This is a genomic window from Actinoplanes sp. NPDC048967, from assembly GCF_040649415.1.
Taxonomy (GTDB): Bacteria; Actinomycetota; Actinomycetes; order Mycobacteriales; family Micromonosporaceae; genus Actinoplanes.
In genome coordinates, this window is sequence record NZ_JBEZFL010000009.1 from 342,164 (window position 1) to 398,757 (window position 56,594).

General features: G+C 72.4%; 51 protein-coding genes (2 of these 51 running past the window's edge). 19 read left to right on the forward strand and 32 right to left on the reverse strand.

Annotation, left to right across the window (positions count from 1 at the left end; translation table 11 throughout):
- The 3 genes from AB0C12_RS34325 to AB0C12_RS34335 all read left to right on the forward strand — a co-directional run.
- On the forward strand, window positions 1-1,054 hold the 3' portion of the coding sequence (locus AB0C12_RS34325; RefSeq protein WP_360554199.1) for a S8 family serine peptidase. The gene continues 443 nt to the left of window position 1, outside the view; the window shows 1,054 of its 1,497 coding nt (coding positions 444-1,497); its start codon lies off the left edge, out of view; it ends in the stop codon at window positions 1,052-1,054.
- Window positions 1,055-1,245: 191 nt separating this feature from the next.
- The gene (locus AB0C12_RS34330; protein WP_360554201.1) at window positions 1,246-2,787 is read left to right on the forward strand and encodes a GGDEF domain-containing protein; all 1,542 of its coding nucleotides are present in this window, start codon (window positions 1,246-1,248) and stop codon (window positions 2,785-2,787) included.
- Window positions 2,788-2,859: 72 nt separating this feature from the next.
- A complete protein-coding gene (locus AB0C12_RS34335) occupies window positions 2,860-4,041 on the forward strand; it encodes a S8 family peptidase (RefSeq protein WP_360554203.1) in 1,182 nt (393 codons plus the stop codon).
- Between the two features lie 51 nt (window positions 4,042-4,092).
- Here AB0C12_RS34335 and AB0C12_RS34340 read toward each other — a convergent pair whose 3' ends face one another.
- The 5 genes from AB0C12_RS34340 to AB0C12_RS34360 form a co-directional block, all read right to left on the reverse strand.
- Complete coding sequence (locus tag AB0C12_RS34340; RefSeq protein ID WP_360554205.1) at window positions 4,093-4,764, reverse strand: nitroreductase; 672 nt, start codon at window positions 4,762-4,764, stop codon at window positions 4,093-4,095.
- Window positions 4,764-5,732 (reverse strand): hypothetical protein, encoded by a 969-nt coding sequence (locus tag AB0C12_RS34345; RefSeq protein ID WP_360554207.1) that lies wholly within the window; start codon window positions 5,730-5,732, stop codon window positions 4,764-4,766. Before AB0C12_RS34345 ends, AB0C12_RS34340 begins: the two co-directional genes overlap by 1 nt.
- 103 nt (window positions 5,733-5,835) lie before the next feature.
- On the reverse strand, window positions 5,836-6,489 hold the full coding sequence (locus tag AB0C12_RS34350; RefSeq protein ID WP_360554209.1) for a response regulator transcription factor: 654 nt from the start codon (window positions 6,487-6,489) through the stop codon (window positions 5,836-5,838).
- On the reverse strand, window positions 6,486-6,779 hold the full coding sequence (locus AB0C12_RS34355; RefSeq protein ID WP_360554211.1) for a hypothetical protein: 294 nt from the start codon (window positions 6,777-6,779) through the stop codon (window positions 6,486-6,488). Before AB0C12_RS34355 ends, AB0C12_RS34350 begins: the two co-directional genes overlap by 4 nt.
- A complete protein-coding gene (locus AB0C12_RS34360; protein WP_360554213.1) occupies window positions 6,776-7,678 on the reverse strand; it encodes a histidine kinase in 903 nt (300 codons plus the stop codon). The genes AB0C12_RS34355 and AB0C12_RS34360 overlap by 4 nt, the downstream gene beginning before the upstream one ends.
- 80 nt (window positions 7,679-7,758) lie before the next feature.
- On the opposite strand from AB0C12_RS34360, the gene AB0C12_RS34365 reads away from it, so the two are divergent.
- Window positions 7,759-8,700 (forward strand): alpha/beta fold hydrolase, encoded by a 942-nt coding sequence (locus AB0C12_RS34365; RefSeq protein WP_360554214.1) that lies wholly within the window; start codon window positions 7,759-7,761, stop codon window positions 8,698-8,700.
- Between the two features lie 62 nt (window positions 8,701-8,762).
- On the opposite strand, the gene AB0C12_RS34370 is transcribed toward AB0C12_RS34365, so the two are convergent.
- On the reverse strand, window positions 8,763-10,043 hold the full coding sequence (locus AB0C12_RS34370; RefSeq protein WP_360554215.1) for an epoxide hydrolase family protein: 1,281 nt from the start codon (window positions 10,041-10,043) through the stop codon (window positions 8,763-8,765).
- A 43-nt stretch (window positions 10,044-10,086) separates the two neighbouring features.
- Window positions 10,087-11,289 (reverse strand): epoxide hydrolase family protein, encoded by a 1,203-nt coding sequence (locus AB0C12_RS34375; protein ID WP_360554217.1) that lies wholly within the window; start codon window positions 11,287-11,289, stop codon window positions 10,087-10,089.
- 304 nt (window positions 11,290-11,593) lie between these two features.
- Here AB0C12_RS34375 and AB0C12_RS34380 point away from each other — a divergent pair, with 304 nt between their 5' ends.
- Together AB0C12_RS34380 and AB0C12_RS34385 are read left to right on the forward strand one after the other, a co-directional pair.
- On the forward strand, window positions 11,594-12,289 hold the full coding sequence (locus AB0C12_RS34380) for a type 1 glutamine amidotransferase domain-containing protein (RefSeq protein WP_360554219.1): 696 nt from the start codon (window positions 11,594-11,596) through the stop codon (window positions 12,287-12,289).
- 31 nt (window positions 12,290-12,320) lie between these two features.
- The gene (locus AB0C12_RS34385; RefSeq protein ID WP_360554221.1) at window positions 12,321-13,115 is read left to right on the forward strand and encodes an MBL fold metallo-hydrolase; all 795 of its coding nucleotides are present in this window, start codon (window positions 12,321-12,323) and stop codon (window positions 13,113-13,115) included.
- A gap of 123 nt (window positions 13,116-13,238) precedes the next feature.
- Here AB0C12_RS34385 and AB0C12_RS34390 read toward each other — a convergent pair whose 3' ends face one another.
- On the reverse strand, window positions 13,239-15,062 hold the full coding sequence (locus AB0C12_RS34390) for a CocE/NonD family hydrolase (RefSeq protein ID WP_360554222.1): 1,824 nt from the start codon (window positions 15,060-15,062) through the stop codon (window positions 13,239-13,241).
- Window positions 15,063-15,107: 45 nt separating this feature from the next.
- Window positions 15,108-15,968, reverse strand: coding sequence for a helix-turn-helix transcriptional regulator (locus AB0C12_RS34395; RefSeq protein WP_360554223.1), 861 nt, complete (start codon window positions 15,966-15,968; stop codon window positions 15,108-15,110).
- Between the two features lie 109 nt (window positions 15,969-16,077).
- Between AB0C12_RS34395 and AB0C12_RS34400 the strand changes: the two genes are divergently transcribed.
- Window positions 16,078-17,034: an SDR family oxidoreductase gene (locus AB0C12_RS34400; protein WP_360554225.1), complete on the forward strand. Its 957-nt coding sequence runs from the start codon at window positions 16,078-16,080 to the stop codon at window positions 17,032-17,034.
- Here the strand turns inward: AB0C12_RS34400 and AB0C12_RS34405 are convergent.
- The gene (locus AB0C12_RS34405) at window positions 17,031-18,476 is read right to left on the reverse strand and encodes a glycosyltransferase family 39 protein (RefSeq protein ID WP_360554226.1); all 1,446 of its coding nucleotides are present in this window, start codon (window positions 18,474-18,476) and stop codon (window positions 17,031-17,033) included. The two genes, AB0C12_RS34400 and AB0C12_RS34405, sit on opposite strands and share 4 nt — an antisense overlap.
- Window positions 18,477-18,567: 91 nt before the next feature.
- Here AB0C12_RS34405 and AB0C12_RS34410 point away from each other — a divergent pair, with 91 nt between their 5' ends.
- Window positions 18,568-19,371, forward strand: a complete 804-nt coding sequence (locus AB0C12_RS34410) for a maleylpyruvate isomerase family mycothiol-dependent enzyme (RefSeq protein ID WP_360554227.1) — start codon at window positions 18,568-18,570, stop codon at window positions 19,369-19,371.
- A 54-nt stretch (window positions 19,372-19,425) separates the two neighbouring features.
- Here AB0C12_RS34410 and AB0C12_RS34415 read toward each other — a convergent pair whose 3' ends face one another.
- The 3 genes from AB0C12_RS34415 to AB0C12_RS34425 form a co-directional block, all read right to left on the reverse strand.
- Window positions 19,426-19,806, reverse strand: coding sequence for a PPOX class F420-dependent oxidoreductase (locus AB0C12_RS34415; RefSeq protein ID WP_360554229.1), 381 nt, complete (start codon window positions 19,804-19,806; stop codon window positions 19,426-19,428).
- An 89-nt stretch (window positions 19,807-19,895) separates the two neighbouring features.
- On the reverse strand, window positions 19,896-21,005 hold the full coding sequence (locus tag AB0C12_RS34420) for an RICIN domain-containing protein (RefSeq protein ID WP_360554231.1): 1,110 nt from the start codon (window positions 21,003-21,005) through the stop codon (window positions 19,896-19,898).
- A 26-nt stretch (window positions 21,006-21,031) separates the two neighbouring features.
- Window positions 21,032-23,923 (reverse strand): GH92 family glycosyl hydrolase, encoded by a 2,892-nt coding sequence (locus AB0C12_RS34425; RefSeq protein WP_360554233.1) that lies wholly within the window; start codon window positions 23,921-23,923, stop codon window positions 21,032-21,034.
- A 116-nt stretch (window positions 23,924-24,039) separates the two neighbouring features.
- On the opposite strand from AB0C12_RS34425, the gene AB0C12_RS34430 reads away from it, so the two are divergent.
- Window positions 24,040-27,282, forward strand: a complete 3,243-nt coding sequence (locus tag AB0C12_RS34430) for a GH92 family glycosyl hydrolase (protein ID WP_360554234.1) — start codon at window positions 24,040-24,042, stop codon at window positions 27,280-27,282.
- Here the strand turns inward: AB0C12_RS34430 and AB0C12_RS34435 are convergent.
- The 3 genes from AB0C12_RS34435 to AB0C12_RS34445 all read right to left on the reverse strand — a co-directional run bounded on the left by AB0C12_RS34435 (window position 27,224) and on the right by AB0C12_RS34445 (window position 29,317).
- Window positions 27,224-28,366 carry a CinY protein gene (locus AB0C12_RS34435; RefSeq protein ID WP_360554236.1) on the reverse strand — a complete coding sequence of 381 codons (1,143 nt, stop codon included), beginning with the start codon at window positions 28,364-28,366 and terminating at the stop codon, window positions 27,224-27,226. The two genes, AB0C12_RS34430 and AB0C12_RS34435, sit on opposite strands and share 59 nt — an antisense overlap.
- A gap of 89 nt (window positions 28,367-28,455) precedes the next feature.
- Entirely contained in the window at window positions 28,456-28,863 is a 408-nt protein-coding gene (locus AB0C12_RS34440) for an SHOCT domain-containing protein (protein ID WP_360554237.1), read from the reverse strand.
- A 106-nt stretch (window positions 28,864-28,969) separates the two neighbouring features.
- Window positions 28,970-29,317, reverse strand: a complete 348-nt coding sequence (locus AB0C12_RS34445; protein ID WP_360554239.1) for a hypothetical protein — start codon at window positions 29,315-29,317, stop codon at window positions 28,970-28,972.
- A 187-nt stretch (window positions 29,318-29,504) separates the two neighbouring features.
- On the opposite strand from AB0C12_RS34445, the gene AB0C12_RS34450 reads away from it, so the two are divergent.
- From AB0C12_RS34450 to AB0C12_RS34460, 3 genes are all read left to right on the forward strand, one after another.
- Window positions 29,505-30,002, forward strand: coding sequence for a DUF6069 family protein (locus AB0C12_RS34450; RefSeq protein WP_360554240.1), 498 nt, complete (start codon window positions 29,505-29,507; stop codon window positions 30,000-30,002).
- Between the two features lie 541 nt (window positions 30,003-30,543).
- Entirely contained in the window at window positions 30,544-33,147 is a 2,604-nt protein-coding gene (locus tag AB0C12_RS34455; RefSeq protein ID WP_360554242.1) for a LuxR C-terminal-related transcriptional regulator, read from the forward strand.
- A gap of 72 nt (window positions 33,148-33,219) precedes the next feature.
- Complete coding sequence (locus tag AB0C12_RS34460) at window positions 33,220-35,199, forward strand: phage holin family protein (protein WP_360554244.1); 1,980 nt, start codon at window positions 33,220-33,222, stop codon at window positions 35,197-35,199.
- On the opposite strand, the gene AB0C12_RS34465 is transcribed toward AB0C12_RS34460, so the two are convergent.
- The 6 genes from AB0C12_RS34465 to AB0C12_RS34490 all read right to left on the reverse strand — a co-directional run bounded on the left by AB0C12_RS34465 (window position 35,180) and on the right by AB0C12_RS34490 (window position 41,300).
- Window positions 35,180-35,671: a hypothetical protein gene (locus AB0C12_RS34465; protein WP_360554245.1), complete on the reverse strand. Its 492-nt coding sequence runs from the start codon at window positions 35,669-35,671 to the stop codon at window positions 35,180-35,182. The two genes, AB0C12_RS34460 and AB0C12_RS34465, sit on opposite strands and share 20 nt — an antisense overlap.
- A 34-nt stretch (window positions 35,672-35,705) precedes the next feature.
- A complete protein-coding gene (locus AB0C12_RS34470; protein WP_360554304.1) occupies window positions 35,706-36,650 on the reverse strand; it encodes a YhjD/YihY/BrkB family envelope integrity protein in 945 nt (314 codons plus the stop codon).
- Between the two features lie 24 nt (window positions 36,651-36,674).
- Window positions 36,675-38,030 (reverse strand): dipeptidase, encoded by a 1,356-nt coding sequence (locus tag AB0C12_RS34475; RefSeq protein ID WP_360554246.1) that lies wholly within the window; start codon window positions 38,028-38,030, stop codon window positions 36,675-36,677.
- The gene (locus tag AB0C12_RS34480; protein ID WP_360554248.1) at window positions 38,027-38,461 is read right to left on the reverse strand and encodes a hypothetical protein; all 435 of its coding nucleotides are present in this window, start codon (window positions 38,459-38,461) and stop codon (window positions 38,027-38,029) included. The genes AB0C12_RS34475 and AB0C12_RS34480 overlap by 4 nt, the downstream gene beginning before the upstream one ends.
- Window positions 38,458-39,930, reverse strand: a complete 1,473-nt coding sequence (locus tag AB0C12_RS34485) for an APC family permease (RefSeq protein ID WP_360554306.1) — start codon at window positions 39,928-39,930, stop codon at window positions 38,458-38,460. The genes AB0C12_RS34480 and AB0C12_RS34485 overlap by 4 nt, the downstream gene beginning before the upstream one ends.
- A 113-nt stretch (window positions 39,931-40,043) precedes the next feature.
- Window positions 40,044-41,300 carry a threonine/serine exporter family protein gene (locus tag AB0C12_RS34490; protein WP_360554250.1) on the reverse strand — a complete coding sequence of 419 codons (1,257 nt, stop codon included), beginning with the start codon at window positions 41,298-41,300 and terminating at the stop codon, window positions 40,044-40,046.
- A gap of 283 nt (window positions 41,301-41,583) precedes the next feature.
- Between AB0C12_RS34490 and AB0C12_RS34495 the strand changes: the two genes are divergently transcribed.
- The gene (locus tag AB0C12_RS34495; protein WP_360554251.1) at window positions 41,584-42,594 is read left to right on the forward strand and encodes a hypothetical protein; all 1,011 of its coding nucleotides are present in this window, start codon (window positions 41,584-41,586) and stop codon (window positions 42,592-42,594) included.
- Between the two features lie 43 nt (window positions 42,595-42,637).
- Here AB0C12_RS34495 and AB0C12_RS34500 read toward each other — a convergent pair whose 3' ends face one another.
- From AB0C12_RS34500 to AB0C12_RS34520, 5 genes are all read right to left on the reverse strand, one after another.
- The gene (locus AB0C12_RS34500; RefSeq protein ID WP_360554253.1) at window positions 42,638-42,874 is read right to left on the reverse strand and encodes a hypothetical protein; all 237 of its coding nucleotides are present in this window, start codon (window positions 42,872-42,874) and stop codon (window positions 42,638-42,640) included.
- 121 nt (window positions 42,875-42,995) lie between these two features.
- Entirely contained in the window at window positions 42,996-43,970 is a 975-nt protein-coding gene (locus AB0C12_RS34505; RefSeq protein ID WP_360554254.1) for a YhjD/YihY/BrkB family envelope integrity protein, read from the reverse strand.
- Between the two features lie 5 nt (window positions 43,971-43,975).
- Window positions 43,976-45,154, reverse strand: a complete 1,179-nt coding sequence (locus tag AB0C12_RS34510; RefSeq protein ID WP_360554256.1) for an AI-2E family transporter — start codon at window positions 45,152-45,154, stop codon at window positions 43,976-43,978.
- 43 nt (window positions 45,155-45,197) lie between these two features.
- A complete protein-coding gene (locus tag AB0C12_RS34515; RefSeq protein ID WP_360554257.1) occupies window positions 45,198-45,602 on the reverse strand; it encodes a hypothetical protein in 405 nt (134 codons plus the stop codon).
- Window positions 45,603-45,903: 301 nt separating this feature from the next.
- Window positions 45,904-46,146 carry a hypothetical protein gene (locus AB0C12_RS34520; RefSeq protein WP_360554259.1) on the reverse strand — a complete coding sequence of 81 codons (243 nt, stop codon included), beginning with the start codon at window positions 46,144-46,146 and terminating at the stop codon, window positions 45,904-45,906.
- A gap of 277 nt (window positions 46,147-46,423) precedes the next feature.
- Between AB0C12_RS34520 and AB0C12_RS34525 the strand changes: the two genes are divergently transcribed.
- Window positions 46,424-47,869, forward strand: coding sequence for a DUF2252 domain-containing protein (locus tag AB0C12_RS34525; protein ID WP_360554260.1), 1,446 nt, complete (start codon window positions 46,424-46,426; stop codon window positions 47,867-47,869).
- A 40-nt stretch (window positions 47,870-47,909) separates the two neighbouring features.
- Here the strand turns inward: AB0C12_RS34525 and AB0C12_RS34530 are convergent, their stop codons facing one another.
- The 3 genes from AB0C12_RS34530 to AB0C12_RS34540 all read right to left on the reverse strand — a co-directional run bounded on the left by AB0C12_RS34530 (window position 47,910) and on the right by AB0C12_RS34540 (window position 50,133).
- Window positions 47,910-48,146 (reverse strand): hypothetical protein, encoded by a 237-nt coding sequence (locus AB0C12_RS34530; protein WP_360554308.1) that lies wholly within the window; start codon window positions 48,144-48,146, stop codon window positions 47,910-47,912.
- A gap of 79 nt (window positions 48,147-48,225) precedes the next feature.
- Window positions 48,226-49,650: a hypothetical protein gene (locus tag AB0C12_RS34535; RefSeq protein ID WP_360554262.1), complete on the reverse strand. Its 1,425-nt coding sequence runs from the start codon at window positions 49,648-49,650 to the stop codon at window positions 48,226-48,228.
- A gap of 150 nt (window positions 49,651-49,800) precedes the next feature.
- Window positions 49,801-50,133 (reverse strand): carboxymuconolactone decarboxylase family protein, encoded by a 333-nt coding sequence (locus AB0C12_RS34540; protein WP_360554264.1) that lies wholly within the window; start codon window positions 50,131-50,133, stop codon window positions 49,801-49,803.
- A 208-nt stretch (window positions 50,134-50,341) separates the two neighbouring features.
- Between AB0C12_RS34540 and AB0C12_RS34545 the strand changes: the two genes are divergently transcribed.
- From AB0C12_RS34545 to AB0C12_RS34555, 3 genes are all read left to right on the forward strand, one after another.
- Window positions 50,342-50,641, forward strand: a complete 300-nt coding sequence (locus AB0C12_RS34545) for a hypothetical protein (RefSeq protein WP_360554265.1) — start codon at window positions 50,342-50,344, stop codon at window positions 50,639-50,641.
- 155 nt (window positions 50,642-50,796) lie between these two features.
- A complete protein-coding gene (locus AB0C12_RS34550) occupies window positions 50,797-51,108 on the forward strand; it encodes a hypothetical protein (protein WP_360554267.1) in 312 nt (103 codons plus the stop codon).
- A 109-nt stretch (window positions 51,109-51,217) separates the two neighbouring features.
- Window positions 51,218-51,490 (forward strand): hypothetical protein, encoded by a 273-nt coding sequence (locus tag AB0C12_RS34555; RefSeq protein ID WP_360554269.1) that lies wholly within the window; start codon window positions 51,218-51,220, stop codon window positions 51,488-51,490.
- 14 nt (window positions 51,491-51,504) lie between these two features.
- On the opposite strand, the gene AB0C12_RS34560 is transcribed toward AB0C12_RS34555, so the two are convergent.
- Window positions 51,505-51,831, reverse strand: coding sequence for a hypothetical protein (locus AB0C12_RS34560; protein WP_360554270.1), 327 nt, complete (start codon window positions 51,829-51,831; stop codon window positions 51,505-51,507).
- A 203-nt stretch (window positions 51,832-52,034) separates the two neighbouring features.
- On the opposite strand from AB0C12_RS34560, the gene AB0C12_RS34565 reads away from it, so the two are divergent.
- Both AB0C12_RS34565 and ppk2 read left to right on the forward strand, forming a co-directional pair.
- Window positions 52,035-54,842, forward strand: coding sequence for a cation-translocating P-type ATPase (locus tag AB0C12_RS34565; protein WP_360554272.1), 2,808 nt, complete (start codon window positions 52,035-52,037; stop codon window positions 54,840-54,842).
- 15 nt (window positions 54,843-54,857) lie between these two features.
- The gene (ppk2, locus tag AB0C12_RS34570) at window positions 54,858-55,685 is read left to right on the forward strand and encodes a polyphosphate kinase 2 (RefSeq protein WP_360554274.1); all 828 of its coding nucleotides are present in this window, start codon (window positions 54,858-54,860) and stop codon (window positions 55,683-55,685) included.
- A gap of 58 nt (window positions 55,686-55,743) precedes the next feature.
- On the opposite strand, the gene AB0C12_RS34575 is transcribed toward ppk2, so the two are convergent.
- On the reverse strand, window positions 55,744-56,594 hold the 3' portion of the coding sequence (locus tag AB0C12_RS34575; RefSeq protein WP_360554276.1) for an aminopeptidase P family protein. It continues 268 nt past the right edge of the window; 851 of the gene's 1,119 nt are visible here — the last part of the coding sequence; its start codon lies beyond the right edge, outside the window; it ends in the stop codon at window positions 55,744-55,746.

A 56,594-nucleotide genomic window follows, 5' to 3' on the forward strand; every position in this document is an offset into this window, starting at 1 on the left:
CGGCGCGGTCGACGTCACGCAGGTGATGGCCGCGATCGACTGGGTGGTGGCGCACCGCAACGACGACCCGGCCAACCCGATCAAGGTGCTGAACCTGTCGTACGGCACGGACAGCACACAGAGCTGGGTCAGCAGCCCGCTCAGCGAGGCCGTGGAGAACGCCTACCTGGCCGGCATCAGCGTGATCGTCGCCTCGGGCAACACCGGCGGCAACATTCTGAACCCGGGCTCCAACCCGTACATCATCACCGTCGGCGCGACCGACCCCCGGGGGACCACCGGCACCGCCGACGACACGCTGGCGACCTTCAGCAGCAAGGGCACCACCCAGGACAACGCACCCGACGTGCTGGCCCCGGGCCGGTCGATCGTCTCGCTGCGCGACCCCGGCAGCTACGCCGACGTGAACTACTCCTCGGCGCGGGTCGGGGACCGGTTCTTCAAGGGCAGTGGCACCTCGCAGGCCGCCGCGGTGGTCAGCGGCGCCACCGCCGTCCTGCTGCAGAAGTACCCGACCCTGTCGCCGATGCAGGTCATGTGCTACCTGCGGGCCACCGGCACGCCGGTCACCGGTTCCTACGCCCCGCAGATCAACCTGCAGACCGCGATCAGGTCCACGCTGACCAGCTGCGGCCAGAGCGGCAGCACCATCACCGGTACGGGCAGCATCCAGAAGGACCGCGGCTCGTCGCAGGTGACCATGGGCGACGGTGTCGTGCTGACCGGGGAGCGGGACATCTTCGGGCCGCTGAGCTCGTCGACCTGGGCTGCCGCGAGCGCCGCCCGGACCTCCTGGAACGGCGGGGACTGGATGGGCCGCCCGTGGACGGGGACCGGCTGGGCCAGCCCCACGGACGGGCAGGGCAACTGGTCCGGCAAGGCCTGGTCGGGCAAGGCCTGGTCGGGCAAGGCGTGGTCCGACCTGGCCTGGTCGGGGCAGAGCTGGTCCGGTAAGGCGTGGTCCGGCAGCGGCGGTACGGCGCCGAACTGGAGCGGAGCGGCCTGGTCGTCGACCGGCTGGCTCACCGCCGGCGACAAAGGCTGGATGTCCTGAGCACCATCGCACCCTGGTGGGACGGTGGGTGTCCGCGCGGCGGGCACCCACCGTCCGCTTTCCGTACCGGTGAAAAAGCACCCCAACCGCAATCCGGTTCCCCTGCCGGATGCCCGGCGGTTGTCGATTCGGCTCCCGTGAGCACAACGGGCACGCGCGTTCCGGACGCTGACCGGCGACGCCCGTCGCCGGTGCCGGAGCTTGCCCGCCTGCTGGACGATCTCGAGACCTATCAGGGCCGTGACATCGAGGCCAACCTGGCCTCCGCGGCCGCGATCGAGCGGGCGGCCGGGGAGTGCGGCGAAACGATCCTGCAGTTGCGGGCCCGGCTGGTCCAGGCCGACATGGCCCAGCGCAACGGTGACCGCAGTGGTGCCGCGCAAGTGTTCCTGGAGGTCCACCGGCAGGCGCGGGACCTGGCATCGCCCGCGCTGCTGGCCCGCAGCCACTTCCACCTGGCGCTGATCTACAACTACCTCGGCGACCACGCGGCGAGCCTGGAGAACGCCATCAGCGCGGTCGAGGTGCTCGACGAGCACGCCTCGCCGGGACTGCGACTGATGTACCTGAACCGGCTGGCCAACTCCCTCGGCGACGTCGGGATGATCGACGCGGCGCGGGAACGCTACCTGCAGGCCGAGCAGCTGGCGATCGCGATCAACGACCTGACCCGTCGGCTGCTGGTGCTCAACAACCGCGCGTACACCGAGTTCCAGGCCGGTGAGCTGGCCGCCGCCGCGACGGTGGTCGAGCGCATGCGGGTGGTGGCGGCCGCCCTGGGCCGGGAGTTCCTGATCATCGAACGCGACACCGTGGCCAGCATCCAGCTCGGGCTGGGGGAGTACGCGGCGGCCGAGCAGACGCTGCTCTCGGTGCTGGACTCGCCGCTCTGGTACGAGGTGCACGACCTGGCCGAGGCCACCCTGACCCTGGCCCGGGCCCAGCGTTGTCTCGGCGCGCTGGACCGGGCCCAGCAGAGCCTCGACCGCAGCCGTACCCTCGGCGAGGAGCGGGAGCTCACCGGGATCCGGGTGGCCGTCATGGCCGAGCAGGCCGAGCTGTACGCGGCCGCCGGCGCCTTCGAGCAGGCGTTCTTCGAGTACAAGCGGTATGACGCCGCCCGGGAACAGCTGCGCTCGGCCCAGCAGGAGGCGCGGGCGCACACCCGGCAGGTGATGTTCGAGACCGCGCAGGCCCGCAACGACGCCGAGCGGTACCGCGAGCAGGCGCTCCGGGATCCCCTCACCGGGCTGCGCAACCGGCGTTACGTGGACGACCACCTGCCGGTCGCTGTCGCCCTGGCCGCCGAGACGCGGTCACCGCTCACCATCGCGGTCGTGGACATCGACCACTTCAAGCGGATCAACGACACCTTGTCGCACGAGGCCGGCGACGAGGTCCTGGTAGCCGTCGCGCAGTTGCTCCGCGCGGTGCAGCAGACGGTGTCGGACACCGGCTTCGTGGCCCGGATGGGTGGCGAGGAGTTCCTGGTCGTCCTGCCCGGCATCGGCGCCGCACAGGCTGCCGACCGGCTGGAGGAGCTGCGGAAGGTTGTCGACGTGCACCCGTGGCGACCGGTGACCGGCGACCTGCCGGTGACCGTCAGCGTGGGGGCCACCTCGACCCAGGGCCATGACGCGCCGGCCGCGCTGCTCGCCGAGGCCGACCGGATGCTGTACGCCGCGAAGGACGCCGGCCGGAACCGCGTGATCGTGCCGCCCTCCGCCGGCTGATTCACATGTGTCGATTCGCCTGCTAGCGTCACATGGCGTGGTTGCGTGACCACCCATCGTGGGGAGGCTCAGGTGAGAACAGCCATCCGTCGAGGCGCCGCCGCAGCAGGCGCCGTTCTCCTGTCGATCCTCGGAATGTCCACCGGTGCGCAGGCGGCACCGGCCGAGGCGGACGTCATCCCGGTAGCCGGGGCCGAAGTGGTGCCGGACAGCTACATCGTCGTCCTCAAGCCGGGCCGGACCCCTCGCACCGTCGCCGCCGAGCACAACGCGACAGTGCTCCACACGTACACCAAGGTCTTCAAGGGTTTTGCGGCGACGATGTCGGCGCGCCAGGCGCGGCAGGTGGCCGCCGACCCGGACGTCGCGTTCGTGCAGCCCAACGTGATCCACCGGATCTCCGAGACGCAGGCCAACCCGCCGTCCTACGGCCTGGACCGCATCGACCAGCGCAACCGCCCGCTGAACCAGGCGTACACCTACGCCACGACCGCGGCGAACGTGCACGCCTACATCATCGACACCGGCATCCGCACCACCCATCAGGACTTCGGCGGGCGCGCGGTCAGCGGACACGACGCGGTCGACGGCGGTGCCGCCGACGACTGCAACGGCCACGGTACGCACGTGGCCGGCACAGTCGGCGGCAGCGCGTACGGCGTCGCCAAGGGCGTGCAGCTCGTCGCCGTACGCGTGCTCAACTGCGAGGGCAGCGGCACCACCGCCCAGGTCGCCGCCGGCATCGACTGGGTCACCGCCAACGCGGTCAAGCCCGCCGTCGCCAACATGAGCCTCGGCGGCAGCGCCGACACCGCCCTGGACAACGCGGTGAGCGCGTCGATCGCCTCCGGCGTCAGCTACTCGATCGCCGCCGGCAACGGCCTGTTCGGACTGTTCGCACTGGACGCCTGCACCCAGTCCCCGGCCCGGGTGCCGACCGCGATCACCGTCTCCGCGACCAACAGCAGCGACGCCAAGCCGTCCTGGGCCAACCGCGGCACCTGCGTCGACGTGTTCGCCCCGGGCATCGGCATCACGTCGTCGTGGTCCACCGGCGACACCGCCACCAACACGATCAGCGGCACGTCGATGGCCGCACCCCACGTGGCCGGCGCGGCCGCGCTGTATCTGGCCGGCCACCCGGGCGACTCGCCGGCGCAGGTGCACAGCGCCATCGTCAGCAGCGCCACCACGGGTGTGGTGACGAGTCCCGGATCCGGCTCGCCCAACCGGTTGCTCTACACGGGCGCCTGAGCAGCAGGGGCCTGGCTCGGCCCGGCTCGGCCGAAGCTCTGGACGGCAACGTCAGTCCAGGAAAGTCACGGCGTCCGAGAAGGGGGCGCGGCGGACCCGCGGAGGTGTGAACGCCGGATCGGCGAAGCCGATCGACATGCCGCAGAACAACATTCGTTCCGGCGGCGGGGTGACCACCTCCGCGACGCTGCGGTGGTACTCGGCCCACACCTCCTGGGTGCAGCTGTGCAGGTGCTCGGCCCGCAACAGCAGCATCACCGTCTGCAGGAAGATACCGACATCGGCCCATCGCGGCGCCGGCATGTCCCGGTCCAGGTAGCAGAACAGTGCCGTGCCGGCGCCGAAACAGTTCCAGTTCTCGGCCCGGATCCGGGCTCGTCCGGCACCGTCGCCGCGGACGACGCCGCGGGAGCCGTAGAGGGCTTCACCCAGCGCCGCCATTCGTTCGAGGTAGGGCGTGCGTAGCCCAGGCGGGTAATTCGCAAACTCCCGCTCATCACCGGAGTCGCCGACGGCGACCCGAGCGGCAACGGTCTTCTTCAGGTGCGCCAGCGGGCCACCGGACAGGACGTAGACGTTCCATGGCTGCATGTTGCTGCCCGACGGGGCATTGACGGCCGCGGCGAGCACTCGCTCGAGAGCCTCGCGTGGGACCGGTTGATCGGTGAACCTACGAACTGACTGCCTTGTCCTCACCGCACTGTAGACGTCCATATGCCTCATCAACCCCGCTCGGTGACCATCTGCGGGCACGGCGGCCGGGTCAGCGCGAAGTACGACGCGGCGGCCACGAGCAACCCGGCACCCCAGAGCGTGTAGCCGCCCATCTCCAGCAGCAAGGGCAGGAACGGGCCGCCGACGTCACCAAGGATCCACGCGGTCATCCCGGCGATGCCGAAATAGGCGGTCAGGCTCGCCCCCATGAACAGGCCGGTGCCGAGCACCAGCCAACGCGGCACCGCCCGGCCGCGCAACGGCCCCGTCCAGGCCGGCCAGAGCCGGCCCCAGCGGTGGGCCAGCGCCAGTGGCAGCAATGTGCCGGCCAGGCTCATCAGCACCACGAAGATCACCAGCGCGGTCAGCGACGGTCCGTTCGCCCGGCTCTCCGGACCCGGCCACCGTCCCGCGATCGTGTCGTCGAGCCACACGCTCATCCGGGCCAGGTACCCGGCCACGGCCAGGTAGGCGCCCGCGAAGGCCCAGCCGGGCGCCCGCTCCGCCCGGCTCTCCGGTGACCTGCCGTGGATCCGGCCGCAGGACCCGCAGGGACGGACGGCCAGCCGCCGCTCGTCGGCGGCGATGATCAGGCAGAGGACTCCGCCGACGGCGCCGCCGCCGGTCGCCAGCAGACTGGCCACACTGCCGGTCCGGATCCCCTCGAACAGCAACGACGCCAGGATCACCGGGAACAGGAACGAGTACACACACAAGGCGACGCCCGCGACGGCGTTGAGCCCGGCGAGCACGTAACCGCCGCTGTCGTTCACTCCGCGGCGATCGGCCACCGCGGCGGACAGGCACCCGGCCGCCGCGAGAACGCCGAGAACCACGGGAACCCAGCCGCCTGGAAAGTACGACTCCCCGCCATTGAGGAAACGCGGCTCGTGGCCGATCGCCCACCACAGGTGGACCAGGAGGTAGGCAACGTGCCAGGTTCCCGCGACGAGCCGGAACCGTCCATTGACCATCATGACTCAACCACCATGGTCGCAGTCTCGGCGACCCGGCTTGGGCGACGCTGAGAGGTACTCAGCCGACGCTCAGCTACAAGCGGGAAAAATGCGAATGGACCGGTTACCGCGCCGAGAGGCCGGCTGCCTGGGCGAGCAGTCCGGCCTGCGTACGGTTGGCGCAGCCGAGCTTCTCCAGGATCTGCGAGACGTAGCCCTTCACCGTGGTCTCGGACAGGAAGAGCCGGTCGGCGATGCCGGCGTTGGACAGGCCGTCGCCGATGCCGGCCAGCACCTCGCGTTCCCGCGCGGTCAGCGCCGTCAAGCGCCCGCGGGCCCGGTCACGTTCGTCGGCCGCGATGGCCGTCACCGCGACCAGGCCGGCCGCCGCCACCGGGGACAGCACCGTGTGGCCCCGCGCCGCGACCAGGATCAGGTCGACGAGCTCGCCGGGCGGGGTCGACTTCACCAGGAAGCCGGCCGCGCCCAGGCGCAGCGCCTCCACGACGTACCGGTCGGCGTCGAACGTGGTCAGCACCAGCACCGCCGGTGGGTCCGGCAACGCGCGGATCCGGCTGGTGGCCGCCAGCCCGTCGACCCCCGGCATCCGCAGATCCATGAGGACGACATCAGGCCGCGACCGCACGACGGCCTCCACCGCCTCCGCGCCGTCGAGGGCCACGCCGACCACCTCGATCGCGGCGGACGCGGACAGGATGGTGGTCAGGTGCTCGCACACCATCGGCTCGTCGTCGGCTATCAGCACCCGTACCGTCATCCGGCCACCCGGGTGGGCAGGCCGGCCTCGAGCCGGAAGCCGCCGGCGCCGTCCGGCCCGGCGCGCAGTGAGCCGCCGATCAGCCCGATCCGCTCGCCCAGGCCGGCCAGGCCGGTGCCGCCGCCGTCGGTCAGCGGACGACTGCGGGACGCGGGTGCGTCGTTGTGCACGACGATGCGCGTGCGGTGCGGGTCGTAGCAGACCTCGACCCGGACCGTGGCGCTCCAGGCGTGCCGGCGGGCGTTCGTGAGCGCCTCCTGCACGACCCGGTACGCGGTCCGCCGGGTCACCGGGGACAGCGTGGACGCGTCACCCTTCTCGGTGAGCCGCACCGCCTGCCCGACCCGGCCGGCCTCCTCGACCAGCTCGGCCAGCGGCGGCGGCACGACCTCGGCCAGCGGTGGGGCCGCCACCGCGGGCGCCCGGCGCAGCACCCCGACGAGCTCGCGCAGCTCATCGAGCGCCCGGACGCGTCGGCCCGCAGGTCGTCGGCGGCAGCGCGGGTCACCGGATCGGCCGCCGTCGTGGCCAGCGCCCCCGCCTGCAATGTCATCAGGGTGACCCGGTGCGCGACCAGGTCGTGCAGCTCCGCGGCGAGCCGGTGCCGCTCCTCGGTGCGGGCCTGCTCGGCGCGCCACCACTGCTCCCGCTCGGCCCGGTCGGCGCGCTCGGTCAGCAGGTGCAGTCGCCGCCGGCGGGCCGCCAGCCACAGGCCGAACAGCGGCGCGACGGCGTTGTGCAGCAGCCCGTTGGCGATGAACCCGGCATCGGGATCCCACGGGCGGGTGCCGAGCACGGTGAGGACGCCGATCGCGGCCCACACCAGCGCGGCCCGGGCGGCCGGGATGCCGCGCTCGGTGATGTTCTCCACCGCGACGGACAGGGCGAGCGGCGCCCACGCGCTCACCGACAGCAGCGTCTCCGGCAGGTTGCGCGGCGCGGCGAAGGCGATCGAGGTCTGGGCGGCGATCGACCCGGCCAGGATCAGGCCGGCGCCGACCGGCCACCGGCGCCGCAGCAGGATGACCGGCGAGGTGGCCAGCTGGAGGACGACGACGGCGACCGTGAACCCGGCGCCCGGACCGGGCCCGGCGACGACCGCGGTGAGCGCCCCGCCGGCCGCGGCGGCCGCGCCGAGGACAGCCAGCAGCACGACATCGACGGTCTTCACCTGGATGACGGTACCCATCGGCCGAACCTACGAAAGTAGGTGTGGCTGCCTGCTTTCTGAGCTGGTGCCCGGTGCGCCGGCGGCGGTGCGATGGAGACATGACTCAGATGACCCGCCGCAACGCCATCGGTGCCGCCGTCGCATTGGCCGGCCTGGGCTCGGCGGCCCACCTCAGCAAGCCCCCGGCGGCGCGCCGGGTGACCACCGTCGTGCTCGTGGCCGGGGCCAACGGCGGCCCGGGCGGCGACGCCGAGCTGACCCTGCGCGGGCACCGGACGGTGGGCGTGCAGCTGCCCGGCCACAACCCCGGCGACGGTCAGTTCCGCCGCGCCTACCAGGCCCCGCAGAACCTGGCCGCGCTGGCCACCGAGCCGTCGCCGATGGCCGGGATCACCCTCGACGACTACGTCCGCGCGACCGTCGCCGTGGTCCGCCGGGCCGCCCGCAACGGACCGGTCGTGCTGTGGGGCGGCAGCATGGGTGGCGCCACGCTCAGCCGGGTCGGCAACGAGGTGCCGCACCTGATCGACCGGCTCGTCTACAGCTCGGCGTTCTGCTGCGTCGGCCTGCGCAGCGTCGGCGACTACCTGGCCACGCCGGAGGCGGCCGGCACGCTGCTGTTCGACCTCGGCGACGCGGCCCTCGCCGACCCGGCCGTGATCGGCGGGACGCGCACCAATTTCCGCACCGCCGACCCGGCCGTGCTGGCCAAGCTCAAGCAGGCGCTGTGCGCGGGGGCCACCGACGCCGAGTTCCTGGCGATGCTCACCGGGATGTCCCCGGACGAGTCGGCGCAGGCGCCGCTCGACGACGCGCGCGGGCACCGGGACACGTGGGGCCGGATCCCGCGCACGTACATCCGGCACACTCTCGACCGGTGCATCCCGATCGCCCTGCAGGACCGGATGATCGCCGAGGCCGACGCGCTGACCCCGGACAACCCGTTCGACGTGCGCTCGGTCGCCACCTCACACGCTCCCCACGCCGCCGGCTGGCGAGCCACCGTGGAGATCGTCGACGGGCTCGTCCGGGGACGGTAGGCGGGCGCGGCGACGCCCACGGCGGCTACAACGCGCCCGCCGTCAGCGTCGCCGGCTCCCGATCAGCGGAAGGACCGGAAGGCCGCCCGCAGCTCCTCAACGAACAGCTGCGGCTCCTCCCAGGCCGCGAAGTGCCCACCCCGAGTGGCCTTGCTGTAGTGCCGGAGCGTCGGATAGCTCGCCTCGGCCCAGCTGCGCGGCGCCTGGAAGATCTCGCCCGGGAAGGCGCTGAACGCGACCGGGACCGGCACCGGCGCCTGAGGGTGGCCGGAGGTCTGCGCTCGCTCCCAGTACGCGCGGGCGGCCGACTCGCCGGTGCCGGTCAGCCAGTAGACCGAGACGTTGTCGAGGACGTGCTCGCGGGTGAGGTTGCCCGACGGCGGGCCGCCGCGGAAGGCGCGGGAGATCTTGAGATAGCTGTCGGTGTCGTGATCGAGCATCCAGGCCGCCAGGGCGACGGGGGAGTCCAGCAGGGCGTAGCCGATCGTCTGCGGCCGGGTCGACTGCTCGACCAGGTAGCCGCGGCCGGACGTCGAGAAGGTCTGCAGGGCGGCGGCCGCGGCCTTCTCCTCGTCGGTGTTCTTCGGCAGGTTGCCGGTGCCGCCCAGCGCCGGTACCAGCAGATTCAGATGGATGCCGAGCAGTCCCGGCGGTGCCAGCCGGCCGAGGTTGTCGGTGACGGCGGCGCCGACGTCACCGCCCTGGGCGACGTAGCCGGTGTAGCCGAGGCGGCGCATGAGTTCCGCCCAGGCCCGGGCCGTCCGGTTGGTGTCCCAGCCGAGCTCGGCCGGTTTGCCGGAGAAGCCGTAGCCGGGGATCGACGGCAGGACCAGGTGGAACGCGTCCGCCGCGCTGCCGCCGTGCGCCGTCGGATCGGTGAGGGGGCCGACGGTCTCGAGCAGTTCGACGACGGAGCCGGGCCAGCCGTGGGTCATCACCAGCGGCAGGGCGTCACGGTGGCGCGAGCGGACCTGGACGAAGTGGATGTCGACGCCGTCGATCTCGGTCTTGAACTGCGGGAACGCGTTGAGTTTGGCCTCGAACCGGCGCCAGTCGTAGCTGGTCGCCCAGAACCGGGCGAGCGCCTGGGCGCTCGCCAGTTGCACGCCCTGCGAACGGTCGGCGACGAGCTCGCGGGACGGCCAGCGGGTCGCGGCGACGCGGCGGCGCATCTCGGCCACCCGCTCGCGCCGGATCGCGACCCGGAACGGGCGGATCCCCGGGTGGCCGGTGGACGGGGCCGCGCTCGCCGGCGCGGGGCCGAGGGCGGTGGACGCGGCGACGGTGAGACCGGCCGCGAGGCTGCCCTGCAGCAGCTGCCGTCGAGTGGGTTGGGAAGTCATCGTTACACCCCTTGATTCGTGAAGGTCGAGGTACGGTCGACGGCTATCGCAGCGGCCGGAAGGCGGCCCGCAGTTGGTCGGCGAACAGTTCCGGCTCTTCCCAGGCGGCGAAGTGGCCGCCCCGTTCGGCCTGTCCGAAGTAGTTGAGGGTCGGGTAGGACTGCTCGGCCCAGCTGCGCGGCGTCCGCCAGATCTCGCCGGGGAACGTGCTGAAGCCCACGGGGACGCGGGGGTCCGGCAGCGGTGGGCGGCCCGCGGCGGGCGCGTCCGGCCCGTACGCCTCCCAGTACGACCGGGCCGTGGACGCTCCGGTGCCGGTCAGCCAGTAGGCCGTGACGTTGTCGAGGATGTGGTCACGGGTGAGGTTGCCCGCGGGCCGGCCGTCGGCGAACGCCGCGGCGATCTTGTAGTACGCGTCGGTGTCGTGGTCGATCATCCAGGCGGCCAGCGCGGCCGGGGAGTCCAGCAGGGCGTACCCGATGGTCTCCGGCCGGGTGGCCATCTCCACGAAGTAGCCGTTGCCGGTGGTCTGGAAGACCTTGATCGCGGCCAGCGCCGCCTGTTCCTCCGCGGTGTCGTCCGGCAGTGCGGCCGGGTCGTTGAGGGCCGGCACCAGCAGGTTGGTGTGGATGCCGATCAGTCCTTCCGGGCCCAGCCGGCCGATCGCGTCGGTGACCCCGGCGCCGACGTCACCGCCCTGCGCCACGTAGCGGTCGTAGCCGAGCCGGCGCATCAGCTCCGCCCAGGCCCGCGCGGTGCGCACCAGGTCCCAGCCGACCTCGGCCGGCTCGGCCGAGAAGCCGTATCCCGGCAACGAGGGCAGCACCAGGTGGAACGCGTCGTCGGCGGTGCCGCCGTGCGCGGTCGGGTCGGTCAGCGGACCGACCGAGTCGATCATCTCGATGATCGAACCGGGCCAGCCATGGGTCATGATCAGCGGCAGCGCGCCCGGATGCCTCGACCTGACGTGTACGAAGTGGAGGTCCACACCGTCGATCTCGGTGGTGAACTGGGGTAGCGCGTTGAGCCGGGCCTGCACGCGCCCGAGGTCGTACCGGCCTGCCCAGTACCGGCCCAGCGCCTGCATCGTGGCCAGTTGCACCCCCTGGGAGCGGTCACCGACGAGCTCCCGGGTCGGCCAGCGGGTGGTCGCGAGGCGGCGGCGCAGGTCGTCCAGCGCTGCCTTGCGGAAGTGGACGGTGAACGGCCGGATCGCCTGTCCGGCTTGCTGTTCGAGCGTGGTCATGGCACGCACACTGCCTTTCGGTCGGCCCGTACGAAGAAGTCGATGTCCCACCACCCTCGCCAGGCCCGGGTACGTTGCGCACCCGTGAGAAGCCCTGGTCGCCACGCCCGGGGGTGCGGCCGTTCCCCTGCCGGTGGGTGAAACAGCAGGTCAGGGCTCGCCCGGCCGCGGCTTTTCCGGCGACGGACGGCCGTTGTGAGCCGGCTCGGGCCCCAGGGTGCGGCCCGGGGGTCTCACCGGCGCGATGCGGCACCCAGGAGCGCGACCCTGGTGCCAAGTGCAGGGACCAGAAGGAGGACGGGCGATGGCGAAGGTGCTTTTCGTGGTCTCAGGAGCCACGTACCTGGTGCTGAAGGACGGCACCCGATGGGCGACCGGATACTGGGCCGAGGAGTTCGCGATGCCGTACCGGGCGCTGACCGAAGCGGGCCACGAGGTGGTGGTCGCGACGCCCGGCGGCACCACGCCGAACGTCGACATGATGAGCCTGCGGCCGTCGATGGCCGGTGGCGAGCAGGGAGCCCTGGAGCTGGAGGAGATCATCCGGTCGGCCGAGGTCATGCGGCGCCCGCTGCGGCTGTCGGACGCCCGCCTCGAGGACTACGACGCGGTCTACCTGCCCGGCGGCCACGGCCCGATGCAGGACCTGGCCGTCGACGCCGACGCGGGCCGGCTGCTCACGGCGGCCCTGGCCTCGGGCATGCCGCTCGCCATCGTGTGCCACGCCCCGGCCGCGCTGCTGGCCACCCGCATCCACGGTGAGTCGCCGTTCCGGGGCTACCGGGTGACCGGCTTCACCAACGAGGAGGAAGAGGCCGTCGGCCTGGCCTCCCGGTGTCAATGGCTGCTCGAGGACGAGCTGAAGGACAAGGTCGGCGTCGAGTTCAGCCGGGGCCCGGTCTGGGAGCCGTATATCGTCGAGGACCGTAATCTGCTCACCGGCCAGAACCCGCACTCGGCGGCCACGCTGGCCGAACGACTGCTGAAGATTCTCGGCTGAGGACGCCCGCAGGGGGTTGATCATGACAGGCGTGCTCACACGGCAGGACTGCGCCGCCACGGTCCTGGGCGGTCCCACCGTGGTCATCGACGTCGGGGGTCTGCGGATCGTCGTGGACCCGACGTTCGACGCCCCGGGTCCGCACGGGTATCTGACCAAGGTGGCCGGCCCCGCCGCGGCGGAGGCGGCGCTCGGCGCCGTTGACCTCGTCCTGGTCAGCCACGACCAGCACCCGGACAACCTGGACGACCGGGGCCGGGCCGTCGCGGCGGCGGCCCCCCTGGTGCTGACCGGCCCGGCGACGGCCGGCCGGCTGGGGCCGCCCGCGGTCGGGCTGCCCACCTGGGCCGAGCACGCGGTGCCCCGCGCCGACGGCGGCGGAGATCTGACGGTACGGGCGGTGCCGGCCGTCCACGGCCCCGAGGACGGCGAGCGTGACGCCGACGGCAACGTCAACTGCGAGGTCAGCGGCTTCGTGCTGGCCGGTGCCGGCCTGCCGGTCATCTACGTCAGTGGCGACAACGCGTCGCTGCGGGCGGTGGCCGACATCTCCCGGCGCGTACCGGACATCGACGTGGCCGTGCTCTTCGCCGGCGCGGCCCGGGTGCCGGCGAAGTTCCGTGGCCGTCCCCTGACGCTGGACAGCCGCCGGACCGCCGCGGCCGCCGCGGTCCTGGGCGCAAGCATCGTGATCCCGGCGCACTACGACGGCTGGACGCATTTCTCGGAAGGCGCGACGGACCTCGAGACGGCATTCGACGAGGCCGGACTGTCCTCGGTGCTGCACCGGCGCGATCACGGGACCTGGGTGTCCCTGCGACCGTGACCGCTGTGCCGCACCGGTGATCCGCTCGCGCGGGCCGACCACGCTGGGCCTCGCCCAGTCGAGCGTGGACCACCCGGGACCGTCACGGCTCGGGTGGTCCACACTCTCCTGGTCGACGGTCGTTCAGTGCCGGTTGGGCACGGTGAGCGGGAAGGTGCCCGCACCCACGCCGGTGAGCGTGCGGGTGTACTGCCTCAGATAGGTGTCGAGGAACGGGGACCGGTCGCCCTGGGTCGGTACGTCGTAGCGGGGATTCTGCAGGGCCAGACCCAGCCGGGCCCGGCTGATCCGGATCGTGTTGCCGGACGGCGTGTCGAGCCAGCTTCCGCTGCCGATCGTTGCGATCTGGACGCCCAGCTGGTGACCAGCCGCCAAGGTCCAGTCGGTGGATTTCAGGTCGAACGCCACCCGGCCGGCCCGTGCGATCAGCGAGACGTTCTCGTCGAACATCACCGCGGTCCCGTCCGGGGCGACGTCCCACAGCCGCACCATGACGTTGCCCGGCGCACCGGCATGCAGCGTGATCCGCGGTGTGGCGGTGATCCGCACCCGGGACCTGACCGGCGTGGACCAGCTGAAGTAGCCGTGGGCGTCCGCGGCCGCCGGCATCGGCGCGAGGCTCCTCGTGGCGGGCGGGGCCGGGTCCGTGGCGTGTTCCATGTCCCACTGCCGGCCGGTGGGAGCGGCCGGTGCGGCCAGTGTCGAGGCGACGCCGTCGTCGACGTACTGCCCGTCGGACAGGCGCGCCGCGGTGTACGACGTCAGGGCCGGCCAGGTCGGCTGGGCCCGCCACGCGCCGGTGTTGTCCTCGATGGCGTACGCGGGGTCCTGGACCGCCGGCCTGATGCCCTTCAGGTAGCGGTCGTAGAAGCGCATGACCTCGGCGAAGAAGCCGGCGCGGCCCTGCAGCAGCTGCCCCTGCTCGTTGGTCTCGTTGCCGCGGACGTGCTCCCACTGCCCCAGCCAGCCCCGCTCCACGCCGCGGTGGTTGTCGAGGTACTCCTGCATGTCCTCCGGCTTGGTGTTGTTCTCGATGAAGCCCTGGGTGACGAACAGCGGGGTGCTCGTGCCCTTGGCCTGCGCCGCGAGGTTGCGGGCGCGCCAGTACCGCGAGCCGAGGTCGGGGTTGTCGTTGTTCGTGAGGTTGTCGGCCAGGCACTCGGGGTGGGCGCTCTCGTAGGCGGCGTTGGCCTGGTAGCGCTCGGTGTCGTCGGGCAGCGGCTCGATCGTGGCGATGCTGTTGTAGGCGTCCGGCGTGGCGGTCACGTTGGGCCGGGGGACACCGTTGCTGAACAGGTAGTTGTACATGTTCCACACCGGTTCCTGGGCGACCACGGCCTTCAGCGCGCCGAGTCGCAGGTTGTTGCCGACCAGGCCGGTCACCGCGTCGTACGACTTGCCGTACATGCCGACCTTGCCGGTCGACCACCGCTGGGCGGCCGCCCACTGGATCGCGGCCTTGACGTCGGCCTGCTCACCGGGGCCGACCCAGTCGAGGCAGCCGGTGCTGCCGCCGAAGCCGCGCAGGTCGACCATCACGTACGTGTAGCCGCGGTCGAACAGGTCCGTACCGCTGGTGAAGTCCTCGAACCGGTTGGAGGGACCGGTCCGGTCCCAGCCCTGTGGCCCGGTCTGGCCCGCGTGGCTGAAGTAGGGGCCGACGGCCAGGATCACCGGGGTCCGGGCGTGGGCCGGCAGGCCGGCCGGCCGCAGGACGTCGGCGTGGAGCTCGACGCCGCTGCGGTCCGCGGACGGGAAGTAGGCCTCCGTCCACACCGCACCCTCGGGAACCCGGGGGTTCTCCTCGTGGGTGACGCCTCCCGGGGCGGGCGCCTGGACCGGCGCCTGCGACGGCGGGGCAGCGGTGGCCGGGCTGGTTACCGCGAGAGCCGCAATCGTGATCAGTGCGCCGGCCGCGGCGGTTGAAGTCCGCCTGCGAATGTTCATCTGACCTCCCCGAGCGATAGAGCAATGTCTCTGCGTAGCTCGACGCTAGCGTGTCCGCCCGGGCTCGGGCTGCCCGCTCAGCTGGCCGATGACCGACAGCAGCTGGAGCTTGTCGTAGCTCTCGCTGCCCGGCACGGCGGTGTAGACCAGCAGGGAATGCGACTGCTCGGGGTCCAGCAGCGCCTGACAGAGGACTTCGAGGGAGCCGACCGCGGGGTGCTCGAAGCGCTTGACGTGCTGATACCCGACGCCGATCTCGTGGTCGGACCACACGGTGCGGAACTCCTCGCTGCGTTCGAGCAGCAGGCGTTGCAGGTGCGCGGCCCACGACTGCGGCCCCCGTACGGTGACCACCTTGCGCAGGCCCGAGGCGAAGACCCGCGCATGCAGGTCGTGGTCGTCGGGGTGGTAGCGCGTGCGGTAGGCCGGATCGGTGAACCACCGGTAGCCGATGCTGCGGGCCGGACCGCGGTAGCGGGTCAGGTCGCCGGTGAGCGCCACACCGAGCGGGTTCTGCCGCAGCGTCTCGCCGAGTTCGGTGACGATCTCGGCCGGGGTGTCGGTGAGCCGGTCGAAGATGCGCAGCATGCCGGGGCTGATGTGTTCGCTGCTCGGGCCGGTCGTCGGCGGGTGGTGCCCGGCCAGCCGGAACAGGTGGTCCCGTTCCTCCCGGGACAGGTGCAGGCCCTGCGCGATCGCGGCGATCAGGCGCTCGGACGGGTGCGGCCCGCGCTCGCGTTCCAGCCGGCTGTAGTAGTCGGTGGAGAGGTGGCAGAGCGCGGCGACCTCCTCGCGGCGCAGACCGCTGGTGCGGCGCCGCTGCCCGCGGGGCAGGCCGACGTCCTCGGGCTGCAACGACTCACGGCGGCGGCGCAGGAACTCGGCGAGTCCCGCCCGATCGATCATGGGTTCCTCCCGGGCCGGCGATCCTCTTCGTTATAGCGCTCATCGGCCGGCCCCAGCCTCGGACTGACAGACCGTGGATACGCCGGCGCCGGATCCGCATTCTGAAGTCATGTCACGTACCCAAGCGCCCATCGCCCTTCCCGACCTCTCCGGAAAGCTCGCCGTCGTCACCGGGGCGAGCGACGGCGTCGGTCTCGGCCTCGCCACGCGGCTGGCCGGGGCCGGGGCCGAGGTCGTCCTGCCCGTGCGCAACCGGAGCAAGGGCGACGCGGCCGTCGCCCGGATCCGGCAGCAGCACCCACGGGCCACGGTCTCCCTGCGGGACCTCGACCTGTCATCGCTGGACTCGGTCGCCGCGCTGGGCGCCACGCTGCGCGGCGAGGACCGCCCGATCCACCTCCTGATCAACAACGCCGGCGTCATGACCCCGCCCGACCGGCAGCGCACCGCCGACGGGTTCGAGCTCCAGTTCGGCAGCAACCACCTGGGCCACTTCGCACTCGTCTCGCACCTGCTGCCCCAGCTGCGCGCCGGCCGCGCGCGGGTCACCTCCCAGATCAGCATCGCCGCGAACCAGAATGCCATCAACTGGGACGATCTGAACTGGGAGCGGTCGTACAGCGGCGGGCGCGCGTACAGCCAGTCGAAGATCGCCTTCGGCTTGTTCGGGCTCGAGCTGGACCGGCGCAGCCGGGCCGCGGGCTGGGGCATCTCCAGCAACCTGGCCCACCCGGGGATCGCGCCCACCAGCCTGCTGGCCGCCCGCCCCGAGCTCGGCCGGGCCCGCGACACGGCCGGCGTCCGGATCATCCGGGCCCTGTCCGCCCGTGGCCTCATCGTCGGCGATCTGGCGACGGCTCCGCTGCCGGCCCTGCTGGCCGCGACGACCCCGGACGCCGGCGGCCGGTTCTACGGGCCCAGCGGTTTCGGTCACCTGGGCGGCGCGCCCGCCGAGCAGGACCTCTACTCGCGGCTGCGCAGCGAGGACGACGCCCGCCGCATCTGGGAGATCTCCGAGGAGCTCACCCGCTGCGCCTTCCCGGCAGCGGCCGGTACGAGTCGCTAGTCGTAGTGGACGAGCGACGGCCAGACGGCGGCCCAGCTGCCGGCCGGGCCGTCGCACACCTGCAGCGGCGCGCCCTGCTCGTCGTTGGCCAGCCCGTACCCGTTGTCCACCCGGCCCGCCGGCCGGCAGCCCGCGAAGAGCCGGCTGGTCGCGTCGCCGGGGGAGAAGCCGGTCAGGATCACCGGGCCGGTGGCCGAGGCGGGCGGCGGCCAGAACGCGTACGCGTTGTGCCCGCTGTAGGCCGGCGGCAGGCCGCGGCCCAGCCGCACCGCGCTCGCCTCGGCGTAGTTCGAGGCGAACACCAGCGCCCCGGTCCGCCGGTCCGGGGGCAGAGTCCGCTCCGCGGCCCGGACCGCGTCCTGGAACTGCGGCCAGCCGACCTGCTCGCCCGCTTCCGGGTTGAGGTCGTTGATGCCGCTCTCCTGCAGCTGGGCGACCGGGGTGAGGGCCAGCGCGTTGATCGCGTTGAGCGCCAGTGACACCCCGGCCGCGGCCCTGACCAGGGCGATCCGGAGCCGCCGTCGGCCCCGGGCGAGCCAGCGGTCGGTGGCGAGCCCCGCGGAGGCCACGATCACCGGCAGCAGTCCGGCCGCGTAGTAGCCCTTGCCGCCGGTGGCGAGGATCAGCACGAGCAGTGCCAGGTACGCGTACCCGAAAGCCCGGGCGGGCCCGGGCCGCAGCAGGCGCACGAGACCCGCGAGCAGGAACGGCGTCAGGAAGATCGACACCAGCACGAGCTGGATCGGGATCACCGCGACCCGGTTGCCCTCACCGGCGATGGACGCCGCCACCTGCGATTGCGGCCAGCCGTGAGCCGACTGCCAGAGCAGGTACGGCGCCGCACCCAGCGCCGCTAGCACCCCACCGGCCAGGGCCGGCCACGTGAACAACAGCCGCCGCGGGCCCACCAGCGCCAGCGTCGCGCAGATCAGGCCGACGACGATGCCGATCACCAGCTTGTTCAGCAGCCCGGCGGCCAGCACCGCGCCGGCCACCGGCAGCCAGCCGGGCCGACCGCTCGTCAACGCCCTCAGCAGGCACGCGATCACGCCCGCGGTGAACATCACGTCGAACGTGGCCGTGCTGACCAGATGACCGGTGACCAGCGCGACCGTGCCGACGGCCCACATGCCCGAGGCCAGCAGCCGGGCCCGCCCGGAACCGCCGAGCAGGCCCGCGATCACGCCGACCAGCACCACGGTCGCGGCCGACGCTAGTGCCGAGGCCAGCCGGACGACGACCAGGGAGCCGTCGCCGAGCCGGTACAGCCCGGCCGACAGCAGCGGCGTGAGCACCGGCTGGTCGGGATAACCCCACGCGGGATGCTGCCCGGCGACGACGAAGTACAGCTCGTCGCGGTGCCAGCCGTACCGGGAGCTGGTCAGCACCAGCAGCACGGGCAGCGCGGCGGCCACGAGCCACTCCGGACGTGCGCGGCGCACAAGGCAGACTACCGAAATTCCGCCGATCACCGATTAGTTCGACGGGGCCGCCGAGTCGACAGTGCAACGGAACCTCGGAGAGGACGATCCCATGATCGAGCTCAACCCCGATCGCGCCCGGCGCGCGATCGTCGCGCACACCGCACGCCTGGCCGACGCGGCCGCCGCGGCCGGCCCTGACACGGCCGTGCCGACGACCCCCGGCTGGACCGTCGCCGCCCTGGTCGAGCACGTGGGCCAGACCCAGCACTGGGTCGCGGAGATCATCGAACGGCGCATCACGGACCCGGCCCAGCTGCCCACGGAGATGGCCGTGCTCCCGGCCGACCCGCGCGAGTGGCCGGCGTGGCTGTCCGCATCGGCGCGGCGGGTGGCGAGCGCGTGCGCCGACGACGCGCTGGACGCGCCGGTGTTCAACGCCTCGGGCGACGAGCGGTCCGGTACGCGCTTCTGGCTGGCCAGCGTCCTCAACGAGACAGTCGTCCACGGCTTCGACGCGGAGCACGCGGCGGGCCGGCCGGTGGACATCGGTGCCGACATCGCGGCTCCGCTGATCAGCAACCACTTCGCGATGCTCACCTCCCCGACGTGGGAGATGCTGCGGTCCGGGTCCGCCCACGCCGTCCGGGGCACCGGGCAGACCCTGCAATGGGTGGCCACCGACCTCGCGGGCGGCGCGGGCGCCTGGTCCGTCGAACGGCGGCCGGACGGGGCGACGTGGCAGCCGGGCACCCGGCCGGCCGAGGTGACGGTGACCGGCCCGGCCGGATCGTTGCTGCTGACGTTGACCCGGCGACTCCCGCTCACCGGCCGCGCGGCCAATGGCATCAGCATCGACGGCGATGCCGGCCTGGTCGAGCACTGGCTCGACCACACCGCCCATGTCAGCGACTGAGGACCGGGCAGACGACGTGGCGCATCCGCGCCGTGCTGTGGGGTCCGCGTGGGGTCAGAGCCGGACGGCGATGCCGATCATCGGTGGGCGGCGCAACCGCAGCAACTTGGCGACCCCATTGCCGAGCCGGGAGGTGACGTACCGCCGGCCGAGCAGGTCGCGGGCGGCGGCCGTACCGGCCTCGTCGAGCAGCCGGGCCGTGCCGGTGGCGCTCGGGGCGCCCGGCTCGACCTTGCCGCGGAGATTGCAGACCGTGACGACGACGTCGGGGTTGCGGCGGATCCGCTTGACCTTCCACGCCTCGGCCTCGGACACGATGACCAGATCGTCGCCGTCCGGCACGTGCCAGACGGGCGTGGCCACCGGGGTGCCGTCCTTGCGGTAGGTCGTCAGGCTGACGTACTTGCTCCGGCGGATCTCCTGCGGCACGGTCATCGACCGATCCTATCGACCGGCGACCGCGGCGAGAGTTGATCGCCGGCCGCCGTGAGGTCGATCAGCGGCCCGGACGACGAGGGGCAGGCTCAGCGCACCGCCCAGCGCTGGGCGCCGGTCCCGTTGCATTCCCAGAGCTGGACCAGCGTGCCGTTGGCGGTGCCGCCGCCGCTGACGTCGAGACACTTGCCCGAGGCGGTGACGACGATGGTGCCGTCGGGGTTGACGGTGAATTTCTGGGCCGGGGTGCCGTTGCAGGTCCAGCTCTGCACCTTCGTGCCGTTCGCGGTGCCCCTGGCGTTGATGTCCAGGCAGCGGTCGCCGAAGATGCGGAGCTCGCCGGCGGCGGTCCGGGTCCACTGCTGGTTGGCCTGGCCGTGACAGTCCCAAAGGTGCGCCTGCGAGCCGTCGGCGCCGGACGATGAGGAGATGTCCAGGCAACGGGCCGATTGCGGGTTGCTCAGCAGCGCCACCGAACCCGTCGGAGGCGTCGTGAGGGGGCTCAGGCTGCGCGGCACGGACCGCAGCGCGGTGAACCAGCGGGCCGCCATCTTGTCGTAGCCGCCGGCGTTGGGGTGCACCCCGTCGGCCAGATCCGCCGTGGTGAGGGCGGAGTGCAGGTCGACCAGGTGGGTCATCGGGCCCTTCCGCGCGACGATGCCGGGCAGGGCCGCGTTGAAGACCTGGGTCTTGGCCTCGTTGGAGGCGTTGCTGGTCGGGACGATCTGAGCGACGAAGAGCTCGACGTTGGGCGCCAGCACCCGGATGTGGTCGATGAGCGTGGACAGCCGGGCCGGCGCGTTGGCGACATCGCGGTTCTGCCCGATGTCGTTGGTGCCGATGTGCAGCAGGATCGTCCGCGGGTTCGCGGTGCGCAGCCAGCCGGTGATGTTCGCGTCGAGCTCGTCGATGCGCCAGCCGGAATGGCCCTCGTGGTCGTGGTCTCCGAGGTTCGCCGGTCCGTTGACCGCGGAGCCGACGAAGTCGACGGCCAGGCCGGCGCCGGCCGCCTGCTGCCACAGGCCGGTGCGGTAACCGCCGGGCACGTTGTATCCGTCCGTGATGGAATCGCCGAGCGGCATGACGCGTACGCCGCCGTTCGACTCGGCGTGCGCCGGGGTGCCGCCGCTGATCGTCAGCCCCGCGGCCAGAGCGAGCCCGATCGCGGCCGCTCCCAGTCGCCTTGCACTCGTTCGCATAGCCCGGCCTTCCTGTGCGGTACGGGTCATTGGACCGTGAGGGCGTACAGCTTGATCCGGGTGTCGTCGGGCAGGGTGACCGACCGCAGTTCCTTGCCCGGGTCGACGGCCACAGCGACCCCGAACAGGTTGACCGCCGGTCCGTCGGTGCCCTGCCCGGCCTTGATCCGGTGCGGCATGGCCAGCACGGCCGAGCCGGTGGCGCACCAGTCCGGGACCGTCACGGTGGTCGCGGCGCTGCTGCCGTCGGCATAGCGGACGGTCACCGTGCCGGGCACCGGGCCGTGGTTCGCCGCGACGACCAGCCGCAGGGTGCTGCGCCGCAGCGCGGGCAGCGGCAGGGTCTGCCGGCCGGCCGCGACGAAGTTCTTGGCCGTCCCGCCGGGCGGCGGCGCGCTGTAGGTCACGCCGGCCCAGCTCACCGGGCCGGCCGCCGGCAGCAGGGCGGCGTCGTAGCTCCAGCCGCCGCCGTCGAAGTTGCCCTCGCCGGTTGCCGCGGTGGTGGCGGTGCCGTCCGTGTTGCGGGCCGCGGTGACGTCGATGCCGCACTGGGTGCCGGATGTCAGCAGGCATGCCGGGCTGTTCACCGACGGCGGCTGGTCGGACGCGGCTGTGCCCCAGCTCGACGCCGCGGTGCCGACGGTGTGGGCGATGGTGCCGCCGCGGGCGACGGTCGCCCAGGTGAGCCAGTTCGCGTTCTGCGCGCGGCCGTTGACCTGGACGGACTGGATGTAGCGGCGGGTGTCGCTGACGTCCGGCGCGGTGATCGTCAGGGTGCCGCCCTGGTCGGTGTGGCTGCCGATCCGCACGGTCGCCGACGGGAACTGGGGGCTGCTCACGGTCAGGAAGTTCGCGCCGCTCATGGTCGGGTAGAGGCCCAGGGACGAGAAGACGTACCAGGCGCTCATCGTGCCCAGGTCGTCGTTGCCGGTCATGCCGTCGGGGCCGGTGGTGAACAGCGTCATCGCGGCGCGGACCACGGTGGCGGTCTTGGCCGGGGCGCCGGCCCAGTGATACAGGTACGGGGCCAGCAGATCCGGTTCGTTGTTCGGGTTGTACGTCGCCTTGCCGTAGTAGTCGTACGGCGCGGTGATCCAGTCCGTACGCGCGGTCCCGGCCGGGTCGTTCAGCAGTCTCGGGTACGCGAAGAAGTCGTCCAGCCGCTTCTCGGTGGCCGTCCGCCCACCCATCAGCGACACCAGCCCGGCCGGGTCCTGCGGCACCAGCCACTGGTACTGGTACGCCCCGCCCTCGTGGAACTGGTGCCCGGCGTCGACCGGGTTGTACGGCGTGACCCACGCGCCCGAGGTGGTGCGCGGCCGGAAGTGCTTGATCGAGGCGTCCCACAGGTTGTGGTACCACTGCCCGCGGGAGGCGAGCGTCCGGGCGTCGTCGGTGCGGCCCAGCGCGGTGGCCATCAACGCCAGCGAGGCGTCGGCGGCGGCGTACTCCAGGGTGGCCGAGGCCGGATGGACGCAGTCGTTGTCGCCGCCCTGGTGGGCGCAGTCCGTGCCCACCGTCAGCCCGGACGGGACGTAGCCGCGGTCGCTGTAGTAGCCGTTGCCGCTGCGCCCGTTGTACGGCGAGCCGGCCGGCGGCCGTCCCAGCGCGTTGGTCCGCAGCAGGGTGTACGCCTCCTGCTCGTACCCGGCCAGCAAACCCTTGGACCAGGCCTCGACCAGGAACGGGGTGACCGGGTCACCGGTCATGATGTTGGTCTCGCTGTTGGCCAGCGCCCAGCGCGGCAGCCAGCCACCGTCCCGCCCGATCGCCACCACCGACAGCGCCACGTCCCGGGCGACCTGCGGCGTCAGCATCTCGAGCAGCTGGTTCTGCGGCCGGTAGGTGTCCCACAGCGAGAAGTTCTGGTACGGCGTGTAGCCGCTGGCCGTGTGCACCTTGTCGTCGAAGCCCGTGTACCGGCCGTCGACATCGCCGGCGACGTTGGGATGCAGCAGCGAGTGGTACAGCGCGGTGTAGAAGGCGCTCTGCCGGTCGGCGGTTCCGCCCGCGATCCGTACGGCGTCGAGCTGCTGCACCCAGGCCGCGCGCAGGGCGGTCCGGGTCGCGGCGAAGTCGTACGAGCTGCCGGTCTCGGCGGTGAGGTTCTTCCGCGCGCCGTCCACTCCGGTGTAGGACAGGCCGACCTTCACCACGACGTCGCGGTCGGTGTTGGCGTCGAAGGTGACCCAGGCGCCGTTGCCGCCCGCGCCGGCCGCGTCCCGGCTGCCCTGGCTGCGGGTCGAGTCGCGCCACGTGCCGTAGGAACCGAAGGGCCGGTCGAAGCTGGCGGTGAAGTAGACGGTGTGGTCGTCCTTGCCGGCGCAGAAGTTGCCGGCGCGGACCCGGCCCTCGACGGTCCGGTCGCCGACGACGTGGATCTCGGAGTCGAAGACGTTCTGGTTGGCCTTGCCGGTGTTGAACAGGACGTTGGCCGCGCCGGTGGCCGGGAAGGTGTACTTCTGCCAGCCGGTGCGGGCCGTGGCGGTCAGCTCGGCGTTCACGCCGTACTTGGACAGGCCGACCCGGTAGTAGCCGGGCGTGGCCTGCTCGTCGGCGTGGCTGTACGCCGAGCGGTAGACGTTCGGGTCGACGCTGCTGACGGCGCCGGTGGTCGGCATGATCGGCAGCTCGCCGGCGACGCCGCAGCCGACCCCGGACAGGTGGGTCTGGCTGAAGCCGTAGATGGAGTTCTGCAGGTAGTCGTAGCCGCCCTGGCCGCCGGTGTCCGGGCTGACCTGCACCATCCCGAAGGGAGCACTGGCGCCGGGGAAGGTGTTGCCGAAGTTCTGCGTGCCGACGAACGGCCGCACCAGCTCGACCGGCTCGGCGGCGGCCTCGGCGGCGGTGCCGCCGGCGATCAGCGTGGCGGCGGTCAGCAGGGCGGCGGCAGCCAGCCGGGGGAGTCGCGATGCCACGAGCGTTGCCTCCGGATCAACGGCGGAAAAAGATGGTGACATCGTTGTCACACGAAGTTAAATGAGTCAATATCTTGGGCAGGACTTCCCGCCTGAGTGGAATGCAGGTCGCCGTCATGAAGCAGAGATTCCTCGCCTGTCTGACCACCGCGGTGTTGGTCGCCGGCGGAGTGGTCGCCACCGCGCTACCGGCCGCGGCCGCTGCGGGCGACTTCGTCACCGGGTTCGAGTCCGGCGATCCCCAGCCGACCTGGCAGAACAGCGTCGAGAGCAGCGCCGGCATCGGCGGCTACTGCTGCGGGCTCACCGGCATGGAGAGCGCGTCGCGCGCCGAGACCGCGCACACCGGCTCGGCGGCGCTGATGTACTCGGGCAACGACACCAGCACGACCTCGTCGTACTCGTACAACCGGGTCTTCGACGTCGACCTGCCGGTCACCGCGGCGACCACCCTGTCCTACTGGGTCTATCCGCAGTCCGGCGGGCACCTCGACGTCGCGGTCGATCTCGTCTTCACCGACGGCACCGCGCTGCGCGACTCCGGCGCCGTCGACCAGCGCGGCGTCCGGGTGCACCCGGCCTTCCAGGGCAACGGCTCCGGCCTCGCCTTCGACCAGTGGAACTTCGTCACCTCGCGGATCGGGGACAACGTCGCCGGCAAGACCGTCGACCGCATCCTGATCGCGTACGACCAGCCGCTCAACACAGGCACCTTCCGCGGCTACTTCGACGACATCGCGATCCAGGCCGGTGGCGCCCCGAGCCGGCTCTCCGACCTGGTCGACACCCGGCGCGGGTCGAACTCCAGCGGCAGCTACTCGCGCGGCAACACCTTCCCCGGCGCGACGGTCCCGAACGGCTTCAACTTCTGGACCCCGATCACCAACGGCAACAGCGACAGCTGGCTGTACGAGTACAAGGCCAGCACCGTGCAGGGCTTCGGCATCAGTCACGAGCCCAGCCCGTGGATCGGTGACTACGGCCAGCTGCAGGTGATGCCGATGACCGGGGGCGTCAAGTCCACTCCGGACGCGCGGAGGTCGACCTTCAAGCACAGCAACGAGGTGGCCCGGGCGCATTACTACAAGACCCAGCTCGACACGTACGGGATCACCGCGGAGATCGCGCCGACCGACCATGCCGGCGCCCTGCGGTTCACCTACCCGTCCGCCGCAGAGTCGGTGCTCCTGTTCGACACCGTCGACAGTGCCGGCGGCTCGATCACCGTCGACACGGCGGCCCGGGTCATCTCCGGCTACGTCGACCACAAGGGTCAGCGGATGTACTTCTCCGGCGCCGTCGACAAGGCCATCGCCGCCTCCGGCACCGTCAGTGGGCAGGGGGCGACCACCTGGATCCGCTTCGCGACCACGGCCGGGGAGAAGGTCAACCTGAAGATGGCGACCTCCTTCATCAGCGTGGCCCAGGCCGCGAGCAACCTGAGCCAGGAGATCGGCGGCAAGACCTTCGACACCGTACGGGAGGAAGCCGCCGCCATCTGGGACACGGCACTCAGCAAGGCCCGTATCGAGGGGGCGACCGACGATCGGATGGTCACCTTCTACTCCAACCTGTACCGCGCGTTCATGTATCCGAACAACCGCTCCGAGATGGTCGGCGGGGTCCGCAGGTACCACAGCCCGTACGACAACGCGGTGCACGACGGGCAGATGTACGTCAACAACGGCTTCTGGGACACCGCCCGCGCGGTGTGGCCGCTGTACTCGCTGCTCACCCCCACGCGGACCGGCGAGATGCTCGACGGGGTCGTCAACGCGTACAAGAACGGGGGCTGGACGCCGCGCTGGACCGGCCCCGGCTACATCGACATCATGGTCGGCACCAACCAGGACCTGGCCTTCGCCGACGCGTACGCCAAGGGGGTGCGCAACTTCGACTACCGGGCCGCGTACGCCTCGATGGTCAAGAACGCCAGCGTCTACAGCAGCTCGGGCTCCCGGGGCCGCAAGGGCGTCGAGGTCTCCACCTTCAAGCGGTACGTGCCGACCGACGTTCGCGGGGAGTCGGCCTCCTGGACCCTGGAGGACGCCAACAACAACTTCGGTATCGCGCAGCTCGGCCGGGCGCTGGGCTTCACCGAGGACGCCGACTACTTCCAGAACCGGGCCCTGGACTACGCCAATCTGTACTCCTCGTCGGTCGGCTTCTACCGCGGCAAGCAGAAGTCGGGCGCCTGGCGGACCGCCGACTCGGCGTTCAAACCCAACGAGTGGGGCTGCGAGTTCACCGAGGGCGCACCGTGGCACTACGCCACCCCGGCCCCGCAGGACCCGCAGGGCATGGCCAACCTGTACGGCGGCCGGGCCCAGCTCGCCGCCAAGATCGACTCGGTCTTCGCGGCGTCCCGGGACTTCCTGCCCGGCTGCTACGGCGGCACGATCCACGAGATGACCGAGGCCTACGACACCAACATGGGCCAGTACGCGCACTCCAACGAGCCCATCCACCACATGCTCTACATGTACAACTACGCCGGCACCCCGGCGAAGACCCAGACCCGCGTCCGCGACGTGCTCACCAAGCTGTACGACTCGGGCGCCGGCACCGGCAACGGCTACCTCGGCGACGAGGACAACGGTCAGATGTCGGCCTGGTACATCTTCAGCGCCCTCGGCTTCTACCCGGCCCGGATGGGCAGCACCGACTACACCATCGGCGCGCCGTTGCACCCCAGGGCGACCGTCACGCTGGAGGACGGCAAGACGTTCACGGTCACCGCGCCCGGGGTGAGCGACACCAACCGCTACATCCAGAGCGCCACCCTCAACGGTGTCGCGTACACGAAGAACTACCTCACCCACGCCGACCTGATCGCCGGCGGCACCCTCACCTTCACCATGGGCCCGTCCCCGTCGTCCTGGGGCACCGGGACGAACGACATCCCGGCCTCGATCACGACCGGCGGCGCACAGCCGCGACCGCTGGCCGACAAGGCCACCGGCGGGACGCTCACCGCCAGCGGTGAGAACGGCACCACCGAGGGCCGGGCGAGCCTGGTCGACGACACCTCGATGACCAAGTGGCTGACCTTCCAGAACACCGCCACCCTGGAGTACCGCTTCGCCGGCACCGGCACCGCGGCGGTCCGGCAGTACACCCTCACCTCGGCCGACGACAGCCCACAGCGGGACCCGAAGAGCTGGACGTTGCAGGGATCGACGGACGGCACGACCTGGGTCACCCTCGACACCCGCAGCAACCTGGACTTCAGCGATCGGCGCCAGACCCGCGCCTTCGTCGTCGCCGGCACCGCCGCCTATCCCCGCTACCGGTTGCAGATCACCGCCAACCACGGCGCCGCCGAGACCCAGCTGGCCGAATGGGAGCTGCTCGGCTGACCGCCCGCGAGCGCCGCCTCAGCACGACGACGACCGCGAGGACGGTCCCGGTGAGGAGCACGACTACGGCGACCCGGTTCCGGTACGGGGCGCCGCAGTCGTGGACCGGGTCGTCGTGGGTCAGGGCGCAGATCATGCGCGCGCCGCGGTCGTCGCCGTACCGGGTGGTCAGTTCGGCCCGGAAGTCCCGCCACTGCCGGCGGCTCTCGGCGATCGCGCCGCCCACCGCGTCCGCGAAGTTGTCACCGATCCGGCCGCGCGGCGTGCCCGGCTCGGTGGCCCGGCCGTCGACCGGGTCGATCCGGCCCCGGTCCTTGTTGAGCGCCGCGTGGGTGACCCGCGACTGGCATGCGCCGGTCCCGGGCACCTGGTCCCGCAGCACGTAACAACCGGTGGTGAACCCGGCCGGTGGCTGTGCGGTGGTCGAGCCGCGCAGGTCGAGCAGCGGGCTGGGGCCGGGCCGGTGCAGCCCCGGTGGATTGTCGGCGCCGAGCGGCCGGGACGGGTCGGCCCGGTCCGTCCAGTTGCTGTGCGCGTAGAAGTCCTGCGCCCCGTGCAGCACCCGTCCGAAGGCCTCCACGGTCCGGCACTTGACGCGCGTCTCGTCACGTTCCCTCGGATTGCATTCCGGGGTGACCGTGACCTCCCGAGGGATCACCTCGCCCCGGTCGTCGAGCAGGTGCTTCGCGCTGTCCAGGCCTTCCCGGAACTGGGCGCGCAGGTGCTCGACACAGTTCCGCAAGGAGGCGACCGCCGTGTCGCGGGTACGCGGATAGCTGCCGGCGAGGTGGTCGGCGTCGTCGCAGTGTGCGGCCGGGGCGGCCATCTCATCACTGTCGGGGGCGCCCACCGCGCCGAACTCGCGGTCGTGGCCGGCCAGGTAGTCCATGGTCACGGGCTGGAAGCAGGCTCGTTCCCGCTTCGTGCACGCGAGCGCGGCGCGCGTGATGTGCTCGTGCTCACGGTGCTGACCGCCGCTGTCGATCGTGCCGAAGGCGACGGCCGGTGCCGGGGTGATCCAGGCCGGGAGCAGCGCTGCCAGCAGAAGCGCGGACAGCAGGAGGCAGCCCGGCCGCAAGCTCATCTCAGGAGGCTCACGGCCGGGGCTTCGGGTGGCGGTGTCCGGAGGCTGAGGCATCCGGGGCACCGGCCGCTCGTCCGGTGGTGGCCGGGTCAGGCCACCGGGGTTTTCCCCAGCGCGTCGGCCTTGAGCCGCTCGAACTCATCGGTGGTGATCGTCCCGGCGTCGAGCAGCGCCTTGGCCTCGGTGATCTGCTGGGTGGCGGTGCGCGCACCGGCGGGCGCGGCCACCGATCTGATGTAGTCGTCCTGCCGGCGCTGCATGCCCGCCTGCGCCTCCAGGGCTCGCTCGTTCATGCCGCTGCCGCGTGCGATCAGGTAGACCAGCATGCCGAGGATCGGCAGGATGATGAGGAACAGTGACCAGACGGTCTTGGCCACGCCGCCGAGGTCCTTGCTGCGGAACAGGTCGCCGAAGACCCAGAACAAGCCCATGAACCAGGCGAAGAAGATGAAGAACTCCAGTGTGGCCAGCAGAAACGACCCGTTGTCGTCGAACACGGAACTGCCCTCCCGGGACGTGGTGATGCTTGGTCCCAGTGCAACGCGCAGGCCGGTGCCGGGCCTCATCCCGGGAGGACGAAGAATCGCCCGCGGCCGCCGGCCGTCAGCCGCCGTGCATTTCGTAGCTGTGGGGCCCGGGGTGGCCCTCGGGCAGCAGGCACTCGTCCAGATAGGGGTCGTCCAGATCCCGGCCGGCGCAGAGGTCGATCTGGCGGAGCTCCCGCGCCTGGCTGGCCCAGCAGAGCCACCACCACAGCTGATCCCCTTCGGACAGGGTCGCGAGAGCGATGTGGCTGCCGTCGTGTCCGGCCGTGATCTCGCAGGGCAGCGCGGCGCCCAGCGCCGGAATGTCCGCGGAGACGACGCGTAGCTCGGCTGCTTCCGCCGCTGTGAGCTTGGTCGTGGACGCGCAATGCACCGATTCGAGCAGTTGTGAGGGGACTCTGGTCACCGGGCCACCACCTCAGGCCGTCACCGTGCCGACTTGGCGGCGTGTTCCCTTCGATCGCAACAGTTAAACCTTCACGTTACCGGCCGCGCCGGTCAGCGGTGCGCATCTCACCCATGCCGGATGACGACCGGGACGGCCCGCGCGGCGATCCTCGAAGCGGCATCGTGCGCTAGCCCAGGAGGAACCGATGACGGGTATGAATGCACCGATCGATCCCCGGCCCAGTCCCACCGTCAACGCGGGCAAGCTCTGGGCCGGCGGGGCCGCCACAGCGGCGGTGGCCGCGCTGATCGCGATCGCGGGGATCCTGCTGGGCCGGGGCCTGTTCGGCATCGACGTGCTGGCGCCCAAGGGGCAGGGAACGTGGGGTGACGCCTCCACCGGGTGGTACGCGCTCGGTGCGGCGGTCGCCGCGCTCGCCGCCGCCGGGCTCCTGCATGTGCTGCTGCTGACGACACCGCGACCGATGCGGTTCTTCGGCTGGGTGATCGCGCTGGCCACCGCGGTGGCCATGCTGGCGCCGTTCGTCACCGACGCCAGCCTGGGCGCGCGGATGTACAGCGCCGGGCTCAACTTCGTCCTGGGCGTGGCCATCGGGTCGTTGATCGCCGGCACCGGCAAGTCCGCCATCGTGCCGGTGGCGGTACGGCCGGTCACGCGGCCGTACCCGGGCCCGTACCGGTGAACCGGCGTAGGCCGGCCCCGGTCACCGCGGCGGTGGGGACACGGGCCGGCTGTCCGGCGGCGGGTTGCCGGGTGACCGGGACGCCGCCGGGTACGCCCGGGGTCACCATCGGTCATCAGGGATTCGCAGCAGGTCAGAGTCGTGATCGGCCGCTGCCTCCGCTGCGGCCGGTGCGGTCCCGGTAGCCGCCGGGCGGAGGCACGCGTGCCGGACCACTGAGCTGTGCGGACTCGGGTCCACTGATCATTTCGGACTCATGGACGGCGACCTGCGGGTTTGCGACCGTCACCGATCTCGACCGCCGCGCCGGAGCACTTCCGGCCGAGGCCTTGCCAGGGGTGAGGAACTATGTTTCGGTTGCGGAGGTGCCAGGTGCAACTCTCACTTTCTGTCACCACTACCACCCGGACCGTGCGTTTCCCCCGATGGTTCGGTGCCCTGTGGTGATGCCGCCCGGACCCCGCGGCACACAGCCGGATCGACACTGACAGGTGGCACCGGCGGGTCGTTCGAGGAGCGGTCCCGAGGGCTGGGGGAGCGGATGCGTGAAGTGGCCGGCCACGAGACGTCGTTGCGAGGAACCGGCGCCGACACGGCGCGTCCCCGGCTGCCGTCCGGGCTGATCTGGCGGCCCCGCCTCGTCGAGGCGATCGACGCGGGCGTGCGCGGCACCGCGACCGTGATCTCCGCCGGCGCCGGCTGGGGCAAGACCGCCCTGGCCGCCTCGTGGAGCACTGCCCGCTCGCCCGCCGGCCCGATCGCCTGGCTCACGCTGAACGACGCGCACAACGACCCGGCCGTGTTCTGGTCGGACGTCATCCGGGCGATGGCGACGGCCGGGGTGGTCCTGCCCGGCAATCCGCCGGCCGCGGGCGACCTGGGCTTCCAGCGGTGGATCGGCATCGGGGCGGCGAGCCTGAGCCGGACCCTCGTCGTGGTGCTGGACGACGTGCACAAGCTGGTCGGCCCGCAGGTGCTCGACGAGCTCGGCGGGTTTCTGCGCCGTGCTCCCGCCCGGCTCCGCTTCGTGCTGTCCGGCCGGCACGCCACGGGCCTGGCCCTGCACCAGCTGCGCGTCGCGGGTCATCTCACCGAGATCGGCGCCGTCGATCTCGGCTTCCGGGTGGACGAGGCGACCGAGCTGCTCACCCGGCTGGACCGCCGGATGCCGGTCGAGCAACTGGCCGCGACGGTGCGGCAGGTCGAGGGCTGGCCGGTCGGCCTTCGGCTCAGACTCCAGGTCGACGGCCGATCGCGGCCCGACCGGACCGCCGAGTCCTACCTGGTCGACGAGGTGCTGAGCGGCCAGCCGGACGCGCACCAGCGCTTCCTGCTGCACACCAGCGTGCCCGACCGGATCTGCGGTGCGCTGGCCGACGCCCTCACCGGCCGGCAGGACGGGCAGCGGATGCTGGAGCAGCTGGCGCGGGAGAACGTGTTCGTCGAACCGGTCGGCACGGGCCACTGGTTCCGCTATCACCGCACCTTCCGCTCCGCGCTGCGGCACCGGCTGCGGGTGATCGAGCCCGACAGTGCGGCACGGCTGCATCAGCTGACCGCGCGATGGCACGCGGTCGCGGGTGACACCCTGCCCGCGATCACCCACGCCGCGGCGGCCGCGGACTGGCAGCTGGTCGCCGAGCTGGTCGTGCGCCGGGGGTTGCCGCTGTTCGCCACCGCCGACAGCGCCGACTTCGTCGAGCTGCTCGACCGGATCCCGCCGGAGCGGCTGTCGGACTCGGCCGAGATCGCCGTCTGCGCGGCTCTCCTGGCCTACCACCGCGGCGACCTGCCGGGGATGGCCCGGCCGCTCGGTGTGGCGCGAGCGGCGCGAGCGGCGGTCGGGCCGCATCCGGTCGAGGCGATCGACGCGGCAGTCAACTTGATCGAGTCGACCACGCTGGTGCGCTGGCGGGGCGACATGCCCCGGCTCCTGGAGATGTCCACCGGGCTGATCGACGACATCGCCACCGTGACCGAGGACCTCGGTGGCGACCTCGTGCGCTACCGCACCCTGGCGCTGGCCAACAAGGCGGTGGCGATGCTCTGGATGGGCCGGCTCGACCACGCCGACCGCTATCTGTGGGCCGCCTCCGCCAACGCCCGCAGCGCCGGCCTGCCGCTGGTGGCGGTGAGCATTCTCGGTCACCTGGGGCTGCTGGCCTACTTCCGCGGCTCGGTCCGCGAGGCGGAGGAGCACGCGACAGCCGCCATGGACATCGCCCGCCGCATCGATACCGAGTTACGCCCCGGCACCGCCTCGGCCCGGCTGACCCGGGCCCTGATCGAGTCGGAACGGGGCCGCGACATCGAGGCGGAGGAGGAACTGCGGCGGGCCCTGCAGATCAGCGGGGAGATCCCCGAAGCCGCGATCGCGGTGGTCGCCGCGCTCGTCCACGCCAGACTGCTGACCGACCGGGGCGACCTGGCCGGCGCCCGCACCGCCCTGCGTCAGGCATGGGCCGAGGCGCGGCCGGGACTGGTGTCGCCGCTGCTGGCCGGACTGACCGAGCTGGCCGAGTCCGAGATCGACCTGGCGGCCGGCCGGCCGGACGCGGTCGTGGCCCGCTACGGCGACGGTCGCCGGCTGTCCCCGGCGGAACAGGTGTGCCTGGCCCGGGCCTGCCTCGCTGATCGGCGCAGCGCCGAGGCCGGGACGCTGCTGGGCCTGGCCGGGGCGGGGGCCGACCGGATCTCGGCCGTGCGCGCCTGGGTTCTCATCGCCCTGACGGCGGACGCACAGGGCCACGGCGGGCAGGCCGGCGAGGCCCTGCAGCGGGCGCTGACCCTGGCCGAGCCCGAACGCATCCGGCGGCCGTTCCAGCACCTCGACGGGCCGAAGGTGCTCGCCCTGGCCGGACGGCAGCAGTGGCTCGCCGAGCCGCGCAACGCAGCCGGCGAGACCGTGCTGGCCGAGATCACCGGCGAGCTGCCGGTCGTTCCGCCGGCGGTCCTGCCGCTCAGCGAACGCGAGCTGGAGGTGCTCCAGTACCTCCCGACGATGCTCACCGCCGGGGAGATCGCCGAGAACCTCACCATCTCGGTCAACACCGTGAAGGCGCACATGCGCTCGATCTATCGCAAGCTCGGAGCCGGCCGGCGCCGCGAGGCCGTCGTGGCCGCACGACAGCTGGGCCTGCTCTGAGCGGCTGCCACCGGCTCGCCGCCATTCGTGGCGGGTGATCCGGGCGCGCCCGCACCGACCGAGACTGACCCCATGCCGCCACCCGATCGCCGGCGCCGGCCGGTCCCCGTCCTGTCCACCCTGGCCGTCGTCGGCCTCGCCTGGGCCGCCCTCGCCCTGGTCATCGGGGTGCTGCCGGGCATCACGGCGGACAGCGCCGCGGCGGTGCTGCTCGCCGCGATCGTGCTCGGCCTGCTGGGCGCGGTCCTGCGGCCGCTGTTCGTGCGGCTCTGCTCGGCGGCCGGCTGGCTCGGTGTGGTCGCCGGCTGGCTGGTGAGCCAGGCGCTGCTCGTCTATACCGCGCTGTGGCTCACTCCCGGGGTCCAGGTGGACGGCTTCTGGTCGGCGTTCTGGGCCGCCTGGATCGGCGCCGTGCTGACCAGCGTCGGCCTGTGGCTGGTGACGGCCGGCCAGCCGGGGGCGACGACCCGCCACCTGCTCCGCGTCAACCGGCGCTACCGGCCCGCCGAACCCCGCACCGCGACCCCCGGCGTCGTCATGATCCAGATCGACGGCCTGTCCGCACCGCTCACCCGCTGGGCCGTCGAGGCGGGCAACCTGCCGACCCTGAGCCGCTGGCTGCGCTCGGGCAGTCACACACTGAGCGAATGGCACGCGCAGCTGCCGGCGACCACCCCGGCCAGCCAGGCCGGCCTGCTGCACGGCGCCAGCGACCAGGTGCCGGCCTTCCGGTGGTACGAGAAGGAGACCGGTCGCCTGGTCGTGACCAACCGCCCACGGGACAGCGCGCTGGTCGAGTTCCGCTGCTCCGACGGGTACGGCCTGCTGGCCGACGGCGGGGTGAGCGTCAGCAACGTCTTCTCCGGGGACGCCACCCTCTCCCTGCTCACCATGAGCAAGGTCGGGGCGAACCGGCCGGACCGCTCGGTCAGCACCTACCTGCTCGACCCGTTCGGCCTGAGCCGGTCGCTGGTGCTGACCGTGGGCGAGATCGTCAAGGAGCTGGCCCAGGCCCGCCGGCAGCGGCTGCGTCACGTGCAGCCGCGGATGCGCCGCACCGGCGCGTACGTGCTGCTGCGCGGCGCGACCAACGTCCTGTTGCGGCACCTGAACCTGGCCGTGCTGGCCGAGCAGATCATGCGCGGGGCACCGGCGATCTACTGCGATTTCGTCGACTACGACGAGATCGCCCATCACGCCGGCCCGGCCCGGCCGGAGTCGCTCGCCTCGCTCGAGGGCATCGACGACGTCCTGGCCATGCTGGAGGAGGTGGCCGGGGTCGCACCCCGGCCGTACCACCTGGTCGTGCTGTCCGACCACGGGCAGAGCCAGGGTGCGACGTTCGCCCAGCGCTACGGGCTGCGGCTGGAGGACCTGGTGCGGCAGCTCACCACGGCGGACGAGGTGCTCGCCACCCGCGACAACGAGCAGGAGGGCCGCGCCCGGGTCCTCGAGGCCGGGCTGGTCCGGCCGGTGCCGCCGGAGGAGGACCCCGCCCATCCCGAGATCGTCGTCGCGGCCTCCGGCAACCTCGCGCTGATCTATCTGGCCCGGCTGCCCGGCCGGGTGACGATGGAGCAGATCGAGAGCATGCACCCGAGGCTGCTGCCCGGACTGACCGCCCACCCCGGCGTCGGCTTCGTGCTGGTGCGCTCCTGGCGGTGGGGACCGCTGGTGCTCGGTCCCGACGGCCGGCGGCGCCTGCGCGACGACCACGTCGAGGGCCTCGACCCGCTCGCCTCCTTCGGCCCGCACGCGGCCGACGACCTGCGCCGCCACGACGCCCTGGCGCACACCGGTGATCTGGTGGTGAACAGCCTCTGGGAACCGGCGACCGAGGAGGTCGCCGCGTTCGAGGAGCTGATCGGCTGCCACGGCGGACTCGGCGGCGGGCAGAGCCGTCCCGTGCTGGTCCACCCTCGGGAGTGGACAGTCCCGGCGGAGCTCGTCGGGGCCGACGCCGTGCACCGGTGGCTGTGCACCTGGCTGGAGAAGACCGGCTGCCGTACGGCTCCGGCCGAGCCCGGCCCGCTCAGTGCAACAGAGTCTTGAGCAGGATCATCGCCGCGCCGAACCCTCCGGCGATCATCGTCGAGACCAGCCGTTCCACCGTCGTGAGCCGGCCCGCGGTGCCCATCCGCCAGCCGGCCACGCACAGCAGCGCCGTGGTGCACCCCAGCGCGGCGAACTCCGCCGTCGCCAGGCCGACACCGGCCAGTCGCATCAGCACCAGGACGAGCAGCGGCAGAGCCGAGGCGGTCACCATCTCCCAGCCGCTGGTCAGCTGCTGCCGTACGGTCTGCCAGGTGGGCCGGTGCCCCTCGTGGATGCGTTCGGCCAGGATCCGGGCGTACCGTTCGGCGGCCCAGTAGATGATGAGGGTGGCCAGCACGGCCAGGACCTCCTGCCAGGCCCGCTCGGCGTGCGAGGTGACCAGCATCGCGGCGCACACGATGACGCCGTAGATCCCGGACGCGGTGCCCTCCGCGGTGGCGTGGGTGAGGCGGACGAAGGTGCGCGGCATGATCCGAGATTGCTCGACGCCGCGTACCGGGTCCTCATCCGGCCGGGGTGAACCCGCCGCCCCGGCTGTCGCCGGGGGGAAGCCGGAGCCGGTCCTGTTCGCGCGTCAACAGCCGCAGGGCGCGCCGGTCGGCGGTGGTCGGACGGCCGGCGCCGAACGACCGGGGCCACAGCCGGCCGTGCCGGACCGCGGCCACCTCGGCGGCCAGGACGAGCGCGTTGCTCAGGAAGTAGAGCAGGGCGAAGACGCCGGCGACGGTGGCGAATCCGCCGTAGACCAGACCGGCGCCGCGGACCAGCCGGGGCAGCACCGCGGCGCCCACGTTGAGTGTCGTGGTGACGGCCACCGCTCCGGTCAGGGCCGCCGGCCACAGCGATCGCAGGGGCGCCGGCCGGTCCAGCAGCAGCCGGGCGAGGGCGGTGAGCACCGCGCCGGACACCAGGCACGAGGCGGCCAGCCCGAGGGCGCGGGACAGCCCGTACGGCGTCGAGGTGATCGCCACGGTGAGCACGCCGGCGGCGATCGCGCCGGTCAGGATCGCCGCCAGCCCGGTGAGCACGCGCAGGATGCGTGACACCGCGCCACGCCGGTCCCGGAACGGTACGGCGGCGAGATGGTTGAGCGTGAGGTACGCCGAGAAGACCACTCCGGTGCCGGAGTAGGCCAGCCCGATCATCCCCGCGATCAGGGCCGTCCGGGACCGGGACAGCACCGCGACCGAGTCCGCCATGTCGGCCCGCAACGACGGCGGCACGATCGCGGCGACCACGTCCGCGCGCAGCTCCGGGGAGTCCAGGAAGACCCGGGACACCACGGCCGCGCCCAGCAGCAGGACCGGGAAGAGGCTGAGGAAGCCGTAGTAGGTGATGAGTGCGGCCTCACGTGCGCCGCCGTCGTCCAGGTACTTGCGGACGACGGCGTAGCAGAAGGCGAGCGGTGCGTACCGCCGCTGGAGGTTGTCGAGCCGGCCGTGCTCCATCTCCACGGCCGGCTCCCTTCGCGGCTAGAGCTGCTTTCCCCGGTACCGCTGGAGGAACAGCGCCTCGGCGGTGGCCAGGGCGGCGATCTCGTCCGGGTGCACACTCTCGTTCGGCGCGTGGATCAGGGCCAGCGGCTCCTCCACCCCCATCAGGATGATCTCGCTGTCCGGGTAGGTGTCGGCGAAGACGTTGCACAGCGGGATCGAGCCGCCCTGCCCGAGGGACGTCATCTCCCGCCCGTACGCGTCGCGCATGGCCGAGGCCAGCGCCCGGTAGGCCGGACCGCCGGTCCGGGCCTCGAACGGCTGGCCCAGAGCCTCCGTCGCCACGCTCACGTGGACACCCCAGGGTGCCGCCGCGTGCAGGTGGCCGACCAGGGCCTCGTGCGCCTTGACCGCGTCCATGCCCGGCGGCACCCGCAGGTTGAGCCGGGCCCGGGCGTGGGGCTGGATCGCCGCGGCCGAGCCGACCACCGGCGGGCAGTCGATGCCGAGGACGGTGACGGCGGGGCGGGCCCAGATCATGTCGGCCACGGTGCCGTCGCCGAGCAGGTACGCCCCGTCGAGCATCCCGGCGTCGGCCCGGAACCGGTCGGCCGGATAGTCCTCGCCGGTCCAGGTCTGGGTGTTGTCCAGGCCGGTGACCGTGGTGTTGCCGGTGTCGTCGCGCAGGGTGGCGAGGATGTGGATGAGGGCGGCCAGGGCGTCGGGTGCGGCTCCGCCGAACATGCCCGAGTGCACCTCGGAGGAGAGGGCCTCGACGCCGACCACGAGGTTGACCATGCCGCGCAGGCTGACCGTGGCCGCCGGTACGCCGACCGCGGCGTTGCCGGTGTCGCAGACCAGGATGGCGTCGGCCCGCAGCAGGTCGGCGTGGCGGGTCACGAAGTCCTCGAGCCCACCGGTGCCCTGTTCCTCGGAGCCCTCCACGATCAGTTTCAGGTTGACCGGTATCTCGCCGCGCAGGGCCCGCAGGGCGGTGAGGTGCATGATGATGTTGCCCTTGCAGTCGGCGGTGCCGCGGCCGTACCAGCGGCCGTTCACCTCGGTGAGGTCGAACGGCGGCGTACGCCAGGCCTCGTCGTCCAGCGGTGGCTGCACGTCGTAGTGGGCGTACAGCAGCACGGTCGGCGCGCCGGGATCGGCCACCCGGCGTTCACCGTAGACGGCGTTGCTGCCGTCGCTGGTCCGGCGCAGGCCCAGACCGTCGAAGCCGGCCTCGGCGAAGCGGTCCACCACCCATTGCGCGGCCCGGTCGCACTTCTCGGGCGGATACTGCCGGGGGTCGGCCACCGACGGGATGGCCACCAGGGCGGCGAGGTCGGCGCGGGCCCGGCCCATCAGTGCGTCGACGCGGTCACGCAGCTCCCGGGCGTTCATCCCGCCACCTCCGCGGTCTTGAGGTCGTCGACGACCCGCTGGAACCGTTCGAGGTAGCGCGGGCAGTAGACCTTGATGATGGCCAGCTGGCCCCGCATGGCGTTGTTGTCGGCGATCACCGGACGCTGGCCGGGCCCGGCCGCGCCGTTGGTGAGCATGCCGTAGAGCACGCCCCGGCGCAGCGCGTTGTCCGGATCGGCGCAGACCGCGCCGCCGTCGTCGCCGAGCACCTGGGCGATCCGGTCGGTGTCCGGTACCCGCAGGCCCGCGGCGGCCAGTTCGGAGCTGAGCTGCGCCGCCTTGTCCTGGGCCTGGTTGTCCTCGCGCGCGCTGAGGAAAGCGACCATCGCCACGCCGGTGAGCAGCAGGAAGATGATGCCGAGCACGAGATAGGTGACCTTGTGGCTGGTGTGGGCGACTGAGACGCTCATGCGACCGGCACCTCTTCCGGGTCGGCTGTCTTCCAGGACGGCTTGCGCAGCTTGTAGAACAGGAACGGCACCAGCAGCCCGAGACCGAGCGCGCCGCCGGCGACGATGAGCAGATAGACCCCGACGTTGCTGGAACCGAACTGGGACGGCGGGACGAAGCCGATCAGCAGGGCGGCCAGCGAGGCGGCGAAGCCGACACCGCAGAGCGCGGTGAGCATCGGGGCACGGTAGCCGCGCGGGTGGTCGGGCCGGCTGCGGCGCAGCCGGACGGCGGCGACGAACATCAGCAGGTACATGATCAGGTAGACCTGCGTGGTGATCACGGAGAAGATCCAGTACGCGCTGGAGACGTCCGGGATGAACGCGTAGGCCAGCGCGATCACCGTGGTGACCAGTCCCTGGGCGACCAGGATGTTCTGCTGCACCCCGTGCTTGTTCAGCCGTTGCAGGACCGGCGGCAGGTAGCCCTCCTGGCGCGAGATCAGCAGCAGGCCCTTGGACGGGCCGGCCAGCCAGGTGAGCATGCCGCCGAGCGACGCGACGACCAGCATGACGCCGAGGATCGGCGTCAGCCACTGCGAGTCGAACGCGGCGAACACCGCGTCGAACGCCTGCATGACGCCGGCGGTCAGGGAGAGCTCGTCGGCCGGCACGATCCAGCTGATGGCCAGCGCGGGCAGGATGAAGATGAGCAGCACGAGACCCATGGCCAGGAACATCGCCCGGGGGAACTCGCGGCCCGGCCGGCGCAGCGAGGACACGTGCACGGCGTTCATCTCCATGCCGGAGTACGACAGGAAGTTGTTGACGATGAGCACCAGGCTGGACAACCCGGCCCAGGCGGGCAGCAGGTGGTCGGCGGTCATCGGGGCGGCGGACTCGTTGCCCTGGCCCAGGAAGGCGATGCCGAGGATGACCAGCAGCGCTCCCGGGACCAGCGTGCCGATGATCAGGCCGCCGCTGGCCAGGCCGGCCACGCCGCTGGTGCCGCGGGACGACACCCACACCCCGCTCCAGTAGCAGACCATGATCACGACTGCCGTCCAGACGCCGCTGCCGGCCAGGTCGGGGTTGATCACGTAGGCCAGCGTGCTCGCCACGAAGCCCAACAGGCTGGGGTAGTAGAAGATCGTCATGGCGAACTGGCACCAGACGGCCAGGAAGCCCAGCGGCTTCGACAGACCCTGACTCACCCAGTTGTAGACGCCACCCTCCCAGCCGGACGCCAGCTCGGCCGAGACCAGGGCCGTCGGCAGCAGGAACACCAGGGCCGGTACGACGTACAGGAAGATGCTGGCCAGGCCGTAGACCGCCATGGTCGGGGCGGGACGCAGGCTGGCCACCGAGCTGGTGGTCATCAGCGCCAGGGCGACCCATGAGATGTAGGCCATGGTCCGCTTGGTCTTCGGGGGACTGCTCTGCTCACCCGCCGCGTCCAGCGGCACCGAACGCCGAGCGGGCACATCCATTGCGCTCACGTCGTTTCCCTTCATCGGTTGCAGTGGACACCGCGACTGGTCGCATCATCGGCCGCCCGGCGATGGCCACACCTCATCCCCGGCGGGCGAGCGATGAGTGGTGGTCACGGCGCCAGGCGCAGCGACGTCACCAGGGCGCGGTACAGCGGATGACCGCAGAGCACGCCGAGGGCGACCGCGACCATCGAGGTGGTGGCGCCGAGCAGGTCCTCGGCGCCGCGTACCTCGTTGCGGCTGAGGTACTCGGTCATCCCGATCAGGCTCAGCGCGCCGGGAACGAGCAGCCAGAACCCCGGCAGGAAGGAGACCAGCGCCGGGGGCCCGGACGGTCTGCGCTCGACCAGGTACGCGACCACGGTCAGCACGACCGCCCCGCAGTACCCGCTCAGGTAGCTGCCCAGCACCACGTCGCCGAGATACTGGCCGATCCAGCCGGCGTACAGCACCAGGCAGAGCCAGCCCAGCGTGTGCCGGGGCCCGGACTGGACCAGGTAGGTGCCCAGCCCCATGACCAGCGGACCGAACCAGGGGGCCCAGGCGTTGAGCGCGTCCGGCGGCCCACCGGCCGTCACGGCGGCCGGCGGCAGGCCCACCAGCTGGGCGGCCCCGATGATGCCGAACGCGAGCAGCAGCAGCTGCAGGATGCCCGCCACCAGCCGGCTCGACCCGGTGACCAGCGCGGCGGCGGACACCTCGACGACGGCCATGGTCAGCATGGCCCCGGGCAGGAAGGTGGCCAGCGGCGCGACCAGGGCGCGCAGATCCACATCGGCCCAGCCGGTGCCGGCGAGCAGCAGCGTGCTCGCCGTGACCGAGAACGCCGCGGTCACCGGCATGATCATCTGAACGCTCGTCCAGCGGGCGCCGATCAGCTTGAACGTGCCCACCAACGCGCCGAACAGCGCCGACAGCAGCAGATCGGTCCAGCTCGCCGCCAGGATGAGGCAGATGCCGCCGGCCAGCACGGCATGGCCGGTGATCTGGGCGAAGGGCCGGAAGCGGGGCGTCATCGCGATGATCTCGCTGATCCGCCGGCTGCCGTCGGCGGGCGCCACCTCGCCGCGCTCGGCGGTCCTCAGCAGGTCGTACACCGCGGCGGTCTGGTCGAGCCGGAGGCCGCCGCGCAGCTGCCGGGTCGGCTCCAGCGTGGCGGACCGCCCCGGCTCGAGGGCCACGACCAGGTACGTCGGCAGGACACTGACCCGGGCGTCCGGTGCGCCGTAGACGGCCGCGACCCGGCACAGACGTTCCTCGATCTGATTGACCGCCTCGCCCGCCGCGGTCATCGCACTGCCCAGATAGAGCAGGAACTGCCGCAGGTCACGGATCCGCTGCCGGCCGGACATCGTCGACTCCGCCATCCGCGACCGCCTCTCTCCGCCCGGACGTTAGGGGAGGGGCGGCCGCCTGTATTCATTCCGCGCGAAGGATGCCGCGCCGGTCCCGCCCCGCGATGTTTGGCTGAGTCGAGGCGGGGCGGACCGGCGGCAGCGGCCGGTGCGGTCCACCGGCCGGCGACCGCGGCGCCGACCGGCCACCTGACCCGGACTGCCGTCCGGAGGTGGCCGGGCACGGCGTCCACGACCGAGAGCGCGGACGCCGGAGCACCCGGCCCAGCGTCGCGTGACCGCTATGGAGGCATCGATGAACAGGTTCCCGGCGGTCGCCGGTCTCACGCTGGCGGCTCTGCTGCTCGGCCCGGCCGCGTGCGGCGCCGGTGGCGGGACCGAGTCGCCGTCCTCACCGCGCCCGGAGATCTCAGCCGACCGCGCGACGCCGACGCGCACCGGTCGCACCCAGGACGCCGCGGCCCCGGAACCCACGCGTGCCAAGGCCACCCCGACAAGGACCGCCGAGCTGTCCCGGACCACCGGGCCCGCCCGGACCACGGAGCCGGCCCGGACGGCCGAGCCGGCCCGGACCGCTGAGCCCGCCCGGACCACCGAGCCGGCCCGGACCGCTGAGCCCGTGCCGACGGCTGAGCCCGTACGGACGACCGAGCCCGCCCGGACCACCGAGCCGGCGCGGACGACCGCGCCGGCGCCGGCCACCGAGCCGGCCCCGGCCGTCGCGCCGACGGCGACGACTGTCCCGCCGACGACGCCGGCCGCCGGAGCGGGCGACCCGGCCTCCTCGCCCGCCGCGGCCGGGTCGGCCACCGACGGCGGGCTGGGCCTGCTCGGCTGGCTCCTGGTCCTCGGCCTGTTCGGGATCCTGCTCGCCGTCGTGCTGGTCAGCCGGTCGCGGCGGGTGGCCGGCTGGCGGGCCGAGGCGGCCGCCCTGGCCACGGAGACCCGGACGGTCCTCGACGTACGCCTGACCCCGGTCCTCGCCCGGCTGACCGCCGCCGAGCGGGACCTCTTGTGGCCTGGGGTCCGCGACGGTCTCGCCGGGCTGGAGGCCCGCTGGGCCGGCCTGTCCACCCGCGCCCCGGAGACGGCCGGCCAGGCCTCCGCCGCGCAGACCGCCGGGCTGCTCGAGCACCTGATCGCGGTGGTGGACGCGGAGAGCGACGCGCTCGCCGCCGGAGCGGACTGGCGGCCGCTGCGGGCCCAGGTGGACGCCGACCTCGACGCCCTCGCCGCCGCGCTGGGGCCGCAGCCCGCGCCCGGATCACCGCCCGGCGAGCCGGGTCCCGCCGCCTACGCGGGTTGAGTGCCGGCCCGGCCGTGGGGACGTCGCCGTTGCGCCCGCGGCGTCAGGCGTGGTGGGTGCGGACGCCGGCAATCGCGCTGACCACCGTGCCGATCCCGGCGATGGACACGCCGCAACCGATTTGCGGCCGGCTCAGGACGGCGATCGCACCGGCCACAGTGATCAGCGCGGCGGCGATCCGCGGGCCGCCGCGCTCCACGGCCGGGCCGCCCACCGCCCGGGCGAGTTGCGCCAGGCCGTCCAGCAGCCGGCCGAGAGCCACGGCGACCAGCAGCAGCACCAGCGAGCCGGTGAGACAACGCAGGCAGAGAACGCTCAGGATGACGGCGTACGGGCAACAGCCGCGGGGAGCCGGATGTCGACGGCGGTCACCAGCCGGCTCGGTGGTCCAGGAGTCCCGGTCATGCCGCCGTGCTGCGGTGGCTCTCGCCCGGCGGCCTCATCCCGTCGGCATGAGCGCGACCGCGCAGCAGCCGGCCGGCCAGGCTCTCGTCCAGGGTGAGGACCCGGCCGACGATCGCGCTCAGCAGCACGCAGAACGCCACGACGTACAGCCAGCCGATGTAGGTGAAGGCGACACCGATGGTGCCGTAGCGCTCGGAGCTGGACGCCAGGGCCCGGGGCAGGTACACCGACCCGATCGGCCGGACCACCAGCATCACCACGCCGAAGAGCACGCCGCCGGCCACGAGCAGCCGGACCGGCACCCCGCGGCCGAGCAGCAGCCGCGGAACGAGCACGGCGACCCCGATGTCGGCGAGCAGCAGCAGGGTGGCCACCGCGAGCTCCGGCAGGGAGAGGCGGTGGGCCACCCCGCTCATCAGGCGGGAACCCACCATGAATCCGGCCAGGACCAGCACGGCGATCAGCCAGCGCCACGACGCCCGCGGACCGGACGGCGCTCGGCGGACCTCCCACACCACGGCGTGGGCCCGGGCCAGCGCGCGGGCCAGCCCCGTCGAGGACACCAGCACGATGAGGCCGCCGACCACGCCGAAGGTGCTGAAGCCGCCATGGCCGAAAGCGTCGTCGAGCACCCGCCGGGAGTTCTCCGGCAGGCCGGCCGCCTCGGCCAGTTCGCGGCCCGAGCCGTTGCCCAGCATCGATCCCAGCAGGATCAGGACCGGGAAGATCGAGGTGAACGCCTGTGCGGCCAGGGTCATGGCCCGGTCGAAGATCTGCACCCGGACCACCCCGGCCATGGTCCGGGCGCCCAGGCGGACGGGTCCACGCCGGGTGAGCCAGGCCAGGGCCGGGCGCAGCCGCGGTGGCACGGCGGCCAGGACGCGCGCCACGCGCTCGCCCCATTCGTCGGGGACGGTCTCGACCGCGCCCCGGCCGGCTTCGCGGTGCGGGCTTTCCGGAACGGGCGGCACGACGGTCATCCCGGAGGGACGGCAGCCGGCCGGTCGCCGGCGGCCGGTTCCTCCGGCGAGCCGTCGCTGGAGATCAACGCGCCGATCCAGCGGGTCGCCGGGTCGATGTCCACCAGCAGGCCCTTGGTCAGCAGGCTCAGCGGAATCGCCAGCAGGGCGCCCAGCGGGCCCAGGACCCAGGTCCAGAACACCAGCGACAGGAACGACACGGACGCCGACAGCCCGACCGCGTCGCCGACGATCTTGGGCTGGATCACCGACTGGATCACGAAGTTGACCAGGCAGTAGAGCGCGATGACGGCGACCATCAGCCGCGGGCCGCCCTCGAGCAGGCCCAGCAGCGCGGGCGGCACCAGGCCGACGACGAAGCCGATGTTCGGGATGTAGTTGGTGATGAACGACAGCAGTCCCCACAGCACCGGCAGCGGGATGCCCAGCGCCCACAGCATCAGGGTGTCGATGACCGCCACGATGATGCCGAAGATGGTCGAGACGAGCAGGTAGCGCCGGGTGCCCTGGGCGAAGCCGCGCAGCGCGCCGACGACCTCGGGGCGCTCCTGAGCGGCTTTCCGGAGCCGTGCCGGGAAATGCACGGCGTCCAGGCACAAAAAGAGCAGAACGGCGAGCAGGAAGAAGCCGTTGGACAGCACACCGACGGCACCGCCGAGGACCGCCTGCACGAGGTCGGCGACGCCGCCGGCCCGGACCGGCGCGGTGAGCTCCTGCACCTGTTGCGGGCCGATGCCGAAGCCGTCGAGTGTCCGGGTCGCGTCCGCGCGCAGCTGCGCGAACTGGGCCTGGTACTGCGGCATCAGGTCGATAAGCCGGGCCAGGGCGAACACCAGGGCGCCGCCCAGGCCGAGCAGGATCAGATACACCGTCGCGATCAGTGCCAGCCCGGCGGTCCAGGCCGGCGCGCCGTGCCGGCGCAGCCAGGTACCGATCGGGCTCGCCGTCACGGTCAGCATGAGGGCGAGCAGGACCGGGCCGAGGATGTCCGACACCGAGCGCATACCGGCCACGGCGACGACCGTGCCGGCCAGCCCGAGCAGCACCACCACCCCGCGGGGCAGGAGAGAGGCGCTGGTGCCCGCGCCGGTGGACGGGTGGGTCGGCAAGGCGCCGTCGTGGCGTCCGCGCAGCCGGATCGCCGGCCGCGGGACCGGCATTGATCTCCGGACCACGGTGCATCCTTTCGTCGGGTCCGGGCGCCGAGGCCCCGGCTCCTCAGCGGTCGGCCTCGACCTCGCCGCCGTGCATGGTGAGTGCGTAGATGACCAGGACGTCCAGGGCGATGATGATGGTGCTCCAGATCGGGTAGGCCGACAGGAAGGCCAGGTTCACCAGGGCGCTGAGCACCCCGATGATGATCCCGACCACCCGGGCCCACATCTGCCCGGCCAGTACGCCGATCCCGGTGCCCACCGCGATCAGCCCGAGGCCGAGATGGACCCATCCCCAGGCGGTGTAGTCCATCGTGATGAGCAGGCCGCTGCGGGTGACGTAGAAGTACTCGTCCCGCAGGATCGCGACGAAGCCCTGCATCATCTGGAAGCCGCCCGTGAGGGCCAGCAGGACGCCACCGAAGACCACCAGGCCGACCCACCCGGTGCGTTCCTCTGTGTCTGACATGGCAGAGCCACCTTCCCTTGCCGGTGATCGGTTGTCCGGTCCGGACGGGTCCGTCAGGAACGGCTGCGCGGACAGTCACACGCTCCGGGTGAGCACCGGTCCACGGCGGACGACGAGCACGTCGTCCGCCCACATCGCCCACATCCGCCGCGACCAGTGCCGCCGCAGCCGGGGCCAGCTCACCGAGGTGTAGCCCGGTGGCCGGCAGTGACTCCACCATGGTGATCTCCTTCGCTCGAGGTGTGGTCGTATGGTCCGCGCCCGTCCGCACCGGCCGCGCCATCCTGCGGGAATGAGCGGGTCAGTCCGCGAAGCCGGACTGTGGCTTCGGCTCCTCGTCCGGCGGCAGCCGGCGCACCTCGATCAGGCGGAGCCCCAGGCCGTGCATCCGCGAGATGAGTCCGACGACGGCGGACTGGTCCGGCAGCGACCCGTGCAGCACGGTCTCCGGCGGTTCGACGCGCACGGTGAGGTCCGGCAGCTCGGCCAGCAGCTCAGCCGGAATCACCCCGGACACTCTGACCTGGTACGTCGGCTCGACCATGACCCTCGCACCTCATCCCGTGACGTTCTCGGTCGTGGCCATGTGCTCCTCCTTCGACAGGTGTTCCTCCTCGAACGGACCTGCCCCAGCGTGCGGTGACCGGTCGGCGGGCACGTCATCCCGCGCGAGTGACGGTGCGGCCGGCGGGAGCTGCCGCCGGTTTCCCGCGTACGGCGGTCCGGATCGTCCCGGCGGGATGGTGCGGGCCGGTCATCGGGGGTGTGTCGTCGCAGTCAACAGGTCCGACACGGTTTCATCCCAGCTCCGGAGGTACCCGATGACCATTCGCGCGGCAGATCGCACCGAGGCGGCGCCGGCCGTCGGACGGGCCGCGGGCCCGGCGGCCCGCTACGCCGCAGGACGGTCGGCCCGGCACCACGTGCCGTTCGACGCCCAGGCCGTCCTGGCCCCGGCGGAGGGCAGGGCCGATCCGGTCGAGCTGCTGGAGGGACAGGCGGCCACCCGGGTGCCGGAGCTGGTGCCGATCCGGTACGGCCGGATGCTGGTCTCCCCGCTGACTTTCTTCCGGGGCGCCGCCGTGATCATGGCAGCGGACCTGGCCCGGACCCCCTCCTCGGGTATGTTCAGCCAGCTCTGCGGGGACGCGCACCTGAGCAACTTCGGGGTGTTCGCGTCACCGGAACGGCGCCTGGTGTTCGACATCAACGATTTCGACGAGACCCACCCGGGGCCGTGGGAGTGGGACCTCAAGCGCCTGGTGGCCAGCCTCGTCGTCGCCGCACGGCAGAACGGCCTGCGCCGCAAGGCCCGCGCCGACGTCGTGGCGTCCACGGTGGCTCGCTACCGGCAGGCGATGACCACCTTCGCCCAGCAACGCGAGCTCAAGGTGTGGTACGCCCGGGCCGACGTCGACGAGGTCGGCCTGCTGGCCAAGAACCAGGTGAGCAAGGCCCGGCGCAAGACCTTCGCCGAGGCACAGGCCAAGGCCCGTACGCGCGACAGCCTCCAGGTCTTCCGCAAGCTGACGGCGGTGGTGGACGGCCGCCGCCGCATCGTCGCCGACCCGCCGCTGTTGGTGCCGATCGAGGACCTGCTGCCCGACGCCGACCGGACCCAGTTGGAGACGCAGCTGCGGGGGGTGCTGGACGGTTACGCGGCCACGCTGGCCCCGGACCGGCGGCATCTGTTCGGCTCCTTCCAGTTCGTGGACCTGGCGCGCAAGGTCGTCGGGGTGGGCAGCGTCGGCACCCGGTGCTGGATGGTGCTGCTCAGCGGGCGCGACGAGGACGACCCGCTGCTGCTGCAGGTCAAGGAGGCACCGCCGTCGGTCCTGGCCACCCACGTCGGGGAATCCGCGACGGCCCCTTGGGACAGCGAGGGCGAGCGGGTCGTGACCGGCCAGCGGTTGATGCAGGCCGCCAGCGACATCTTCCTCGGCTGGCAGACCGTCGACGGGTTCGACGGCCGGGTCCGTGACTTCTACGTGCGTCAGTTGCGCGACTGGAAGGGCTCCGCGGTCGTGGAGACCATGGACGTCCGGACACTGGCGGTCTACGGGGCCCTGTGCGGGTGGACCCTGGCGCGGGCCCATGCCCGTACCGGTGACCGGATCGCCATCGCCGGGTATCTCGAGCACGGCGCCGGCTTCGACGCGGCCATGGTCGAGTTCGGCGAGCTCTACGCCGACCGCAACGAGCAGGACTTCCGTCGGTTGACCGAGGCGGCCGCCGCCGGCCGCATCGAGGTGCACCGCGGCGTGTGAGCGCCGGCCACCCCGGTCCCGCGTGCCGCCGGTGCGCCGGTCAGGCCCAGCTACGGCCGGCCGGCGCACCGGCCACGTCGGCGTCCGAACAGTGCACGCGCACCATCTCGACGCCGCAACTGTTCAACCGGGTCAGCAGGGCGCTCAGCTCGGCGGCGGACAGACGCCCGGTGATGGTCGAGTGCCGTGCCACGGCCTCACAACGCAGGTCGGCGAACGTGGTTCGGAGCAAGGGACCGAGAAAGCCCCGTACCCGGATCTCGATTCTCATTCCCATCACGGACCAATCCTCCGGAGAGCGGACAAGGGTGGTGAACCTCTGTTCACCACCCTTTCGCGTTCCCGGCCTCAGCAGTTCATCCGAGGCGGGTGGTCGCCGACCTGCCGACCGCTGTCACCAGGACCTCGTAGGTCGCGAGCAACACCGCGATCACCAGCAGGGACGTCCACGACGACAGCAGCAGCGCGAGCACTGCCCCGGCGACGAGGCCGCCCACCCGCAGCGCGTCGAGGTGCCGTCCCGCCCAGCCCGGACCGTGCCGGCCCAGCGCGTGTGCTGCCCGGCTGGTGCCGCGGCCCGCGGCCCGGACCCCGGTGACGACCGTGTGGCGCAGCCACCTCGGGCCCCGGGCCGGGCCGATGAGGTACATGACCACGGCCAGCAGCACGCCGATCCAGATCAGCTGGGTGCCCCGGGTCCGCAGTTGCGCGAACACGACGTTGAACGCGGCCGCGACGCCGTCGCGGTACAGGCCGGCGGGAACCTCCTGCAGCACCTGGGTGCGGACGGCCCGCAGGACCGCGGTGATCGCCACCGCGGCGACCACCAGCCACAGGCCCAGCTGCAGCAACGTGCGCCGGCGGACCGGCGACACAGCCAGCGCGACGAGCAGCAGCACGATCGTGGCCACCACGACCAGGACCAGGTCACGCTTCGCGGTGACCACGGCCTGCTGGGCGGCGCGCAGCTGCCCGGAGTCGTAGACGGTGAACTGGGCGAAGTTCGGCGGCAGGGTGACGCCCAGGGTCTCCTGCACCCGGTCCCGCAGATCGACCGGGATCGCCCCGCTGCTCAGGTCCGGCAGCGTGAGCTGCTTGCCGAACAGCGTCGGCAGCTGGGCGCTGAGCACCCGGAGCACCTGATTGATCAACGGAAGCAGGTCGATCTCGACCCGGTTCTCCCGGGCCAGCACCACGTCGCTGGAACCGTTGAGGATGGCGACGGCGCGCGCGTGCGCGCGCCGGTTCAGCTCGACCCAGATGCTCTGGAAGCGGTCGCTGCGCAGCACCGTGGTGGTGATCTCGCGGATCTTGCCGGACAGCTGATCGGCCACCGGGCCGGCGATGAAGGCGGCCTGCTGGGGCAGGACGGTGCGCAGCCGCTGTTCCACGTCGACGGCCTCGAAGACCTGGATCGTGGCGTAGTCGGCGACCGCGGCGGAGATCTGCGGGTTCTGCGGCAGCGGCGCCACCGTCGCCACCCATCGGTCGGTGTTCATCGCGGTCCGCGCGGCCCACACTCCGACCACACTGCCGGCCAGCGCGAAGGCGGTCACGGCGACCAGGACCGCGGCGACGACGCGACGCAGGGTGCGGACGGCCGAGGAACGACGCTGCCGGGTGTCGAGCTTGGCGTGCAGCGCGGACACTTCCTCGCGCAGACGCGTCAGCTCTCCGGCGTCGGTGGGGCCGCCGGGCCGGTCCTCCGGCGGCGGCACCGGGGGTACGGGCCCCGGTTCGGGTGTTGCGGTGTCCGCGTGCGGGGCATCCGGCCGGGCCATGGTTTCCTCCTCTGGGTCGACGGGCAGAAGGGGCCTGCGCCGCCGCACCGCCGCGGCGCGGGCCCGCTCCGACGCCAGGCTGCCGGGGACGGGGACCGCGCTCATCGGTCCCCGCCCCCGGCAGCACCCCCTCGGTGATGCCTTCCGCGGTCAGGCGCCGGCCAGCCGGATCGCCTGCTGCATCTTGCCGGCGGCGGAGACGATCCGGGCGCTGCCGACCACCGGTGCGAGCTCGATCAGCAGCGCCCGGACGGTCTCCGGTCGCAGCCCGGCCTCCTCGGCCAGACTCAGGTGCACCAGGTAGGACGGTGCCGACGCGTCCAGCGCGATGAGGGCCGCGAACCGGGCCAGCAGTGCGGTCCTCGGTCCGATCGCCTCTTGCCGCAGCGCGCCCGCGTTCATCCGGGTGAGGGCCTCCATCACGGGACCACTCCCTTCTTCGAGGTCGCGCAGCAACTCGTCCAGGTTCATGTCGGTCGGCATCGCATCCCCTCCCGTCGGCGGATCTCACCGCCACGACCAGCCTCCCGGCCGGCCTCACCCCGCGCCTCATCCCGGGGGGACGACCCGCGGCGGCCCGCCGGCGGTCGTGCCGGCGGTCCGGAATCGCTCCGGCGGGGTGACGTCCGGCGGTGCCGCGCCTGCCACCGTGAGGTGCGCGAACGCACCTGCCCAGAGCGGAGGCTCGACGATGAATGAAGCACCGGCAGAGACCGGACGATCAGTTCGCCGGTTGCTCGTGTCGGCCGCGGTGCTGGAGGCGACGGCCGGGGCCCTCGGGCTCGCCGGCCTCGTCTTGTGCACGGTCGCGGTCACCGCGGTGACCCGGCAACGCATGGCGAGAATGGAGGTTCCGCCGGCCGAGCTGGCCCGGCAGCACTGGGCCAGGGCCCGGGCCGCGACGTCCGCCGGCCTGGGTGCCTGGCGCGGCCTGCCGCCGAGCTCGCGCCCCGACGGCCTGCGGCCGGGGCACCAGGCAGCGCGGGTGTGAACCCGGCGGTGGCCGAGGCCGCGACAGCGGCAGCGGCAACCGTCACAGGCGCCGCGTGCGGGTGTCCCACCCGTACGGGATGAGAACCGCCCCGGCCGTCGGACTGTTCACTGGACCCACGAGGCCCGCGCCGTCGCGCGGCCCCGGAACGGAAGGTGATCCCGTTGCTGTGCGCGTTCTTCTTGGTGGTGTGTCTCATCGCGGCCGGTGTCTTCGCGTGCCGGCCGCAGCTGCTCCGGTCGTTGTTCGCGGCCGCCGGTGAGCCGTCCGGCCCGGTCGCCGCCGGGGGCACCCGCTTGCCGGACCACAGTCCCCAGACCTTGGAGGGCGTGCTGACCCGCCAGCTCGTGACGGGCGAGATCACCGGGCCGCAGTACCGGCAGGCCATGGCCACCATCGCCGTCCGGGACGCCGAGCGTCATCCCCTGCACGTGCCGCCGGAGAGCAGCCCGCCGGAGGCCGCCTGAACGCCCCGGAGACCCCGGAAATCGTTCCGCCGGGGTGACGCCGGGCCGGGTGGCGGCTGCCATGGTGACCGCAGCGCAAGCCCGTACCGTCCGAAGCGGAGGCTCGAGGATGAGACAGACGCAGGCACAGCTCGCACGATCAGGTCGCCGGCTGGTGGTGACGGGCGCGGTGCTGGAGGCGGCAGCCGTCGCCCTCGGCATCGCGGGGCTGGTGACGTGGACGATCGCGGCCACCTCCCGGACGCAGCAACGCGTCGCCCGGATGGAGGTCCCGCCGGCCGAGCTCGCGCGGCGGCACTGGGCCAGGGCGAGGGCCGCGACCTCCGCCGGCGTCGGCGCCTGGCGCGGCCTGCCGGCCGGCCGGGAGACCGCGCGTCGCTGACCGCCCGGCCTGGTCTACGGCAACCAGATCAGGACGCAACTGCCGGACCGGCGCCCGGCCGGGACCACCGATGGTCCGATCCGTGGCGTCCCGTTCCGCTCAGGATCCGGGTTGCCGACCGGTGCTCCCGGCTGTGGTGATCCGCAGCCGGGAGCGACATGCCGCCGGGGCAGATCGCGGACGGGATGCATGACCACCGACAGGGGCCGGCGCTGTTCGTGGGCCGCGGCCCGCTTCTCCAGGCGGTCCAGCTGGACCGCGCTCGCCGAGACGAACAGCACGGCGGCCAGGACGGCGAGGAGCGTCCGGGGGACTGTGGCGTGCCGCCGAGTGAGCTGCATGTCTTCCTCCTCGCCCCGTGAGGATGCCGGGCGTGCGGCCTCGGCACGTCATCTGCCACGGGTGAACAGCGGCCGGCCGTGCTCACCGCGGAACCGAAACCATCCACCCGGGGTGAGGGGTCCGCGGCCACCGGACGTGACCGTGGAGCGGTACGCCGGGCGGGACCGGCCCGCACGCACCCTGGGGGCGCACGATGACCGAAGTGACCAGCACGATCGACGAGCACCGGTCCGGTGCCGCCGCCGACCCACCTCCCTGGTACGCCCGCACACCGGCCGAGGCGGTCACCGTCCTCGGCACGGATCCGGAGCGCGGGCTGGACGGCGCGGCGGCGGCCGACCGGCTGCACCGGCTCGGCCCCAACCGGATCGCCGAGGAGAAGCCGCCGTCCATCGGGGCGGTGGCGCTGCAGCAGCTGCGTGATCCGATGAACATCATGCTGGTGATCGTGGTGGCCGCGGGCATCGTCATCGGCGAGTTCTCCACGGCGCTCATCGTGGCGCTGCTCGTGCTGCTCAACGTGGTGCTCGGCGCCCGCCAGGAACTCGCCGCCCGGGCCAGCGTGGACGCCCTGGCCAAGATGCAGGTGCCCGAGGCCCGGACGGTACGCGACGGTGAGGTCGTGGCGGTGCCGGCCGTGCAGCTGGTTCCCGGCGACATCGTGCGGCTGGAGGCCGGCGACCTCGTCCCGGCCGACGGACGGGTCCTGCGCTCGGCGACCCTGGAGGCCCAGGAGGCGGCGCTGACCGGGGAGAGCGCGCCGGTCGCCAAGGACGCGCGGGTGCTGCCGCCGGGCGACGTGGCGCTGGGCGACCGGTCCAACATGCTGTTCCAGAACACGTCGGTGACCCGCGGTACGGCGTCGATGGTGGTCACGGCGACCGGCATGCAGACCGAGATGGGCCGGATCGCCACCATGCTGACCCAGGTCCGGCGGACCCGGTCGCCGCTGCAACGGGAGCTCGACTCGCTCACCAAGGTGCTCGGGATCATCGCCTGGACCGCGGTCGCGTTCATCGTGGTGGTGGGGTGGCTGCGCGGCCTGGCCCTGGAACAGTTGCTGCTGCTGGGCACCGCGATGGCGATCTCCGCCATTCCGACCGGCCTGCCGGCCTTCGTCGCGGGGCTGCTCTCCTACGGGGCCAAGAACCTCGCCCAGGCTCGGGCCATCGTCAAGAACCTCACCGACGTCGAGACGCTCGGGGCCACGAGCGCCATCAACACCGACAAGACCGGCACGCTGACCATGAACGAGATGATGGTCTCGATGCTCTACACCGGGGGCGCCTGGTTCTCGGTGGCGGGCGAGGGCTATCGCAAGACCGGCGCGATCACGTCGGCGGCCGGCACGCCCGTGCCCGACTTCACCCGGCTGGGCCTGGGCCTCGCGCTGGACAGCGACGCCACGGTCACCGACGACGGGGTGGTGGTCGGTGACCCCACCGAGGCGGCGCTGGTCGTGCTGGCGGCCAAGCTGGGCATCGACGCCGCGGAGACCAGGCGGGCGTACCCGCGCCTGGCCGAGGTGCCGTTCGATTCCGACTACAAGTTCATGGCCACCTTCCACCGCTACCCGGCCGACGGCGGGGAGCAGATCATCGAGCTGGTCAAGGGCGCGCCGGACGTGGTGCTGGCCCGGTGCGACCGGGCCGGCGGCCCGCTGCACGAGCGGCAGCAGCCGATCGGTGAGGTCCGCGCGGCGATCGACGCCGCCAACCAGCGGATGGGCGGGGAGGGGCTGCGGGTGCTCGCGTTCGCGGCCCGGATCGTCGAGCCCGGCGAGGTGCCGGAGGTGGAACGCGATCCGATGTCGCTGACCACCGGGCTGAGCTTCGTCGGCCTGGCCGGCATGATCGACCCGCTGCGGGCCGAGGCCCGCGACGCGGTGCGTACCGCGCTGCGGGCCGGGATCGACGTCCGGATGATCACCGGTGACCACGCGGTCACGGCCCAGGCGATCGCCGGCAAGCTCGGGCTCGGCCCGGGCGCGGTCAGCGGCACCGAGCTGCGCGAGCTGTCCGACGACGAGCTCACCCGGCGACTGCCCCAGCTGCACGTCTTCGGCCGGGTGTCACCCCAGGACAAGCTGCGCCTGGCCCGGGTGATGCAGGCCGACGGCCGGATCGTCGCCATGACCGGGGACGCGGTCAACGACGCCGCGGCGTTGAAACAGGCCGACATCGGCGTCGCCATGGGCAGCGGCAGCGAGGTCACCAAGCAGGCCGCCCGCATGATCCTCACCGACGACAACTTCGGCACCCTGGTACGCGCGGTCGGGATCGGCCGCCGGGTGTACGAGAAGATCGTCGCCTACGTGCGGTACCAGATGACCCAGCTGCTCGCCCTGGTGCTGCTCTTCGTGGCGGCCACCGCGTTCAACATCAACCAGGGCGTGGCGCTGACCCCGTCGATGGTGCTCTACCTGTTCTTCTTCGCCACCGCCATCGGCGTGATCATCATCGCCGTGGACCCGGGCGATCCGCACGTCATGGACCGGCCTCCGCGCGACCCCAAGGTGCCGATCACCAACCGGCGAGCGGTGCTGTACTGGCTGCTCTACGCGGGGGTGCTGTTCGCCGCTGCGCTCGTACCGCTGGTCGCCGGTCCGGACCGGCCGCGCACCGACGCGCCCAGCGCGGCCATGACCATGGCCTTCGTGGTGCTCGGCCTCGGCACGGTCGGCAACGCGCTCACCAACCGCCGGGACCCGGCGTCCGGCCTGGTGCCGCCGATCGGCCGGGCCGCCGCCATCGGCCTGATCCCGGTCGTCCTGCTGGTGATCGCCACCCGGGTCGACTTCCTGCAGCACAGCCTGCTGACGCAGCCGCTGACCGGTCCCCAGTGGCTGGCCTGCCTGGCTCTCGGCCTCGCCCTGCCGGTGGCGGTCGAGACGGCGAAGCTGGTGCGCCGGCACCAGGTGCCCCGGGTGGCCACCGATCCGGTGCCGGCGGTCACCCCGGAACGCGGCCGTCCACCGGCCCTGACCATCGTCCCGCCGATTCCCCGCTGAACGCCGAGGAGAGCCATGGCCAAGCACAAACACACGGATCCGGCGGCCGGCCCCGGCCAGCTGCCCCGACCGCGGATGAAGAACAAGGAGTACCGGCGGGAACTGCGCGGGCTGCACGCCGAGCTGGTCGCGTTGCAGGAGTGGGTGCGGTCCACCGGCGCCAAGGTCTGTGTGGTGTTCGAGGGCCGGGACACCGCGGGCAAGGGCGGCACGATCAAGGCGATCACCGAGCGGGTGAGCCCGCGGGTGTTCCGGGTGGTCGCGCTGCCCGCACCGAGCGCGCGCGAGCGGTCGCAGATGTATCTGCAACGGTACGTGCCGCATCTGCCGGGCGCCGGTGACGTGGTCATCTTCGACCGCAGCTGGTACAACCGGGCCGGCGTCGAGCCGGTGATGGGCTTCTGCACCCAGCGGCAGACCGACGAGTTCCTGCAGGCGGCGCCGGATGTCGAACGCGCCATCGTCGACTCCGGGGTGATCCTGCTCAAGTACTGGCTGGAGGTCAGTGCCGACGAGCAGACCCGGCGCCTGCAGAGCCGCATCGACGATCCGCGCAAGGTGTGGAAGCTGTCGGAGCTGGACCTCAAGTCCTACAGCCGGTGGCACGAGTACTCCCGGTGCCGTGACGAGATGTTCCGGGCGACGGACACCGCCTGGGCGCCGTGGTACGTGGCCCGTACCGACGACAAGAAGCGCGGGCGGCTCAACATCATCAACCACCTGCTCGCCAACGTCCCGTACGAGCCGCTGAAGCATCGCGCGGTGAGCCTGCCGAAGCGGGACAAGGCCAACGGATACCACGAACCGGCCATGCCGCTGCGGTTCATCGCTACGCCGTACTGACCCCAGCGCCGGCTGCCACGGGCGGCGGCAGCCTCGTTGCTGTCGCCGCCCCGGCCGGTCACGAGACGATGTGCATCTCGTGCGGGGTGTTGTTGAGCCGTCGCCCGCCTTCCTCGGTCACCGTGACGATGTCCTCGATCCGCACGCCGAACCGGCCGGGCAGGTAGACGCCGGGCTCGATCGAGAAGCACATGCCGGGCACCAGCGGCCGCCACTCACCCTCCACCAGGTACGGCGGCTCGTGCGTGGTCAGCCCGATGCCGTGCCCGGTGCGGTGGATGAAGTACCGGCCGTACCCGGCGTCGTCGATGACCCGGCGCGCCACCCGGTCGATGTCCTGGCACGCCACGCCCGGGCGCACCGCCTCGAAGGCCGCCTGCTGGGCCCGGCGGACCAGGTCGAAGACCTCGTGTTCCTCGTCGGTGGCCGGGCCGACGTGCACGGTCCGGGTGGTGTCGGAGCCGTAGCCCTCGCACAGGCCGCCGAAGTCCAGGATCACCATGTCGCCGTCCCGCACGATCCGCTCACCCATCTCGTGGTGCGGCATGGCGCCGTTGGGACCGGAACCGACGATGGTGAAGTCGACCTGGCTGTGCCCGTGCTCGCGCAGGAACCCGGCCAGATCGGCGCCGATCTCGCGTTCGGTGCGGCCGGCGAAGCGTACGCCGATGATCTGCTCGTAGGCCGCGTCGGCGGCCGCCCCCGCGGCGGCGAGCCGGCTGACCTCGTCGGTGCCCTTGACCGCCCGCAGCATCGGCAGCGCTGTCGTCATCGCGCTGTAACGGCAGCCCGGCACCAGCCGCTGCAGGCCGAGCAGGTGCATCGCCCACGTGGAATCGGACATCGCGTAGTGGCCGACGGTGTCCAGCAGCGATCCGAGGACGGCGTACGGGTCGTCCCCGTCGGCCC

Coding starts and splice junctions, on each gene's coding strand:
- AB0C12_RS34520 (WP_360554259.1), bottom strand. CDS start 46,146: ATGGTCGAGCCGACGTACCAGGTCAGAGTGTCCGGGGTGATTCCGGCT.
- AB0C12_RS34465 (WP_360554245.1), bottom strand. CDS start 35,671: ATGCCGCGCACCTTCGTCCGCCTCACCCACGCCACCGCGGAGGGCACC.
- AB0C12_RS34395 (WP_360554223.1), bottom strand. CDS start 15,968: ATGATCGATCGGGCGGGACTCGCCGAGTTCCTGCGCCGCCGCCGTGAG.
- AB0C12_RS34420 (WP_360554231.1), bottom strand. CDS start 21,005: ATGCGAACGAGTGCAAGGCGACTGGGAGCGGCCGCGATCGGGCTCGCT.
- AB0C12_RS34515 (WP_360554257.1), bottom strand. CDS start 45,602: ATGTCAGACACAGAGGAACGCACCGGGTGGGTCGGCCTGGTGGTCTTC.
- AB0C12_RS34490 (WP_360554250.1), bottom strand. CDS start 41,300: ATGGCGGAGTCGACGATGTCCGGCCGGCAGCGGATCCGTGACCTGCGG.
- AB0C12_RS34460 (WP_360554244.1), top strand. CDS start 33,220: ATGCCGCCACCCGATCGCCGGCGCCGGCCGGTCCCCGTCCTGTCCACC.
- AB0C12_RS34410 (WP_360554227.1), top strand. CDS start 18,568: ATGATCGAGCTCAACCCCGATCGCGCCCGGCGCGCGATCGTCGCGCAC.
- AB0C12_RS34530 (WP_360554308.1), bottom strand. CDS start 48,146: ATGGGAATGAGAATCGAGATCCGGGTACGGGGCTTTCTCGGTCCCTTG.
- AB0C12_RS34450 (WP_360554240.1), top strand. CDS start 29,505: ATGACGGGTATGAATGCACCGATCGATCCCCGGCCCAGTCCCACCGTC.
- AB0C12_RS34480 (WP_360554248.1), bottom strand. CDS start 38,461: ATGAGCGTCTCAGTCGCCCACACCAGCCACAAGGTCACCTATCTCGTG.
- AB0C12_RS34370 (WP_360554215.1), bottom strand. CDS start 10,043: ATGACTTCCCAACCCACTCGACGGCAGCTGCTGCAGGGCAGCCTCGCG.
- AB0C12_RS34375 (WP_360554217.1), bottom strand. CDS start 11,289: ATGACCACGCTCGAACAGCAAGCCGGACAGGCGATCCGGCCGTTCACC.
- AB0C12_RS34525 (WP_360554260.1), top strand. CDS start 46,424: ATGACCATTCGCGCGGCAGATCGCACCGAGGCGGCGCCGGCCGTCGGA.
- AB0C12_RS34475 (WP_360554246.1), bottom strand. CDS start 38,030: ATGAACGCCCGGGAGCTGCGTGACCGCGTCGACGCACTGATGGGCCGG.
- AB0C12_RS34535 (WP_360554262.1), bottom strand. CDS start 49,650: ATGGCCCGGCCGGATGCCCCGCACGCGGACACCGCAACACCCGAACCG.
- AB0C12_RS34360 (WP_360554213.1), bottom strand. CDS start 7,678: ATGGGTACCGTCATCCAGGTGAAGACCGTCGATGTCGTGCTGCTGGCT.
- AB0C12_RS34540 (WP_360554264.1), bottom strand. CDS start 50,133: ATGCCGACCGACATGAACCTGGACGAGTTGCTGCGCGACCTCGAAGAA.
- AB0C12_RS34485 (WP_360554306.1), bottom strand. CDS start 39,930: ATGGATGTGCCCGCTCGGCGTTCGGTGCCGCTGGACGCGGCGGGTGAG.
- AB0C12_RS34430 (WP_360554234.1), top strand. CDS start 24,040: ATGAAGCAGAGATTCCTCGCCTGTCTGACCACCGCGGTGTTGGTCGCC.
- AB0C12_RS34390 (WP_360554222.1), bottom strand. CDS start 15,062: ATGAACATTCGCAGGCGGACTTCAACCGCCGCGGCCGGCGCACTGATC.
- AB0C12_RS34555 (WP_360554269.1), top strand. CDS start 51,218: ATGAGACAGACGCAGGCACAGCTCGCACGATCAGGTCGCCGGCTGGTG.
- AB0C12_RS34470 (WP_360554304.1), bottom strand. CDS start 36,650: ATGGAGCACGGCCGGCTCGACAACCTCCAGCGGCGGTACGCACCGCTC.
- AB0C12_RS34435 (WP_360554236.1), bottom strand. CDS start 28,366: ATGAGCTTGCGGCCGGGCTGCCTCCTGCTGTCCGCGCTTCTGCTGGCA.
- AB0C12_RS34455 (WP_360554242.1), top strand. CDS start 30,544: ATGCGTGAAGTGGCCGGCCACGAGACGTCGTTGCGAGGAACCGGCGCC.
- AB0C12_RS34365 (WP_360554214.1), top strand. CDS start 7,759: ATGACTCAGATGACCCGCCGCAACGCCATCGGTGCCGCCGTCGCATTG.
- AB0C12_RS34350 (WP_360554209.1), bottom strand. CDS start 6,489: ATGACGGTACGGGTGCTGATAGCCGACGACGAGCCGATGGTGTGCGAG.
- AB0C12_RS34400 (WP_360554225.1), top strand. CDS start 16,078: ATGTCACGTACCCAAGCGCCCATCGCCCTTCCCGACCTCTCCGGAAAG.
- AB0C12_RS34560 (WP_360554270.1), bottom strand. CDS start 51,831: ATGCAGCTCACTCGGCGGCACGCCACAGTCCCCCGGACGCTCCTCGCC.
- ppk2 (WP_360554274.1), top strand. CDS start 54,858: ATGGCCAAGCACAAACACACGGATCCGGCGGCCGGCCCCGGCCAGCTG.
- AB0C12_RS34545 (WP_360554265.1), top strand. CDS start 50,342: ATGAATGAAGCACCGGCAGAGACCGGACGATCAGTTCGCCGGTTGCTC.
- AB0C12_RS34345 (WP_360554207.1), bottom strand. CDS start 5,732: ATGATGGTCAATGGACGGTTCCGGCTCGTCGCGGGAACCTGGCACGTT.
- AB0C12_RS34495 (WP_360554251.1), top strand. CDS start 41,584: ATGAACAGGTTCCCGGCGGTCGCCGGTCTCACGCTGGCGGCTCTGCTG.
- AB0C12_RS34415 (WP_360554229.1), bottom strand. CDS start 19,806: ATGACCGTGCCGCAGGAGATCCGCCGGAGCAAGTACGTCAGCCTGACG.
- AB0C12_RS34340 (WP_360554205.1), bottom strand. CDS start 4,764: ATGAGGCATATGGACGTCTACAGTGCGGTGAGGACAAGGCAGTCAGTT.
- AB0C12_RS34380 (WP_360554219.1), top strand. CDS start 11,594: ATGGCGAAGGTGCTTTTCGTGGTCTCAGGAGCCACGTACCTGGTGCTG.